Consider the following 56,234-nt stretch of genomic DNA (forward strand, 5'->3'; position numbering starts at 1 on the left):
GCCGTAAACTGACCGACGTTAGCACTAGTATCCGTCCGCGCCGTTCAGCCGCTGCAGCCGCTCGCGCATCTCCTTCTGCAAATCGTAGCCGGGCTTGCCGAACTGGATATTGCGGCGGGCGATGAACTGATCCTGATCGCGCTGCAGCTCGCGCGCCTGACGCGGATCCTGCGCCTCACGGATCGCGCGGACGGTCGATGCGTTGATCTCGCGATCGAGGTCGGCGAGGCCGGGATTGGCGCAGATCGCCTTTTCGACCGCGCGGCGCGCCTTGCGGCAATCGAAGCTCGGCTTGCCGGCGACCGCCATCATGGCGCCCATCCGTTCCAGCTCGAGCGATAGCGACTTGTAATTGACCCTGGCCGCGGCGTGATCGGGATTGAGCTTGAGCGCGGCGCCGAAATCCATGATGGCCTTGGGCCGGTCGCCTTTCCGGCGCCAGAGCTCGCCGCGTGCATTGTGCGCGTCGGCCTGCCCCGGATCGAGCCGCAGCACGGTGTCGTAATCGCCGATCGCACGAGCGGTCATCTGCTTGCGGTCGTAGGCGGCGGCACGCGCCATCAGGGCCTTGATGCGATCGGGCTTGGCCGCCTTCTCATTGTCGATGAACGCGCCGCAGACGTCGATCGTCTTGTCGTCGTCCGCTGCTGCGGCCGCGGCCACGCAGGGGCCCGGATCAACCTCGACGTCCTTGCCCGGCTCGCTGCTGGTTGCGCGCGCAACACCGGCCATGACCATGCATGACAGGGAAACACTCAGCGCCACGGCCAGATGTCCAGAGTTGCGTCGCATCACAATCGCCGACAAGGCGTCCCTCTCCTGCGCCAGAACCAACCAGACGGCTGCGCCGCGGACAGCACGCAATTTGCGGCAAAACCACACGCTGGATTATACGTCAATTGCTACGATCGGCTGCACGGGGGGCATCTTGCGGACATTCGAATGGATCATCGGCCTCCTGCTCGCCGCCGTTGCGCTGTCAGCGCTGGCCCGGCGGCTCAAGGTCCCCTACCCGACATTTCTTGCGATCGGCGGCATGCTGCTGGCCCTGCTGCCGTCGGGCCCGTCCTGGACCCTGGAACCGAAGCTCGCGCTGGCGCTGTTTGTTGCGCCGGTCCTGCTCGACGCCGCCTTCGACACCTCGCTGCGCGATCTCCGCAACAACTGGCTGCCGGTTTCGACGCTCGTGCTGGTCGCGGTCGGCGTCACGACGGTGGCCGTCGCCGTCGTCGCGCGCTGGCTGCGCCCGGACATGCCTTGGGCCGTTGCAGTCGCGCTCGGCGCCATCGTGGCCCCGCCCGATGCCGCGGCAGCGACCGCGATCTTGCGCCAGGTCAGCCTGCCCTATCGAATCCAGAAGATCCTCGAGGGCGAAAGCCTGCTCAACGATGCCAGCGCGCTCCTGATCTATCGTGTCGCCGTCGGCCTGATCGCCGCCGAGCACATGAAGGTGCGCGAGTTTGTGCCCGCCATCACCTTCGCACTGCTCGGAAGCCTCGCCGCCGGCTTTCTGTTCGCGCAGGTCTGGATGACGATGACGCGCCGCATCACCGAGGCGCCGAGCGCAATCATCACGCAGTTCGCCGGCACCTTCATGGTATGGATCGTGGCCGAGCATATCGGGCTGTCCGGCATCCTCACCATCATCGCCTATGCGATCACCATTGCCCGCACCGCACCGACCCGCACGTCGGCGCGGCTGCGCGTGTCATCCTATGCGGTGTGGGAAACCGTCATCTTCGTCCTCAACGTGCTGGCGTTCATGCTGATCGGCATGCAGTTGCGCCCGATCTGGTCGGGGCTCGACGCCGACGTGCGGTACAAATACGGCAGCTTTGCCCTGGCAATCCTCGCCGTCGTGATCCTCGCCCGCATCGCCTGGGTGATACCGTATGGCGCATTCCTGCGGGCCTTGAAGGCGCGCGGCGTGCTTCCGCCACACGTGGTGGCGGCCGTACCGTCATTGCGACGCGGCATTGTCGAGTCCTGGTGCGGAATGCGCGGCATCGTGACGCTGGCGGCCGCCTTTGCGCTGCCCGAGTACTTTCCGTATCGCGATCTGATCCTGCTGACGGCGTTTGCCGTTGTGCTCGGTTCGCTGGTGATCCAGGGCCTGACGCTGCGGCCGCTGATCCTGGCGCTGAAATTCGATGACGACGACCCGGTTGCGCGCGAGGCCGCCCATGCCCGCAGCGTCTCCTTTCGCGCCGCGCTCGACGAAATCGAATCGGACCCGTCCGAGGAAGCCGAAATTCTCCGGCTCGAATACCGCGCTGTGCTGCTGCGCGCCGAGACCGACCCCGAGGGCGGCCTGGCCTCGCGCGAGCTCCCGGCCGATCCGCTGCGGCGGCGTGCCGTCGCCGCGGCCCGCCGGGCGTTGATCAGCCTGCGCCACGCCGAGCAGATCGGCGACGACGCCTTCCATCTGGTGGAGGAAGAGCTCGATCGCGCCGAGCTCAGCGTGGAAGCGTGACGGGCGCGTCGCGTTCAGGCCCCTGACTTGGAGGTGATGCCGCCGTCGACCACGAGCTCGATGCCGGTGACATATTTCGATTCGTCCGACGCCAGGAACAGCGCCGCATTGGCAACGTCCCAGGCGTCGCCCATGTGCCCCATCGGCACCTGCGCGTCGCGGGCGCGCCACATAGCTTCCACATCGCCCTTGGCGTAGCTCTGCGCCAGCCCCGCCGAATGCGCGACCATCGGCGTCTTCATCAGTCCGGGCAGGATCGCGTTGACGCGGACATGCTTGGAGGCGAACTCGACCGCGGTCGAGCGCGTCATCTGGTTCATCGCGGCCTTGCTCGCATTGTAGCTGACATAGGAAATGCCGACATGGCGGATCGAGGCGATCGAGGAGATATTGATGATCGAGCCGCCGCCCTGCTTGATCATCACGGGAATGACGTGCTTCATCGCCAGATAGGCGCTCTTGAGATTGACCGCGAAGACGCGATCCCATTCGGCTTCGCCCACCTCGACCACGCTGCCGACCTCGGCGATGCCGACATTGTTGTCGAGCACGTCGATGCGGCCGTAGTTCTTCAGGCAGGCTGCGACCATCGCCTCGACCTCGCTGGCGCGCGACACGTCGGCGGTGAATGCAGTCGCCTTGCCGCCCTCGCCGGTGATGATCCCGGCGGTCTCTTCCGCGGCCGCGCCGTTGCGATCGACGCAAAACACGCTGGCGCCCTCGCGCGCGAAGGTGACGGCGGTCGCCTTGCCGTTGCCCCAGCCGGGCCCGATCGAGCCCGCACCGACCACCATCGCAACCTTGCCCTTGAGCCGATCCATCAATTGTTCTCCCCTGTTGTTCTTGTAGCCCGGATGAAGCGCAGCGCAATCCGGGGCCGGTGTTCCCGGATTTCGCTTCGCTACATCCGGGCTACGGATTCGGACACACACTCATCGTGGTGACATTAGCACCGATCGGATGCCCGAAAATCTCCGATAGCGTCTGGCAGCTTCCTTCATGACACAGATGCCATTCGCCGGCGGCGCCGGAATTGCCGAGCACGACCTGCGGCCTTGGCACGGGCGCCGGCGCCCACTGGAACCAGCCGTCGATAAGGCGCGCCTCCGGCGGCGGCTCCATGCCGGCGCCGAATCCCTTGATGCGGGCCTGGACAAGCTCAAGGCCGGCGTCCGTGACGCGCCAGTCTTCCTGCCAGGCCGTCTTCTCGATCGAATGCGTCCAGGCGAGCGTGAAGGCTGCGACCGACAGCGCCTTCACGACACCTGCCGAGGCGAGGCAGAGGCTCAAGCCGCCGCCACCGCGTTGCGCGACCGCTGCCGCCACTGCCACAGCACGAGCGCGGCAGCGAGCGTGAAGCCCGCGGTGTCCGAGAACGGGAAGTCGCCGAGCAGGCAGAGCGCGCCGGCCAAGGCCACGGCCAGTTCGATCAGGGTCAGCCGCGTGAACAGGAAGCCGATCGCGACCACGCCGAACAGGGCGATCGCGACCAGCGCCTTCAAGGTCGCGAGGGCCACTGCGCCGTAGAAGCCGAGCTGCGCGACCATCGGATCGTTGGTCTGCAGCATCAGCGCCGGCGAATAGACGAAGATGAAGGGAATGACGTAGCCGGCAAGCGCGATCCGCATTGCCTCCCAGCCGATCTTGTCGGGATTCTCCTTGGCGATCGGCGCCGCCGCAAGGGCCGCGAGCGCCACCGGCGGCGAGAGGTCGGCCATGATGCCGTAGTAGAACGCGAACATGTGGCTTGCGATCAGCGGCACGCCGAGTTTCGCCAGCGCGGGCGCCGCGAGCGCCGCGGTGATGATGTAGGTCGGGATGGTCGGGATGCCGGTGCCGAGCAGGATCGACAGCAGCATGGTCATGATCAGCGCCAGGAACAGGCTCTTGGCGCCGAGGCCGATGATCCAGCTGCCGAAGATGGTGCCGACGCCGGTCTGCGTCATCATGCCGATGATGGTCCCGACAATGGCGCAGGCCATGCCCACGGTGAGCGCCGACTTGGCGCTGTCGGCGAGCGAGTCGCGGCATGCGGCGAGCGTGGCGCGGCCGCCGCGGGTGATCGCGGCAATGGCGATCAGGCCGGTGACGATGCAGGCGACCGGAACGATCTCGAGCCCGTTGCGCGAGACCGCCGCGACCACCAGTGCCAGCCCGATCCAGAAGATGTAGCGCAGGACGGTATTGGACAAACCGAGGGTGATGCTGGCGCCCAGGATCAACGCGACCGTCAGCGCAAGCCCCATGCTGCCGGCATAGAGCGGCGTGAAGCCCTCGAACAGCATGTAGACAAGCGCCGCGAGCGGCAGCACCAGGTACCAGCGCGCCACCAGCGCCTTCCAGGCGCTCGGGATCTCCGAACGCTTCATGCCGACCAGGCCGTGCTTGCCGGCCTCGAGATGCACCATCCAGAACGCGGAGGCGAAGTAGAGGACCGCCGGGATCACCGCGGCCTTGACGATCTCCGAATAGGGAACGCCGAGCGTCTCCGCCATGATGAAGGCGACCGCACCCATCACCGGCGGCATGATCTGTCCGCCCATCGAGGCGGTGGCCTCGACGCCGGCCGCGAAGGCGCGGCGATAGCCGAACTTGATCATCAGCGGGATCGTGAACTGGCCGACGGTCACGACGTTGGCGACGCCCGACCCCGAGATCGTGCCCATCATGCCGGAGGCGAACACCGCGACCTTGGCGGGTCCGCCGCGGGTCCGGCCGAACAGGCCCAGCGAGACGTCGGTGAAGAGCTGGATCATGCCGGCGCGCTCGAGGAACGAGCCGAACAGGATGAAGAGGAAGATGTACGTCGCCGAAACGTAGATCGGAACGCCGTAGAAGCCTTCGGTGCCGAAGGAGAGATGTGTGACGATCTGGTCGAAATCGTAGCCGCGATGATTCAACGGCGACGGCAGATACTGCCCGAAAAACCAGTAGAGCAGACAGGCGCCGCACATCAGCGGCAGCGCCGCCCCCATCAGCCGGCGCGTGCCTTCGAAGATCAGCACCGCAAGCAGCGTGCCCACCGCAAGGTCAGTGGTGGTGGGATCGCCGTCGCGGGCGATCAGGTCGGCGTAGAAGATCCACTGGTAGAGTCCGCAGAGGAAGCCGGCGCCGCCGATGATCCAGCTCAGCGCGCGGCCGAAATCGGTCTTCGCCGTGAAATTACCGATCAGGCCGAAGGTCAACAGGATCAGGAAGCCGACATGGACGCCGCGCACCACCTGGCTCGGCAGGTAGTTGAAGGCCGCGACGTAGAGCTGAAACACCGCAAACGCGAGCGCGATGGCGTAGGCCAAGTAACCCCAGCCGCCCGATCCGAACCCCTCCGGAAACCCGTGCTCGAAATTGTCGAATTCAACCTTGACGGGCTGTTGAGCGCCCTCGGCCTGCTGTTGCATGAATTAGTCCCCCGCCGTCCCCGCGACGCTGACTGCACCTGTCTGGCGCCTGGGCCGCGTCCGCCGTACGTCATGCGCAGGCTCGACCCGCGCATCCATCGAAAAATCAACGTCTTTAGAAAGATCGATGGCCGGGTCAAGCCCGGCCATGACACCTGAACCGACGCCGTCTCTTACTTGATCAGGCCCTTTTCCTTGTAATAGCGGATCGCACCGGGGTGCAACGGCACCGGGCTGCCGCTCGCAGCCGTCTCGAGCTTGATCTCCTTGCCCGCGGCATGAGCATTGGCGAGCTCCGGCAGCGATTCATAGACCAGCTTGGTCATCTGATAGGCGAGATCGTCTGATACGGCGCTAGAGGTGACCAGATAGTTCACCACCGCCGCGGTCGGCACATCCTTGTCCTGGCCGGTATAGGTGTTGGCCGGTATGATCACCGAGACGAAGGGCGGACCGATCTTGTCGACGGTCTCCTTCGGCACCGCCACCACGGTAATATTGGTCGAGGTCGAGAGGTCCTTCAGCGAGGCGACGCCGAGACCGGCGGATTGCAGCGTCGCGTTGAGCTGACGGTTCTTCATCAGGTCGACGGATTCCGCGAACGGCAGATACTCGACCTTGCCGAGATCCTTGTAGCTCATGCCGGCGGCCGCAAGGATCGCGCGGGAATTGAGCTCGGTTCCGGACTTCGGCGCGCCCACCGACAGGCTCCTGCCCTTGAGATCGGCCAGCGTCTTGATGCCGCTTTCGGCGGTCGCGACGATCTGGATGTAGTTCGGGTAGATCGCGCCGATCGTGCGCAGCTTGTCGAGCTTGGTCTTGAAGCCGGCTTCCGCATCGCCTTCCCAGGCTGCCTTCAGCGAATCACCGAGCGTGAACGCGATCTCGCCGCGGCCTTGCTGCAGCAGCACCAGGTTCTCCACCGACGCCTTGGTGGCCTGCACCTGGGTCTTCACGTTGGGGATCTTGTCGCCGTAGATCTTACCGATCGCGACGCCGAGCGGATAATAAACGCCGGAGGTCCCACCCGTCAGCACGTTAATGAACTGCTCGGCCCGTGCGACAGGCGCCGACAAAACGCTGGCTACCACGATCGCAGCAGCCACCAACTTCGAATTCATGAGTATTATTCTCCCCTTGAGCCGGCCGGAAATTGGCCGGACACCCCCGCCGGGTCAACCCATCCAAACGACGCATGCATTGTCGCAGCCGCATCGCGCCGCAATCGCGACCGGATGCGGGAACCCGGCGCGAAAAGGTTGAGGCACGGGCCCGACCCGCGAGGTATTACTTGCAGCCGTCCGAAACGCCCGTCGCGCGAGCGCTCGATGCGCTGAACGTCTTCCCTGCCGATGTGCGCGACGGGCTCGGCCCCCTATCTGACGATCGACCTGCTGACCGAGCGGAAGAGCGCAACGCACGGCTCGGTCACATGGACGCCTATAGGCCGACGCGCTCCACTCTCTTGAAAGATCACGATGCGATGCGCGCGGTGTAAGCACGCGATTGATTCGCGTCTGATTCGCGTCACGCCACGCAACTTGATGTTCAACAATGGCGCAGATTCACGCCGACGCGAGCGCATCAACACAGAGATTAACACCGTCCCTTGATGAAACACGGCGACGTCGAATCCGGCGACGATCGTGAAGCCGTCAAATCGCGCTCATGAACGCCAGATGACGCATTTATTGCAGGCCGAGGTGCGACGTCATGTGCCATTTCCCTCGCAATTTAATTCGAATTCGCGGCCTTAAGGTTAGCGAAGCAATGCATGTATGATCCCGAAATTTCCATGATTGCCCGTGCCGCTCCGATGTACGACTCGCTCGGGGCTACTCCGAATAGGGCGGGCATGAATCACATCAGTCATATCGGATACGCACGAGCCGGCTGGTTCGGGCACCGCAAGCTGACACCGCGCGCATGCATCGCGGACAGCAAAAAACACCTGCGGACCTTCCTTGCGGAGGCACTTGAGGACCTCGGCTTCATCACCAGCGAATGCGGTCAGGCCGACGAACTTGACGCCGTATTGGACGCTGAACAACCCGATCTGCTCGTGCTCGGCGTGTACGTGGACGGGATCGAAGTCAGTAAAATTCTCGAGACTTTGGTGAGAAAGGAGTACGGCGGCAAGGTGCTCGTCATCGGCCGGCCGGACTCGATCATCGTCAAGGCGGTCAGACAGATAGGCGACGAATACAGTATCGCGATGCTACCGGCATTGCCGACACCTTTCAGCGCCGCAACGCTTCGTCACACCCTTGCGTCACTGATTCCGGCCGAACCTGCGCCAAGCCCGGCAGTCGACGTCCCCGAAGCCTTGAAGGCCGGGTGGCTCGAGCTCTGGTACCAGCAAAAGATCCATCTCCGGACGTTGGCTCCAAGCGGAGCCGAGGCGCTGATCCGGATGCGCCATCCCGCCTGGGGCATCGTTCCGCCTGCGTATTTCATTCCCGACGAGGGCGATCCGCACTTCCAGGCCCTGTCCGAATTCGTCATCGAGCGGGCGATCGAGGACTGGCGATATCTGATCGAGCAGAAGGGGCCGGTTGATCTCTCGATCAACCTGCCGATCTCCTTCCTTGCCAACGCCGATGCAGTGCGCGAGCTCTGTCGCCGGATGCCGGATCACCCGGCGTTCGCAGGCCTCCTGATCGAGATCGACAGCGCAGAGCTCATCGACAATCTGGACCTTGCGATCGATGTCGCCAGGCGCGTCCGCCTGCACAACATTGCGATCTCGATCGACAATGTCGGCGCCAATTGGCCATCTCTGCTAGGGCTCGAGACCTTTCCCTTTGTCGAACTGAAGGTCGACCATCAATTCGTCACCGGCTGCGCGGATCAGCGTCTGAAGCAGACGGTGTGCCGCCGGATCGTCGAGCTGGCCCACGACAAAGGCGCGCGCGTCGTTGCGCAAGGGGTCGAGACACGCGCGGATTTCCTTGCCGCGCACGACCTGGATTTCGATCTGGTCCAGGGGTACCTGTTCGGCAAGCCGATGGGCCTCAGGAAGTTTGCGAGATCACGCCTGCAGCTTCCGGCCGAAAAGGACGTCGCGTCCTGACGCAGGACCGCGTCAGGTCCGGGCGCTGCGATCAATTCCACGCAGCGCCTCGCCGCGGGCGATCAACCGCTTGGCGTTCGAATAGGTCGGGACTTCAAGCAACGTTCGGCAGCAACGCCGTGGAGAGCCCTCGGCGAGGCCATAGTCCCGCTCGAGGCGCGTGACCGCCTCGTCGAGCCGGACGACATGGTGCGGCTCGGCGACCTTGGGCAGCGCGACGATGTCCGGACGCCCGCGCATGATGGCGGCAAGGTCATCCATGCCATCCTGCTCAAGCGGATTGACGCGGACCGCGACGACCGCGCCCTCTTCCCGCCAGGCTGCATAGAGATCGGCGGCCAGCGTCCGCGCCTTCGGGCGCAGCGGCGGCGGGGTAAAGTCTTCCAGCTCGTGGATCAGAACGTCGGCGCCACTTGCGGCCGCGCGTTGCAGCACGTCCTCGTTTGCGCCTTCGAGAAACAGCCAGGAGCGACAGAGCGCGGCCGGGCGCGGCTTGCGCATCACATCGCCCACGCCGTCGTCACTGGAACGTCATATCGAGGCACTTCGAGATGTCGGAGCCGAGCCCCGACGAGATGGTGATGCAGCCGCGGATCTTCTGGCTGTTGTTATCGCTCGCCCAGATCGCATAGCCGCCGGGGCCGAAGAACGAGTTGGTGTTCGGCGGCTCGGTCTCGGTGGCGTCGAACGAATAGTTGCCGTCGGTGTCGAAGATGCGCGGCTTCTTGGTGCAGCCGCCGTCGGCCTGAACGTTGATGACCTCTTTGTTGTCACGCGTCAGCGCCAGGGATACCTGGCAGCGGAAGTATTCCGAGGTCTTGGTGTTGAACAGATAGGCGTACGACCTGCAGGTCGCAGTGTTGAGCTTGCCGGCCGAGAGGCCGCGGCTGCAGGCGATCCGCTGGTTATTGGAGAGCTTGAATTCGTCCGCCTGCGCGACCGAAGCCAGCATTATCAACGACAGAGCGACACCGAAACCGATCTTCACGACGTGGTGCATACGAATCATCCCAAGGTGTGTTCTGGCAATGAACTGGTTGTAGACGGAAACGCGAAGATAGTCGCGAGGCGGAAAATCACAAAGCCGCTGACATGCGCGAGTGGCCGCGCCCATTGTCGTATTGACGGCTCAGCGACGTTCGTGATTTGTTCAAGATGCTGATACGACGCCATTTTTCGGCCGGAGGTGGATCATGACGCATTTTTCAACCAGGACCTTTTTCGCGACAGCAGCCCTTACCGCACTGACAACATCCGCCTTCGCCCAATCGGCGACGCCGTGGGAGCTGAAGACCGACATGGGCTATGCCTATGGCAAGGACGGCAAGACCTGGTCGTACAAGATGGGCACCAACAATGCCGGCACGCTGTTGAAGGGAGCCAAGAAGGTGCCGAAGGGCACATTGTTCTTTATCGGCCAGAACGGCCAGCTCTACATGCGCTCCGGCCCCTATCTCGAGAGCGACGGCAAGTTCATGTTCGGATCCGAGTAGGACTCCAAACTCGCATCCATCCACCGTAGCGGCGGGTGACGATCAGAACGCAGCAGCCAGCTCCTTCGCACCGGGCTTGTTGCAGTTGTAATCCATTCGCTCGTTGGTCACCGCGAGCAGCTTCGCCACCGTGTTGTGGCGGATCGCAACGGGATTGCGCTCGTAACCCGAACGCTGGAAGAAGTTCGCGGTCGGCACCCGCTCGCGCATCGCCTGCGGCATGGTCACCATGTCGAGCCCGGTGCCGTCGCCGGTCAGATTCATCATCTCGAGTTCGGCAGCAGTGAGCGGCCGGTTGTAGCCCTTGCCGCGCGCGAAGATCACCGAGGTCAGCAGCTTGTGGGTTTGCAGCATCGGGCCGACGTCGATGTCGAGCACCATGGCGTGCACCGCCCAGCCCTGCGGGGTGTCGGCGAGCCGCTGATGCGCCGACCAGTCGTCCGGCACCGTGCGCGTGAACGCGACCATCTTCTTCAGCACCGCGAGCTTGTGGTCCATCGCCTTGCGCGCCGGCCCTTGCAGGGCCGCAGCCCGTTCGGCCAGCGCCTTGATGAAGAGGTGGCCCTGCTCGGCGAACAGCTCGACGCTGTTGGTGGTGAGCAGCTGATTGTAGCCGACCGCGGTGGAAATGGCGCGCCTGCCGCCATGCTCGATGCCCGACTGTACGTCGTAATTGCCGGTGCCGCCGGTCTCGAAAGAGTAGACCCGCACCGCCTGTTCCGGCGTAAGGCCCGCGGCCCGCGCATATCGGGCATAGGCACGCTTGAACTCCATCTCGGAGGCGGGACGCTGCGGTGTGAACTGGAATTGCTCGGCGGCCGCCCGCACGAAATCCGCGACCAGTGGGATCGGTTTGCGCGGCGGCCGCGGCCGCTCCTCTTCCTCCTCCGGCGCCGGATTCACCGGCCGCTTCGGTCCCTGATAGACCGGCGGCTGCTCCAGCACGTAGTCGTCGAGCGTGATCTGCACGCGGTCGCGGCGCTTGGCGTTGCGGGTGCGTCGCTTGTCGGCGATCGCGTTCCAGTAGGCGTCGGCCTCCTGCTCGAAGGCGGCGCGCGCCTCCAGATATTCCTTCAGCTTGCGGCGATATTCGGCGATCGCAAAGGGGGATACCGCCTGCGCCATCGCGTTCGCGGTGGCCGGCGGCAAAACGTGGGCCTCACTCGCCAACACGGACGGCGCGCCTGCAGTCAGCGCGAGTGCGACAAGGCCAAGGCACGGGCGAATCAATTGCGGGCGCATGGTCCTCTTGTAGCAAGCGCGGGCGCGAAGTCAGCCCGGAATTCCGCGGGGCCGCGCGCGCCGCGATGCCGCGGAGTTGCGCCGCGAAAACAACATCTTTGCTGCATCAACGCGGAGGCATGTGGCTCGCCCTGCCCGAAAGATGAACAGACAGTTACGCCGGCGCAATTCGAACCCCGCTATTTCCAGGCGAACACCGGCTGCTCCAGATCGGCGACGCGGGTGTCGCGCCCGGCCAGCACTTCGCGGAACTGATAGATCAGCGCCGCCGTCGGCGCATGGATGAGCTGGCCGCCGAGGCGGAAGCGGATCACGCGCCGCACGCTCTCGGGGATCGAGACGAAGGTGAAGGCGTCAGCGGCCTCGACCGCGTCCAGCCCGATGCGATGCACCGAAGCGACCTCGTCCGGGTTCGGCGCGATCTCGCCTGTCCTGCCCGCCCAGACCACGACCGGCGTGATCAGATAGCCGGAGCGTGTCGGGTAATCGTCGAGCATCCCGAGCACGTCGTTCGCGCCAAACGAAAGTCCGAGCTCCTCGTGCAACTCGCGCAGCGCGGCCTGCGCCTGCGTCTCGCCGGCATCGCAGCGCCCGCCCGGCAACGCCCATTGCGCGCTGTGAGCGCGGAGGCTGGCGCTGCGACGGGTCAGCAGGAACGCGGTGTCATTGCCGTCATCGCCTTCGGTCAGCGCGATCGCGACCGCCGCACGCTTCAGCGTCGGTGCGGCGTCCGCCGGCGCCAGGCGTGTGAACGCGGCGCAGAGCTCTGCGATATTCCGCCGGGTGGCATCGTCAAATGTGTGGGCCATTGATCTTGACTACAACAGTCCCGCGTTTGATGAAATGACCGCTAGCACATACCCACTTGCAACCAATGGACCCCCATCACATGACGGCGAAGGCCGCGGACAAACTCAAATCCGACGGCTGGAAGATCGCCGACACCACTGGCTTCCTGCATCTGGTCGGCCCGCTGTGGCATCGGATGGACGATGACCTCCCGGAATACGCGCTGATCACCGAGGACAAGCATCACAACCGCCGCGGCCTCGTGCAGGGCGGTGTGATCATGACCTTCGCCGACCGTTGTTGCGGCATGACCGCGCGCCACGTCTCGGGCAAGCCGACGCTTGCAACGGTGCAGCTCGACACCCATTTCGTTGAAGCCGGCAAGATCGGCGAGATCCTGATCACCCGCCCGCGCGTGGTGCGCTCGACCCGCAGCTTGATCTTCATCACCACCGAGGTGACCGTCGACAAGCGCTGCATCGCGATGGCCAATGGTGTGTTCAAGATCCTGAAGAGCGAGAGTTGACCCTTGTCATTCCGGGGCGATGCGTAGCATCGAACCCGGAATCTCGAGATTCCGGGTCTGGTCCTTCGGACCATCCCGGAATGACCCCGGAGGAACGACCGATGCAATACCTCCAGCTCGGCCGCAGCGGCCTGAAGGTTTCGCCGATCTGCCTTGGCACCATGATGTTCGGCGGACCGACCGACGAGGCGACCTCGGCGCGGATCGTCGCGAAGGCGCGCGAGGCCGGCATCAACTTCATCGACAGCGCCGACGCCTATAATGGCGGCAAGTCCGAGGAGGTGGTCGGCCGCGCCATCTCCAACCATCGCTCCAACTGGATCCTCGCGACCAAGCTCGCCAATCCGATCGGCAACGATCCGAACCACGGCGGGCTGTCGCGGCGCTGGGTGCTGCAGGCGGCCGACGAAAGCCTGAGGCGGCTCGGTACCGATCACATCGACATCTACTACCTGCACAAGGAAGATCACGCGACGCCGCTCGAGGAGACGGTGCGCGCGATGGGCGACCTGATCCGCTCCGGCAAGGTGCGCTATTTCGGCGTCTCCAACTACCGCGCCTGGCGCGTTGCCGAGATCTGCAACATCTGCGACCAGCTCGGCATCGACCGCCCGATCGCGAGCCAGCCCTACTACAACGCGATGAACCGGATGCCAGAGGTCGAGCACTTTCCGGCTTGCGGTTATTACGGCCTCGGCATCGTGCCCTACAGCCCGTTGGCGCGGGGCGTCCTGACCGGCAAATACGCGCCCGACGCGGCGCCGGCCGCGGATAGCCGTGCCGGCCGCAACGACAAGCGGATGATGCAGACCGAATGGCGGCCGGAATCCCTGCAACTCGCGCAGGAGATCAAGCGCCACGCCGAGGCCCGCGGCATCACCGCCGGACAGTTCGCGGTGTCGTGGGTCCTGAATTCGTCGTTCGTCAGCTCGGTCATTGCGGGCCCGCGCACCGAGGCACAATGGGACGAGTACATCCGCGCGCTCGACTACCGCTTCACCGCGGACGACGAAGCGCTGATCGACCGCCTCGTCGTGACCGGCCATCCCTCGACGCCGGGATTCAACGATCCGGCCTATCCAATCGAAGGCCGGCGGGCGCGAACGGAGCAGCCGTGACCGTATCACGGCGTGGCCATTCGTCTCGGCTGCGCCGAAGCGACGCTTCGTAGCTTCCGAATTGCGCGAAGGCCGAGTCGGCTGCAGCATCCGCGCACGACAATGCCGATGCTGGTGCGCCGATGACCGCATCCAATGTGCTGGACTGGGTCGTGGCTCTGCTGGTTTGCTGGGCAAGCCTGACCGCGATCGTCCAACCTCCGCGCGAGAGCACGCGATGCGATGCGCCGTATGCGACGGGCAGGGCGCTGCCAATCCCGCTGTCACCTCCGATGCAGGCGGAGGTCGGCGAGATGATCCGGGACATGATGCTGCACGATTGAGCTGGATGGACAAAACCCGAAAGACCTTCGTCAAATACAGCCCGTGAAATGATTGAGGGCGGCGCCGAAGCGCCGCCCTCACCTGTTGCTGTCACTTGCCGGCCGCTTACTTGTGGCCCGCGAGATCGAAGCGATCGGCGTTCATCACCTTGGTCCACGCCGCGACGAAGTCCTTGACGAACTTCTCCTTGGCGTCGGCGGAGCCGTAGACCTCGGCGAACGCACGCAGCTGCGAGTGCGAGCCGAAGATCAGGTCGACGCGGGTGCCGGTCCACTTCACCGCATTGGTCTTGTGGTCACGGCCCTCGTAGACGCCCTCGCCGGCGTCACTCCACTTCGTCCCCATGTCGAGCAGGTTGAGGAAGAAGTCATTGGTCAGCGTGCCCGGCTTGCCGGTGAAGACGCCGTGCTTGGATTTCTTGGCGTTGGCACCGAGCACGCGCAAGCCGCCGACGAGAACCGTCAGCTCCGGTCCGGTCAGCCTCAGGAGCTGTGCGCGGTCCACCAGCGCCTCTTCAGGCGTCATGAACTGCGGCTTGCCGCCGACATAGTTGCGGAAGCCATCAGCCCGCGGCTCGAGCGGCGCGAACGACGGAGCATCGGTCTGCTCCTGCGACGAGTCGGTGCGGCCGGGCGTGAAGGGAACCTTCACGTCGGTGCCGCCATCCTTCGCCGCCTTCTCGACGGCAGCAACGCCGCCGAGCACGATGAGGTCGGCAAGCGAGACCTTCTTGCCGCCCTTCTGGGCTGCGTTGAACTCGCTCTGGATGGCTTCGAGCTTGCCCAGCACGGTCTTGAGCTGCGCCGGCTCGTTGACGTCCCAGTCCTTCTGCGGGGCGAGACGGATGCGTGCGCCGTTGGCACCGCCGCGCTTGTCGGAGCCGCGGAAGGTCGACGCCGACGCCCAGGCCGTCGACACCAGCTCGGACACTGACAGGCCCGAGGCGATGATCTTCGCCTTGAGCGCTTCGATGTCCTTGTCGTCGACCACGGGATGGTCGAGCGCCGGGACCGGATCCTGCCAGATCAGCGTCTCCTTCGGCACCAGCGGGCCGAGGTAACGCGCGAGCGGGCCCATGTCGCGGTGCGTGAGCTTGAACCAGGCGCGGGCAAAGGCGTCCGCGAACTGGTCCGGATGCTCGTAGAACCGGCGCGAGATCTTCTCATAGGCCGGATCGAAGCGGAGCGACAGGTCGGTGGTCAGCATGGTCGGCTTGCGCTTCTTCGACGGGTCGAACGGATCGGGAATGATCGCGTCCGCGCCCTTCGCCACCCATTGCTGTGCACCCGCCGGGCTCTTCGTCAGCTCCCATTCATACTTGAACAGGTTCTCGAAGAAATAGTTGCTCCACTTGGTCGGGGACTGCGACCACACGACTTCCGGACCACCGGTGATCGCGTCAGCGCCGACGCCGGTGCCGAATTTGCTCTTCCAGCCCAGGCCCTGGTCTTCGAGCGCCGCGCCTTCCGGCTCCGGCCCGATCAGCGACGGATCGCCCGCGCCGTGGGTCTTGCCGAAGGTGTGGCCGCCGGCGATCAGCGCGACGGTCTCCTCGTCGTTCATCGCCATGCGGAAGAACGTCTCGCGGATGTCCTTCGCCGCAGCGATCGGGTCCGGATTGCCGTTCGGGCCTTCCGGGTTGACATAGATCAGGCCCATCTGCACGGCGCCGAGCGGTTCGGAGAGCTGACGCTCGCCGCTGTAGCGCTCGTCGCCGAGCCAGGTGCCTTCCGGACCCCAGTACAGCTCTTCCGGCTCCCAGACGTCGGCGCGACCACCGGCAAAACCGAAGGTCTTGAAGCCCATCGACTCCAGCGCGACATTGCCTGCCAGGATCATCAGGTCGGCCCAGGAGATCTTGCGGCCGTATTTCTGCTTGATCGGCCACAGCAGCCGGCGCGCCTTGTCGAGGTTGGCGTTGTCAGGCCAGCTGTTCAGCGGGGCGAAGCGCTGCTGGCCGGCACCGGCGCCGCCGCGGCCGTCGGTGATGCGGTAGGTGCCCGCGCTGTGCCAGGCCATGCGGATCATCAGGCCGCCGTAATGGCCGTAGTCGGCGGGCCACCACTCCTGCGACTCCGTCATCAGGGCATGCAGGTCCTTGATGACCGCGTTGAGGTCGAGAGTCTTGAACTCCTTCGCGTAGTCGAACTCCTTGCCCATCGGATCGGACAGGTTCGAGTTGTGATGCAGGACCTGGACGTCGAGCGTGTTGGGCCACCAGTCACGATTCGTGTGTCCACGGGTGCCCGTAAATGGGCATTTGCCCGCGCCTTCGTCGGTTTTTGCGTCCATGTTTCTTCTCCGAGGTGATGGATTCTTGGAATGTGCTGGAGCTCTTCCAAAAAAGAGTCTACGCGCCCGATTCCATCAGGTGAAATTGACTTTAATGATCGCACCGATAAGATAATCTGATGATAAATGTCACACTCCGGCAACTCAGGTATTTCGATGCGCTGGCCCGCCATGGCCATTTCGGGCGCGCCGCTGACGCCTGCGCGGTCTCGCAGCCCGCACTGTCGATGCAGATCCGAGAGATGGAACAGGCGCTCGGCGGCGTGCTGCTCGAGCGCGGTGCGCGGCAGGTGACGCTGACGAAATTCGGCGAGGAACTCCTGCATCGCGTCCGCGACATCCTGCGCTCGGTCGACGAGCTCGGCGACTTCGCGCGCGCCTCGCGCGACCGGCTCGCCGGCCGCCTGCGCGTCGGCATGATCCCGACGATCGCCCCGTATTTGCTGCCCAAGGTGATCGAGAACCTCGCGCGGCTGCATCCCGAGCTCGACATCCATGTCCGCGAGACGCTGACGCCGAAACTGATCAAGGAGGTGTCCGAGGGCCGCCTCGATACGGCGATCGTGGCGTTGCCGGTCTCGGAACCGTCGCTGACCGAGGTCGCGCTGTTCTCGGAAAATTTCCTGCTGGTGCGGCCGGGCGCGGATGCCGGAACGCCGGTGCCGAGCAGCGAACGTCTGCGCGAAATGCGGCTCTTGCTGCTCGAGGAAGGACACTGCTTCCGCGACCAGGCGCTGTCGTTCTGCAACATGCAATCCTCGCCACCGCGCGAGGTGCTGGATGCGAGCTCGCTGTCGACGCTGGTCCAGATGGTCGGCGCCGGCATCGGGGTCACCCTGATTCCGGAAATGGCCGTGGCGGTGGAAACGCGCTCGGCGCCGGTCGTGGTCTCGCGCTTCAGGAATCCGCAGCCCTCGCGCACCATCGGCATGGTCTGGCGCAAGACCAGCCCGCTCGCCGGACAGCTCCAGCAGATCGCCGAAGTGGTCTCGCTCGCCGCCGACGCACTGCACGCGCCGAAGGAAGATGGTCGCGCGAAGGAGGCGACGAAGCGCGCGACGCGGCGAAAGTAGAGTGTTGCGCACTGCTCTCTCCGTCGTCGTCCTGGCGAAAGCCAGGACCCAAACAACATTAGTTGTGCAAGCGATCGTGGCCAAAACCTCGCGCAACGGCTGGCATTCGGGGTAATGGGTCCTGACTTTCGCCAGAACGTCGCTGGGGATAATTCTCGCTCAATGTCTCGCGCCGTCATTGTGAGGAGCGACAGCGACGACTTGTCCGCCGAGGCCTCGGCGAAGGCGGAAGCAATCCATCTCTCCGCCGTCATACCCCGCGCATGCGGGGTATCCAGTACGCTGCGGCCTCTCGGGTCAATCACTGCTGCCTCTGGAATACTGGATCGCCCGCTTTCGCGGGCGATGACAGTCGTGGAGATATGGCTTTGCGTTCTCGCGGCGCGTTGCGTCCGAGCTTTGCACTTCGTTTCGCCCTTCTTGAAGCAGAGGGCGCAGGGAAAGCCGGGTGCCGATCGCACCCATGGGTCCCGAGCAAATGGAAAGCTCGGGAGGTAGGACCACAGGTGAAACCGGAGCAATCCCGGCTTTCCCTGCGCGATGGGTTACGGCTTATACGTGCTCTCCCCGGCGAGACTGGGCTTTGTTGTCACCGTCTTTGCAAAAGCGCTTCGCGCTTTGCAAGGAGACACCTGCCACTAGGGCGTCAGGCCTGCACGACTTCACCGTCCGCCTCATGCGCACTCGTCAGTTGCGCAATCGGCGTCCACCGCATCTCGACCCAACACTCGTGACGATCGCGAAGCGCCCCTCAAGCGGGTGAGACGGGCTATTCATACACTGAGTTGCACTTCTTGAAAACAGAAATATTTTTGATGCGAGGTCTTGTGCCGTCGAGACTGGGCAAGAATGGCAACTAAGGGGCTGGGGCGGCTCGGAAAGCACTGACGACGAGCGACAGCGAGATTTTGGCGCGGAAGGGCCGCAAAGCAAGCCGAATGGCGCGCAGAGTGGCCGCAAGGAGGTTTGCGCCGGCAATGCGCGTCTTTTCTGCAAGGTACGCGACGAAGCGGTCGAAGCCGAGAATGCTGAGCACGCGGGTGAAGTTGTAGCAAAGCGCCATCAGGCTCCATTCGCCGCGGACCTTGTCGAAGCCGCGCACGAGAAAGTGCTGATAGCCGGCGCGGCATTTGAGTGTTCCGAAAGGGTGCTCGACGATGGCGGAACGGCGGCGCATCAATGTGGCAGCCTCGGCGCTTTGCATCCTCATGCGGTGACGTTCGAGAACGTCCTCGTGTTCCCAGCGCGCGATGCTCCGGTAAGGCGCCTTCGGGGCAAGACACCGCGCGCTCAGGGGACATGCTGCGCAGGCCGCCTTGCGCGCCAGGTAGCGGATCTCGATGCGGCCGCTCGTGTTCGTCCAGCGCCCTTCCGTCGGGCGCAGCAGCTCGCCGGCCGGGCAACGGTAGGCATCGGCGTTCGCATCGTAACTGAAGTCCTTGCGGCTGAGGCGGCCTTCCTTGAGCTTGCCATTGCCCTCGTGCAGCGGCACATAGGCAACAATGCCGTCATCCTCGCAGGCCTTCAGGTCCTCGCTGGTGGAATAGCCGGCATCGGCCGCCACCTGCAGAGTCTCGACGTCGAGGGCCTCTTTTGCCGCCTTTGCCATCTCATGAAGATGGCCCGCGTCGTTGCGGTTGACGACCTCGCTGGCAACGATGAGCGTGTGCTTGTCGTCAACGACGCTCTGCACGTTGTAACCCGCAATGGTCTGGTCGCCCTTGCTCAGAAGCCTTGCGTCGGGATCGGTCTTCGAGAGTTGCCCCTTGTCGCTTGTCTCCAGGTTCTTGAGGTCGGCTTGCGCGCGCTCGCGCCGGGCCATCAGCTCCTTCACCTTCTCGCCGACATCGCCGCTGCCCTTGCTGCCATCTCCCGGACCGGCACATCGCTTGGCTTCCTCGGCATCGTTGGCTTCAAGGGCCTTGCCATAAGCCTCGATCTCCTTGTCCAACGCGGCGATCTGTTTGGCCAGCTTCCCTTGCGTGAAGATGCTGCCCTTGCTGGCGTTACCATGGAATAGCGCCCCGTCGATCGCAACGAAGGTCCCACCGATCAGGCCGAGGTCGCGCAGGAGCAGCACGAAACTGCGGTTCGCGGCCTTGAGCGCCGCCCAGTTCTCCTTGCGGAAGTTGGCGATCGTCCGATAGCCCGGCTTCATGTTCTTCAACAGCCAGATCAGCTCCAGATTGCGGCAGGCCTCCCGCTCCAACCGCCGCGACGACCTGATCTGGTTGATGTAGCCGTAAAGGTAGAGCTTCAGCAGATCGGCCGGATCGTAGGGCGGCTGCCCCACTTCGTCCGCGGCACGATCCGCATGGCGGAAGCCGAGCTTTGAAAGGTCGAGCGCGCCAACGAAACTGTCGATCGCCCGCACCGGATTCTGCTGTCCGACATAGTCCTCAATCCGGGGAGGAAGAAGACTGGGTTGCTCCCGGCTGTCGCCGGCCTTGAACGTCCGATTCGCCATGCGCCGAATCGTACATCAACTCCAAAAAATGCCGAGTTCTTGCCCAGCCTCGTCGGGCAAATCAGTGGCATGGGCCCCCGCTCTGCGGGACAAGCAATCGAGACACGCGCAGACTGCAGCAGATTGAAAGCCTGCGATCGCTGCAACGCTTGCTTTGACTTTTGTTGCGAGGGGCAGGACCTACGTTTCTCGCAACCAGACTTCACCGACCGAATGGTCGGAGCGCTTGCGCAGCACAACGTCGGCCCGCGTCCGCGTGGGTTGAATGTTCTCGCGGAGATTGGCGCGATGATGCTCGCGCCACAACCTGTCCGCAACCTCGCGCGCGTCATTGGGTGGGAGGTCCCTGTAGTGATGGAAATATGAAGCGGGGTCGCGGAAAGCCGTTCGCTGGAGCCGGAGAAAGCGCTCGATATACCAGGATTGGATGTCAGCCTCATCGGCGTCGAGATAGATCGAAAAGTCGAAGAAATCCGAGACCACCACCGGCGCCGTACCGCGCGCCTGCAGGACATTGAGGCCTTCGAAAACCAGGATGTCCGGTTGCCGGACGACTTGACGTTCCGAAGGCGCGATATCGCCCATCAAATGCGAGTACACGGGCAGCTCGAGGTCGCGTTCGGCCGCCTTTATAGCCGAGAGAAATCGTAACATGCGCGGAAGATCGTAGCTCTCGGGAAAGCCCTTGCGTCGCATCAGCCCACGCTCCACCAGAACGCTGTTGGCATGCAGGAAACCGTCGGTCGTCACCAGTTCGACTCGCGGATGATCCACCCAGCGCGCCAGAAGCGCGCAAAGCACGCGGGCAAGGGTGCTCTTGCCGACCGCAACACTCCCTGCCAACGCGATAATGTAGGGCGAACCGCGCCCCGGCCGACCGAGAAATTCCGCCTTGACGCGCGTGAGGTTGCGCGCCGCCAGGAAATGAAGGTTCAACAGGCGGGTTAGCGGCAAATAGACGTCGGCGACCTCGGCAGACGTGATGGGCTCATTCAGGCCGCGAAGCGCCGAGAGATCGGCGTCCGAGAGAGTGAGCGACGTGTTGGAGCGCAATGCCGCCCATTCGCTTCGGCCGAAGGTCGTATATGCGGACAGCTCGTCGGAGTGGGTCATTCTCGCCTGTTCACGGTGGGCCAGACACATCCCATCAATTTTGCCGAGGCAAATCCAGACACTTTAATGCGCCTTGAGGTGAGCGCGCGAGCAGGTCGGCGGTCTCGCGGGCTTGGTGCGCCTTCATCGTACAGGTGCCGAGGTTCCCATCCCCAGGTTCCCGGGAGCTTCGCGACCTTTTCCTGCCAACCGATCGGTAGCCGGCTTCCGTTCCGGTGGATCACCGCGAGATCCGCTGCGCCTTGGTCCGTGAGCGGACTAAGCCGCGATCATCAGCGCAAACAGGATCACAAAGAGCATCCCCGTCATTACGACCGCGGCAACGGTCCCGGCCGAGATCTTGGCGTTATAGGCGCGTCCTCTCCCGCGCGTTACCACAAGCCCCGTTGCGACGGATAGAAGCCCTGTTGCGACGGATAGCCCTGCTGCGACGGATAGCCCTGCTGCGGATAATAGTACTGGCCGCCGCGCCGGCGCGTGTAGACAGGTTGAGGGGGAGCCGAATTGCCTTGGAAGAAATTGCCGAAGAAGCCGCCGCCATCGTCGTTGCTCCAGCCGTCGCCGGCGACCTCGACATCATCGGTTCGAGGCGTAGGCTTGCGCGTGATGAAGCCGCCTTGCGGCTGGTTGCTCAGCACCGCGACGAACTCGGTGCGATAGTTGGTCTCGCTGCTCAGCGGCTCGTCCGAGATGATGATCGAGGATTTCGGCACGGCGGTCGGCGCGATGCGATCCAGCACGTCCTGCGGAATGGTGACGCGGTCGAGCGCGTCCTTGGCGTTGTCGCCATCGTCGATCGTGACCTCGGTCCAGCGCAGGCCCGCGCCGTTGCGCGCCACCGCGGTGAACACATGGGTGCCGATCGGCCGGTCGGGATCACGGATGGTGACCGGAACCTCGATGCTTGAGTCGAACACCTCGCCGCCGTCCGGCCACGGCTTGTGGGTGTTGCGCCGCACGTAAAGCTTCTGCGTCGCGCGGCTGATATAGACCGAGACCGGCTCGAGCGCGAGCTTTGCCTCTGTCGACGCCTTCGCGGTCTCGGCCTTCTTGGTCTCGGCCGCCTTGGCGGCGTCCTTGGCGGCCGCGGCGGCGTCGAGCTTCGGCTTCGCATCGGCCTTGGCGGCATCGAACTGCGTGCCTGCGTCCGCAGCCCTGGCGGCGGCCTTCTGCCTGGCGTCCTCGGCGCGTGCCTTGGCCTGGTCGGTCTTGGCCGCGGCGAGCACCTTGTCGGCGTAGGCGAGCTCGGCGTCGGCGCGGGTCTTGAGCTTTTCCAGCTTGCGCAGGGCCGCCGGCGTGTATTGTGCGGCGTCCTTCGCGGCGGCCGCGGCGGCTTTCTTCGCCTCGTCGGCCACCTTGGCGGCCTCCGCGGCCACGCGGGCCAGCGCTTCGGCGTGCGCCGGTGCGGCGGCGATCGCTTGCGGGTTCGGCACGAACAGCGCCGGGTGGGAGAACTCGACCGGAGCCGCGTCGTTCGGCGCGATGATCACCCGCATCCCGATCCAGGTCTTGTCGAACAGATTCTCCGCGAAGTCGTACGGCATCCGCACGCAGCCGTGCGAGGCGGCATAGCCGGGCAGTGGCCCGCCGTGCAGCGCGATGCCGTTCCAGGTGATGCGCTGCATGTTCGGCATCCAGGCATCGTCATAAAGCGTCGAGTGGTGGTCCTTATCCTTTTCGAGGACGGCAAAGACGCCGGCCGGCGTCTCGCGTCCCTTGATGCCGCTCGACACCGGCGCGCGCAGGATCCAGCCGTCGGCGTCGTAGAACGTGACCTTCTGGGTCTTGATCGAGACGATTGCCATGATCGGCTCGCCGGCCTGGCGCGGCGCCACCGCCTCGACGGTGGGCGCCGAACGCGCCTGCCGCGCCGCGGCCGCGGAGGTCAACGCCATCAGTGCGGCGAGCGCCGCCAGCGTCACGATGGCGGGAACTCCCCGACGCCGCCTTGCCACGGTGGATCGCGCCGTCGTCAATCGAGCAACCATGCCCCGCCCCGGTTGAAATGCCTGTCCGCCTTGCATCAATCAAATGTCAGGTCTCAAGTTCCTGACCAGCTTGACGGCTGCCACCGCTCACGACGCTGCCGATCCGTTCCCGGCAACGATCGGCACGATTCGACAACGAATCTCTCATATACGACGGCCTGCGCAGGAGGAAGGTGGCCCGCGGCCCATGGCCGCGGCAATTTTGGTGTTTCGCCGACGTGCAAGTTTCAAACACACAAGTTTCACATGGCCCGACTTCTGACCTTGCCCGATGGAAGCACGCGAACTGGCCCATCTCATGATGCGTTGGCCGCCTGTCGCCCGGCCGATAGCCGATACCTCCATGAGGCTGCTCGCCCGCACGGCCCAATTGCTGCCCGAATCCCGCCCTGTTCCGGGCAGTTCCAACGAGATTCGTATTGAACGCTTGGGCTTAGGCAAATTTTAAATCGGTGGGCGTAGGTTACCCTCCGCGAGTTCAGTGGTTGAGAGTTTGTGAGTACGCCATGACAGAACCCCACCGCCCGAGGGTGAAATACGTCATCGGGCCTGACGGCAGCCCGTTAACGATTGCGGACCTGCCGGCCCCCGGAACCAAGCGGTGGGTGATCCGCCGCAAGGCCGAAGTCGTCGCTGCGGTCCGCGGCGGCCTGCTCTCCCTCGAGGAAGCCTGCAGCCGCTACACGCTGACCGTCGATGAATTCCTTTCCTGGCAGTTCTCGATCGACCAGCATGGTCTGGCCGGGCTGCGCACCACCCGGATCCAGCAATATCGGCAGTAATTCCGCCAATTCCCGCGGCATTTGACGAAAACCGGCTTCGCTCCGCGAAGCCGGTTTTTTTCATGTCCGCGTTTTCGGCGCGGTTCTTAATCTTCGTTAACCAGATGGAAACCATACCCTAGGCAATAATTGCCCAGTCGGACCCCGTTGGGGCCGAATCCCTGGGGGCCGTTGGTGCAAAGTCTGGTTGCTTTCCTGAGAGGTCTGGGTGCGGCCCGCCTCGCGGCAATGGTGGCGGTCACCGCCGCCCTGATCGGTTTCTTCGCCTTCGTCATCGTCCGCGTCACCACGCCGCAGATGACCACCCTGTTCACCGACCTGTCGACCGAGGATTCCTCCGCCATCATCAAGGAGCTGGAGCGGCAGGCCGTCCCGTATGAGCTGCGCAATGACGGCGCCGTCATCATGGTGCCGAAGGACAAGGTGACGCGGCTCAGGATGAAGCTCGCCGAGGGCGGCATGCCCAAGGGCGGCGGCGTCGGCTACGAGATCTTCGACAAGTCGGACGCGCTCGGCACCACGAGCTTCGTCCAGAACATCAACCATTTGCGTGCGCTGGAAGGCGAGCTCGCCCGCACCATCCGCGCCATCGATCGCGTGCAGGCCGCGCGCGTCCACCTTGTGCTGCCGGAACGGCCGCTGTTCTCGCGCGAGACGCCGGAGCCGTCCGCCTCGATCGTGCTCAGGGTGCGCGGCGCGCTGGAGCCGCAGCAGATCCGCGCCATCCGCCATCTGGTCGCCTCCGCCGTCAACGGGCTGAAGCCGCAGCGCGTCTCGATCGTCGACGAGGCCGGCCAGTTGCTGGCCGACGGCGCCGCCACCGATGCCGACGCGTCGATCGGCGACGAGCGCCGCACCGCCTTCGAGAAGCGGATGCGCAAACAGGTCGAGGATATCGTTTCTTCGGTGGTCGGCGCCGGCCGCGCCCGCGTCCAGCTCTCCGCCGACTTCGACTACAACAAGATCACCGAAACCTCCGACAAGTTCGATCCCGAAGGTCGCGTGCTCCGCTCCAGCCAGACCCGCGAGGAGTCGAGCCTCACCGCCGACAATTCCGGTCAGGTCACGGTCAACAACGAGCTGCCGGGCAACCAGAACCAGGACAACGCCGCCCGCGCCCGCGACCAGAGCAAGAAGAGCGAAGAGACCAACAACTACGAGATCTCCCGCACCACCAAGACCGAGGTCACCGAGGCCGGCCGCGTCAACCGGATCTCGGTCGCCGTGCTGGTCGACGGCAGCTATTCCAAGAACGAAAAAGGCGAGCTGGTCTACCAGAACCGCTCCAAGGAGGAGCTCGACCGCATCGCCGCCCTGGTTCGTTCCGCGATCGGCTTCGACCAGAAGCGCGGCGACCAGGTCGAGGTGGTCAATCTCCGCTTCGCCGAGCCGCCAATGGCGACCCCGCTGCCCGAGCCGACCGGCCTGCTCGGCATGCTGCAGTTCACCAAGGATGACGTGATGTACGTCATCGAGCTCGGTGTGATGATGATGCTCGGCCTGGTCGTGCTGTTCATGGTGGTCCGCCCGCTGGTCAAGCGCATCGTTGCGACCGACGTCGTTCCGGCGCTGGCCGGCGCGGGTATCGCCCCCACCCTCGCCGACGCCAGCGCACATGCCGGCGAAGGCGCCGCAGCGACCGGCCAGGCCCTGATCCCGAGCGGCGCCGCGGCGCAATTGATCGACGTCGCCCAGATCCAGGGCCAGGTCCATGCCCAGGCCGTGCATCGGGTCGGCGAACTGGCCGAGCGCAATCCGAACGAGACCGTCTCCATCGTCCGTCAATGGCTGAGCGAACCCGCCGAGAGCTGACATGGCCGCCGTACCGCAGACCACAAACGCCAACGACATCACCAGCGTCCTGACGACGCTGGCGAGCCGGCAGAACGGTCGGCCGAGGAGCAAACCGCTGTCCGGCCCCAAGCGCGCGGCGATCCTGATGCTTGCGCTCGGCGAGCAGTATGGCGGCAAGATCTGGTCGATGCTCGACGACGACGAGGTGCGGCAGCTGTCGGTCCACATGTCGACGCTCGGCACCGTCGAGGCCGACGTGGTCGAGGACCTGATGCTCGAATTCGTCTCGCGGATGTCGGCGTCCGGCGCGCTGATGGGCAATTTCGACGCCACCGAGCGCCTGCTGCAGCAGTACCTGCCGGCCGAACGCGTCTCCGGCATCATGGACGAGATCCGTGGGCCTGCCGGCCGCAACATGTGGGAGAAGCTCTCCAACGTGCAGGAAGAGGTGCTGGCCAACTACCTCAAGAACGAATACCCGCAGACCATCGCCGTGGTGCTGTCGAAGCTCAAGCCGGAGCACGCCGCCCGCGTGCTCGCGATCCTGCCCGAGGACATCGCGCTCGATGTCGTCAACCGCATGCTGCGGATGGAGGCGGTGCAGAAGGAAGTCATCGAACGGGTCGAGCAGACGCTGCGCACCGAGTTCATGTCCAACCTGTCGCAGACCCGCCGCCGCGACGCGCATGAGGTGATGGCCGAAATCTTCAACAATTTCGATCGCCAGACCGAGACCCGCTTCATCACCTCGCTGGAAGAGGAAAACCGCGAATCCGCCGAGCGCATCAAGGCGCTGATGTTCACCTTCGACGATTTGATCAAGCTCGACGCCGCTTCGGCGCAGACGCTGATGCGCAACATCGACAAGGACAAGCTGGGCGTCGCGCTGAAGAGCGCCAACGAGGAGGTGCGCAGCTTCTTCCTCGGCAACATGTCGTCCCGCGCCGGCAAGATGCTGATGGACGACATGGCCGCGATGGGCCCGGTGCGGCTGCGCGACGTCGACGAGGCGCAGGCGCTGCTCGTCAACCTCGCCAAGGACCTCGCCGCCAGGGGCGAGATCACGCTGACCAAGAACCGCGCCGACGACGAGCTGGTGTACTGATGGCCGCGCCCGCAAAGTTCATGTTCGACACCGACTTCTCGGCGCCCGACCGCGCGCGCGAGCGCGCCGCCACCCCGGCCGAGGTCGCCCAGAAGGTCGCCGATGCGGAGGCCAGGGCCTATCGCGCCGGATACGAGGCCGCGCAGCGCGAAGCCAAGGTCGAGAGCGACCGCCGTTCCGCGCAGGCGCTGGAGGAGATCGGCGTCGCCATCAAGGGAATTGCGGCGCGCTTCGCCGGCATCGAGACGCGGATGGAGACGGAGGCCGTCGACGTCGCGGTCGCGGTCGCCCGCAAGCTCTGCTCCGAACTGATCGCGCGCGAGCCGCTCGGCGAGATCACCGCGCTGGTCAGCGACTGCTTCTCGCATTTGGTGTCGACGCCGCATCTCGTGGTCCGCATCAACGACGCGCGCTACGAGAGCGCGCACGAGAGCATCGAGCGGATGGCCGCGCATAGCGGCTTCGAGGGCCGGCTGGTGATCCTGGCCGAACCGACGATTGCGACCGGCGACTGCCGGATCGAATGGGCCGACGGCGGCGTGGTGCTTGAGCGCGCGGCGATCGAAGCGAAGATCAACGAACTTGTCGGGCGCTATCTGGCGTCCCGCGGTCAGGCCGGCTGACGGCGATGAGGGCAGAACCATGAGCGACACCGACGCACAAGTCCCGCTTCCCGACCTCAATTCGTCCGAGGCGCCGAGGATCGACGACATCGGCTACAACGAGGACGAACATGCCTCGCGCATCGCCGCCGATCTCGAGGCGGTGTTCGACGTGCCGGTGCAGGTCTCGGCGGTGCTCGGCCGCTCCAAGATGGAGGTCGGCGACCTGCTCAAGCTCGGACCGGGGACGGTGCTCGAGCTCGACCGCCGCGTCGGCGAGGCGATCGACATCTACGTCAACAACCGCCTGGTGGCGCGCGGCGAAGTGGTGCTGGTGGAAGACAAGCTCGGCGTGACCATGACGGAAATCATCAAGGCGGAACGCTCCTAACACCCTAACGATACCGCGCGGGACGCGCGCGACCAGACCAACAGGAGACTATCATGCGGCTTCTCATCGTTGGCACCCTGAAGGGCCAGCTCACGACCGCCACCAAGATCGCGATGGAGAAGGGCGCAACCGTGACCCACGCCGAGACGGCCGAACAGGCGATGAGCGTGGTGCGCGGCGGCAAGGGCGCCGACCTGCTGCTGGTCGATGTCGGCCTCGACATCCGCGACCTCGTGATCCGGCTGGAGGCCGAGCACATCCACGTGCCGATCGTCGCCTGCGGCATCACCAACGATGCCCGCGCCGCGGTCGCCGCGATCCACGCCGGCGCCAAGGAATACATCCCGCTGCCGCCCGACCCCGAACTGATCGCGGCGGTGCTCGCCGCCGTCGCCAATGACGCGCGCGACCTGGTCTGGCGCGACGAGGCGATGGGCAAGGTGATCAAGCTCGCGCAGCAGATCGCCGGTTCGGATGCGTCCGTGATGATCACCGGCGAGTCCGGCACCGGCAAGGAAGTGCTGGCGCGCTATGTCCACTCCCGCTCGGCCCGCGCCAAGCGGCCGTTCATCTCGATCAACTGCGCGGCGATCCCCGAGCACCTGCTGGAATCCGAACTGTTCGGTCATGAAAAGGGCGCCTTCACCGGCGCGATCGCTCGCCGCATCGGCAAGTTCGAGGAAGCGACCGGCGGCACCCTGCTGCTCGACGAAATCTCCGAGATGGACGTGCGGCTGCAGTCCAAGCTGCTGCGCGCGATCCAGGAGCGCGTGATCGACCGCGTCGGCGGCACCAGGCCGGTCCCGGTCGATATCCGCATTATCGCGACCTCGAACCGCAATCTCACTGAGGCGGTGCGCGAAGGCACCTTCCGCGAGGACCTGCTGTTCCGCCTCAATGTCGTCAATCTGAAGATCCCGCCGCTGCGCGACCGCCCGGCCGATATCCTCGAGCTGGCGCAGCACTTCGCCAAGAAATACGCCGAGGCCAACGGCGTGCCGGTCCGCCCGATCACGGCGGAAGCCCGCCGCGTCCTCACCGCGAACCGCTGGCAGGGCAACGTCCGCGAGCTCGAGAACACCATCCATCGCTCGGTGCTGATGGCGCAGGGCGACGAGATCGGGCCCGAGGCGATCCTCACCCCCGACGGCGACCGCCTCGACCTCGCCAAGACCGCACCCGCGGTGGCGCACGCCACACGTGCCGCCGAGCAGGTCACCCGGGCGTTTGTCGGCCGCACCGTCGCCGATGTCGAACGCGATTTGATCCTGGAGACGCTGAAGCACTGCCTCGGCAACCGCACCCATGCCGCCAACATCCTCGGCATCTCGATCCGCACGCTGCGCAACAAGCTGAACGAATATGCCGACGGCGGCATTCCGATCACGCCGGCGGGCAATGGCGCACCGGACTATCAGCGGCTGGCGGCGGCGGGTTGAGGAACTCAAACGGCGAGGCAGTCCGCGCGGCTGCCTCGACTCACGAATAGCTCGGCGCGTCGGGCTTGCGGAAAATGTGGATCGGATCGCCGGGCGTGAAGTTGCGGCCGGTGAACGCCACATAGGCATACAGCGCGAGATAGGCCACGGCGACCGCGCCGACGAGATAGAACAGCCAGATTCCCACGCGCTTCATCGAACCGTCACGTCCTTAATAATTTCCCGGCTTTTAATCTGCCGCCCGGCAAAGCGCCACGGGCAACATGCCGCGCCCGGTCACCGCTCGTCTGCGCCTGTCCGCGCCGTGACAGCGCAGCCGCGGCCGCGGAGCCCGGCGACATCTCGAGAAACTCACGACGCTTCATTGCAACGAATTCTCATGACGATCGCACGCGTCGTGCCGCACGATCATGCGATGTCAGGTCGCTGCACAGGAATCGATCAGCCCGCGGCAGCGGCTTTCTGCCCGACATTGACCGCGAGCTTACCATAGCGGTCCTTGAATGCTTCGGTGTCGATCTCCTCGAGCTGGATCGCGCCGCTGAGCACGCCCTTCTTCCAGGCGTCGTGCTCGGGATCGTGCTGGAATTCCGGCATCACTTCCTTGGCGAACAGTTCGAGCGATTCGCAGATGTGCTCATGCGTGTTCTTGCCGGCCTGGTTGAGCAGGATCACCTGATCGATATGCGACGAGCGGAAGCGCCGCAGCTTCTTTCGCAACGTCTCCGGCGAGCCGATCAGGCCGCCGCGCAGCGCGGCCTCCTGCGCTTCCGGATTCTCGCGCTTCCACTTGTTGTACTCGTCCCACATGTTGACGGTGCCGGGTGCCGGCCGCTGGCGGTTCTGCGACTGCCCGTAATAGCGCAGCGCGAACTGGAAGAAGGTGGCGCCGTCGGCGCGCCTGCGGGCTTCCTCATCGGTTTCCGCGCACATGAAGAACGAGACCAGCGCCATGTTCGGATTGATCTCGTAGTCGGCGAGCTTCTTCAGCCGCTTGGTGATCGCGTTGTAATAGGCGTGCACCCAGGCATGCGCCGCTTCCGCGCTGACGAACTGGAAGCCGAGTGCGCCAAAGCCGTTCTCCCCGGCGCGTTCGATCGTCGGCAATTGCGAGCAGGCCATCCAGAGCGGCGGGTGCGGCTTCTGCACCGGCTTCGGCACGACGTTGCGCAAGGGCATGTCGAAATACTTGCCGTGATGCTCGGTGCCGATCTTGGTGAACATCGGAAAGATTGCCTGCACCGCTTCCTCGAACACCTCGCGCTTGGTCTCCATGTCGCGGCCGAACGGCGTCAGCTCGGTGATCGATGCGCTCTCGCCCATGCCGAACTCGCAGCGGCCGTTGCTCAAGAGATCGAGCACCGCGACCCGCTCGGCGACGCGCGCGGGATGATTGGTGGTGAGCTGGAAGATGCCGTGGCCGAGCCGGATGTTCTTGGTGCGCTGGCTGGCGGCGGCGAGGAAGGATTCGGGCGCCGGCGAGTGGGAATATTCCTCCAGGAAGTGATGCTCCACGACCCAGGCGTAATCGTAGCCGAGCCGGTCGGCCGTCTCCATTTGCGTCAGCGCGTTCTGGTAAAGCCTGAACTCGTCGCCGTCGTTCCAGGGGCGCGGTAGTTGCAGCTCGTAAAAGATGCCGAATTTCATGGCGTCACTCCCAAGGTCGCGTCCTCGACCACTTATTGTGGTCCCGACCGCTTGTTGTTTTGGGTTAGTCTAGTGTCGGCTCGGGTCAAGTCTAGCCTCGGGCGCGAAACTCCAATTCCGCGCAGCGGAAGCTGACTTGATCGGCACGCATGAATGTTTAGCTTGTGTTCGCTTGAGTCGCGGCGCTATCGGTCGCGCGCTCATTGCTTCCGAAAGCCCATGACCACCTTTACGCCGCATCAGGACACCGCGCTGAAAGCCGTTGCCGACTGGCTGAAAGCCAAGCCCGGCCAGGGCGGCACGCCGCCGGTGTTTCGGCTGTTCGGCTATGCCGGAACCGGCAAGACCACGCTCGCCCGCCACATCGCCGAAGGCGTCGACGGCGAGGTGAAGTTCGCCGCCTTCACCGGCAAGGCGGCGCTGGTGATGCGCAACAAGGGCTGCGATAACGCCTCGACGATCCATTCGCTGATCTATCGCGCCCGCGAATCCGGCGTCGAACAGCCGAGCTTCGAATTGTGGGACGACGCGCCGGCCTCGAAGGCCAAGCTGATCGTGATCGACGAGTGCTCGATGGTCGATGCCGAACTCGGCCGCGATTTGATGTCGTTCGACTGCCCGCTGCTGGTGCTCGGCGATCCCGCGCAATTGCCGCCGATCCAGGGCGGCGGCTTCTTCACCGACGCCGAGCCCGACGCGATGCTGACCGAGGTGCACCGGCAGGCGCAGGACGATCCGATCGTGCGGATGTCGATGGACATCCGCGAGGGCCGCGAGCTCGAGATCGGCCGTCACGGCGAGAGCGAGGTGGTCTCGCGCAAGGAGCTCGATCCGGACCGCGTGATGAGCGCCGATCAGGTGCTGGTCGGCCGCAACAACACCCGCCGCGCCTACAACATGCGGGTGCGGCAGCGGCAGAACATCGAGGATCCGCTGCCCGTCGCCGGCGACAAGCTGGTCTGCCTGCGCAACAACCGCAAGAAGGGCCTGTTCAACGGCGGGCTGTGGCGGGTCAAGGCGCGCGCGCAGTCGAAATCGAAGATCATCACCATGCGCGTCACGCCGGATGAGGATTTCGGCTACAAGGTCACCAAGGTCTCGGTGCGCGGCGAATGTTTCGACGGCGGCGTCGAGGGCGTGCCGTGGGAGCAGCGCAAGCCGTATGATGAGTTCGACTACGGCTACGTGCTGACAGTGCACAAGTCGCAGGGCTCGCAATGGGACGACGTCGTACTGTTCGACGAGAGCTTTGCGTTCCAGGACAGCCGCGCGCGCTGGCTCTACACCGGCATCACCCGCGCCGCGAAGCGGCTGAGCGTGGTGGTCTGACATATCCAAGTATTCGGACCTCATCCTGCCGCGCGACATGACCGGGCGGCTGCTCCCTTAAGGCACTGCACCGACGCGGTTTTATTCACGAAACTGTGTGGCATCAGCCGTAACAAGCCGCCCGCTTGGCCGTATCTTGAGGGGTCGGAGCAAGCCAGGCCGATTGCACACGCCGGCCCTCGCTCTAAACTGGTCCCGAACCGCGATCCCACGAGGAACTCATGTCCCGTCGCACCCTCAGCCGCCTCTCGCTGTGCGCCGCCACGATCGGCGCGCTGGCCGTCGCCGCCTTTGCCGTCGCGCCGTCGCGCGCCGCCGAGGACGCCGTGATCATTCCGCCGCCTGCGACAGATGCGCAGGAGAGCGGCATCAAGACCGCGGTGCTCGCAGGCGGCTGCTTCTGGGGTGTGCAGGGCGTGTTCCAGCACACCGCCGGCGTCGTCAGCGCGGTGTCCGGCTATTCCGGCGGCAACAAGGCGACCGCGGACTACTCCATGGTCTCGACCGGCACCACCGGTCACGCGGAGTCGGTCGAGATCAAGTACAACCCGCAGAAGATCTCCTACGGCAAGATCCTGCAGATCTTCTTCTCCGTCGTGCACGATCCGACCCAGCTGAACCGCCAGGGTCCCGACACCGGCACGCAGTATCGTTCCGCGATCTTCACCACCAGCGACGAGCAGAAGAAGGTGGCGGACGCCTATATCGCCCAGCTCAATGCGGCCAAGGTCTATCCGAAGCCGATCGTGACCAAGGTCGGCGCGCTGCAGGCGTTCTATCCGGCGGAAGGCTACCACCAGGACTATCTGACGCTGCACCCGAACCAACCCTATATTGCTTATAACGACATCCCGAAGGTCGAGAACCTGAAGAAGATCTTCGCCGAGAACTACATCGAGAAGCCGACGCTGGTGAACGGCAGCAAGGTCACCAATTGAGCATCTCGCGAAGGAGGTTGAATGTCCGACACCAAGACTGACGGCAAGGTTCACAAGAGCGAGGCCGAGTGGCGCAAGGAGCTGACGCCGATGCAGTACGCTGTGCTGCGCGAGAAGGCGACCGAGCGTCCGTTCTCCGGCGAATACGAGCATGACCCCCGCAAGGGCACTTATGTCTGCGCCGGCTGCGGCCAGGTGCTGTTCGAGTCCGACCAGAAGTTCGACTCCGGCTGCGGCTGGCCGAGCTTCTCCAAGCCCGCGGTCGAGAGCCACATCGACGAGGAGCAGGACTACAGCCACGGCATGATCCGCACCGAGGTGCTGTGCTCGAAATGCGACGGCCATCTCGGCCACGTCTTCAACGACGGTCCCGGGCCGACAGGCCTGCGCTACTGCATCAACTCGGCGGCGTTGAAGCTGAACGAGAAGACATAACGAGCGCAGTTCGTCATGCGCGGGCTCGACCCGCGCATCCGTGTTTTGCACCCCCGCGCGACCAGGACCCGGTCGTGCGGGGTTTTGCTTTGGCCTCCAGCGATCCGCCCCGCGCGCGCCCAACAATATCCGTGCGATCGGCAGCAGGCCTGAGGACACGCAAGCCGGAATGTGCTTTGCTCCGAATTCGCGGGGCCGTCGGCGTCTCGCCGTGCGGCTGCCGCTTGTTCTGAGGAGGGCGCCATGTCGCTCGGACTGATCCTCATCATCCTTCTGCTGATTGTCCTGCTCGGCGGCTATAGCGGCCGGATCGGCGGCTACGGCTACGGCCTCGGCCACTCCGGAATGGGCCTTTTCGGGGTAATTTTGGTGGTGGTCCTGGTCCTGGCCTGGCTCGGCAAGGTATGATTGAATTAACCTATTGAAATAAAAGGACTTATCCAGCCGGTTCCCTCGCCATGCGCGGATTCATGATGTGCGTTGTCGGCGCGGTTCTTGGGGTCGCATTTCTGTCAAAGAAGCCTATATTAGTGGTCGAAATGACATGTACGGTGCGCCGCCCGTCGCAGCCCGCCGTCCCCAAAAATCCCTTCGCCGCGCTAGCGCCAAAAAGACAAGAGGTCGTCGACCATGCGTCCCATGCGTCCGTTCAACTTTAATACGTCCGCCGAACTGTTCCCTGCCGCGATCCGCAAGAAGAAACGGGCCGGCTTCGCCTATCGCCGTTTCGGCACTGCCGCCGAAGCCGTGCGCTTTGCGATGGAAGAACTGCCCGCGGATTCGCTGAACGGCGCCTATCTGCAGGTCGAGGAAGCCCGCTTCGACCAGAACGGCATCCGCTCGCTCTATGAGAGCGAGGCGTTCCCGCTGCCGCGCCGCCCGCGTCCCGCCGCGAGCCAGGCCGACGCCGACGCCGCGTAACTGTTTCTGCCTCTCTTCCAACGAAAAGCCCTCGGACCTTTCCGGGGGCTTTTGTTTTGAGGTGTTACAGCCGCGGCTGCTTGTCGAGCCAGCGGCGCAACAGCCGCACATTGCGGATGTTGGCACGGAACATGACGTCGAACGCATCGCCGGCGACCGGCACCATGCCGACCACGCCGTCGACCGCGACATTGGCAAGCATTCGCGCGGTAATGTGCCAGGGCGCACCAAGCAGGCGCGCCTCGCGCACCAGCCACAGCGAGATCGCGGTCGTGATGATGTCGCCGATCACGGGGACCAGACCGATGATCCCGTCGATGCCGTAACGGATATTGGTGCCGGGCAGGATGAAGGCGATGTCGAGCAGCTTTGCGATCATCTCCAGCCGCGCCAGCCGCTGCTCGCGCGTCAGTTCGCCGAACGGATTGGCACTGGAGGTGCGGAAATCGAACTGGAAGCGCTCGAACTGCTGAAACGGCGCGGCGTCGGGGATCTCGCGGCCATCCTGGTCGATGACCTTGCCGCGCGCCTGCGCTCCGCCGAAGGGCGGCCGCGATCGCGCGCGATTGGGCGTGAAGATGTCGTCCTCGGGCATGGTCATCACATGGTAACGCAATTGCACGATGCAAGTTGCGGCACATTACCACTGTGTCATCTCTGGCTGTCTCCGTCGTTCCGGCAACGGCCGGCCCCATAGTCCGCAGCTTGTGCTGTGAACGGGATCGTGGCCCCGGCGTCGCGCAACAACGCGCATTCGGGGTAATGGGTCCTGGCCTTCGCCAGGACGACGTGGGGTTGGTTCTCGATTCACCTGTCAAACAGCAGCTGTCATCACCCGCGCATGCGGGTGAACCAGTATTCCAGAGACGTCGGGGCTTGAGCCGAGAGGCCGCGGCGTGCTGCATGCCCCGCCTGCGCGGGGCATGACAACGGAGAGGATGTGCGTTCGCGTTCTCGCGACGGGAATCGTCCGAGTTTTGCCTCTCGTTTCGCCCTCTCTTGATCAGAGGGCGCAGGGAGAGCCGGGTGCCGATCGCACCCATGGGTCCCGTGCAAATGGAAAGCACGGGGGGTAGGACCACAGGTGAGACCGAACAACACTCCGGCTTTCCCTGCGCGATGGTTTACGGCTTATACGTGCTCTCCCCGGCGAGACTGGGCTTTGTTGTCACCGTCATCAGCGAGAGCTCTTGCCTCTTGCTGATGAGACACCTGCCGCTAGGGCGTCAAGCCTGCACGACTTCACCGTCCGCCTTGCATATGCTCGTCAGTCACACGTTCGGCGTCCACCGCATCCCAACCCAACACTCGTGACGATCGCGAAGCGCCCCTCAAGCGGGTGAGACGGGCCATTCATACACTGAGTTGCTTTTCTGGAAAACAGAAATATTTTTGCTGCGAGGGCTTGCCACGTCGAGGCTGGGCAAGAACTCGGCATTTTTTGGAGTTGATGTACGATTCGGCGCATGGCGAATCGGACGTTCAAGGCCGGCGACAGCCGGGAGCAACCCAGTCTTCTTCCTCCCCGGATTGAGGACTATGTCGGACAGCAGAATCCGGTGCGGGCGATCGACAGTTTCGTTGGCGCGCTCGACCTTTCAAAGCTCGGCTTCCGCCATGCGGATCGTGCCGCGGACGAAGTGGGGCAGCCGCCCTACGATCCGGCCGATCTGCTGAAGCTCTACCTTTACGGCTACATCAACCAGATCAGGTCGTCGCGGCGGTTGGAGCGGGAGGCCTGCCGCAATCTGGAGCTGATCTGGCTGTTGAAGAACATGAAGCCGGGCTATCGGACGATCGCCAACTTCCGCAAGGAGAACTGGGCGGCGCTCAAGGCCGCGAACCGCAGTTTCGTGCTGCTCCTGCGCGACCTCGGCCTGATCGGTGGGACCTTCGTTGCGATCGACGGGGCGCTATTCCATGGTAACGCCAGCAAGGGCAGCATCTTCACGCAAGGGAAGCTGGCCAAACAGATCGCCGCGTTGGACAAGGAGATCGAGGCTTATGGCAAGGCCCTTGAAGCCAACGATGCCGAGGAAGCCAAGCGATGTGCCGGTCCGGGAGATGGCAGCAAGGGCAGCGGCGATGTCGGCGAGAAGGTGAAGGAGCTGATGGCCCGGCGCGAGCGCGCGCAAGCCGACCTCAAGAACCTGGAGACAAGCGACAAGGGGCAACTCTCGAAGACCGATCCCGACGCAAGGCTTCTGAGCAAGGGCGACCAGACCATTGCGGGTTACAACGTGCAGAGCGTCGTTGACGACAAGCACACGCTCATCGTTGCCAGCGAGGTCGTCAACCGCAACGACGCGGGCCATCTTCATGAGATGGCAAAGGCGGCAAAAGAGGCCCTCGACGTCGAGACTCTGCAGGTGGCGGCCGATGCCGGCTATTCCACCAGCGAGGACCTGAAGGCCTGCGAGGATGACGGCATTGTTGCCTATGTGCCGCTGCACGAGGGCAATGGCAAGCTCAAGGAAGGCCGCCTCAGCCGCAAGGACTTCAGTTACGATGCGAACGCCGATGCCTACCGTTGCCCGGCCGGCGAGCTGCTGCGCCCGACGGAAGGGCGCTGGACGAACACGAGCGGCCGCATCGAGATCCGCTACCTGGCGCGCAAGGCGGCCTGCGCAGCATGTCCCCTGAGCGCGCGGTGTCTTGCCCCGAAGGCGCCTTACCGGAGCATCGCGCGCTGGGAACACGAGGACGTTCTCGAACGTCACCGCATGAGGATGCAAAGCGCCGAGGCTGCCACATTGATGCGCCGCCGTTCCGCCATCGTCGAGCACCCTTTCGGAACACTCAAATGCCGCGCCGGCTATCAGCACTTTCTCGTGCGCGGCTTCGACAAGGTCCGCGGCGAATGGAGCCTGATGGCGCTTTGCTACAACTTCACCCGCGTGCTCAGCATTCTCGGCTTCGACCGCTTCGTCGCGTACCTTGCAGAAAAGACGCGCATTGCCGGCGCAAACCTCCTTGCGGCCACTCTGCGCGCCATTCGGCTTGCTTTGCGGCCCTTCCGCGCCAAAATCTCGCTGTCGCTCGTCGTCAGTGCTTTCCGAGCCGCCCCAGCCCCTTAGTTGCCATTCTTGCCCAGTCTCGTCGGGCAACTCAGTGATTGGCACGTGAGGAAGGCACCGGCGGAAGGCTTCCCCCTTGCGGGAGAGGGTCAGGGAGAGGGGTGCCACACGACGCGCCCTCTCCACATCTGCCACAGCGACGAGCGAACGCAATTTTGCGACAAGGTTGCCCGCATCTATCAGCTCAGCCCGCGGCTCACCCCTCCCCCGCAAGGGAGGAGGGAGCCTGAGCAGCGTGCTCACCTCACTCTCATTTCAACGGCGATCCGTAGCGTCCAGCGCAGAATCCATTTCATCCATCAGACCTGCGGCCCGATGGATTCTCCTATGCGCAATTGCGCATCATTGCTCGCGCCCTGGCAGCGCGCCTCGACATGACGGAGAGAGTGAGGATTACACGTCGGACAACGTCATTGCGCCGACGCCGCCGGCTGTCGGTGCTCCTCGGCATATTTGTGCGCCACCCAGGACGAGATCACGCCCGGCACGAAGCCGACGAGCCCGTAAAGGATGAACTGCGCGAGGCCACTGTCCGGCCCGTGCGAGGCATACGTCAGCGCCGCCGCAATGAACGCGATCGCGCCGACAATCAGCATCCGCGCCACAGCCGAGATTGATCGGATATGCATCAGAATGTCGTCGATTGCGCCAAACATCAACGCCGGCACGATGCCGAAGAGGTAGTTGTATTGCAGCGACTTCGCGAACACGGCGAACAGCTTCGCAACCTCGCCGCCATGCGTCTCGGTCCAGTAGCCCGACTGGTAGGTGGTCGCGAGCAGCAGCAGGAAGCCGCCGACGAACGGTCCGATGGCTGCGAAGATCAGATAGCGTTTCATGGCGCGCCCTTGCCCGACATGACGCGAGTGTAGCTCAGTCCGGTGCCGGTTCTAGGAGAAATCCGCAAGCCGCCGCTCATGTTCCGCGTGACGCCCACCTCAAGCGGGGCATCCAGTCCGGCGCGACGAATCGATGAACGCCTCGGTCAGACCGGATCGCTCGGCCGAGGCCGGGTGATGACAGGTGAGCGAGCTCAGGCGGAGTGCCTACTCCCCCCACGCCGCGAAGGCTTCGTTGAAGGCGCGCTCGCCCGGGGCGCCCTTCTCGATCGCGATGATGGCGCGGCGCTGGTTGGTGTAGACCAAGGGCACGTCGAACCACGAGCGCTCCTTCAGGAGCTGCAGGTTGCGCGAGCGGTCGGCGTCGACATTGGAGAGGCCGACCAGGAAGAAGCCGTCGGTGACCTTGACCGCGAGCCCGGCGAGCGGCGTGCCGCGTGCCTGCTCGTTGGACTTCATCAGGATGCCCGGCACGTTGCCGACGCCGCCATTGGCGAAGTCCGGCGGCAGCACAAAAGTCAATTCCGCGGTGTGGCTCGCCGGCAGCGAGGTGTCGGTGTTGCGGCGGAACGACATCGTCATCTTGAACTTGCGATCGGGGATGTCGATGTCGGCGCGCACGGCGATGTCCGGCGGCTGGTTGCCGGACGCCTTGACCTGTTCGGTGCGCCACACCACCGAGCCGACATATTGCTTGCCCTTGGGATCGGACGGATCCTCGTCATAGAGCACCACGCGCTGCGCCACCGGAGCGATCGGCTCGCCCGAGGCCGACGGTTGGCCGACGCGGTCGGCGATCTTCGGCTTCACCGCCGGTGCGGAGGCATCCTTCGGCGCCTCGACGGAAGGCGACGATTTGAACAGGCTGCTGACATAAGTGTAGGCCGGCTTGCCCCACAGCAGCCCGGCGCCGGCCAGAATCAGCAGGATGCCGATGACGATCGCGCTCTTGAACGGGAACATCGAGCCGATACGGATCCGCTTCTTCGGCTCGCGATCGGCGTTGCCGATCCGCGTCCGCTGCGGCGGCGGCGCGTAACGCTCGGCCTCCTCGACCGCCTCGTCATAGGGGAGCTCTGCATCCGGATCGGCCCCGCGGTTCTCCATGTTCGGCTCGAGCCGGTCGAATTCCGGCGAGGGCGACGGCACGTTGGCGTAGGTTTTGCGCGCGTTGCGGCTGGCCTGCGCCGCGGCGCGGCCGAGATCGTCGGCATCGGCCGTGATGTCGCGGAAGCCGCGCACACCCGGTGCGGCGGGCGGCGCCGGCGGCGGCGCGCCCTCGGCGGCACGGCGCGGCGGCACGCCCGGCCGCTCGCGGGTCGGCGGCAGCTGTGCGTCGGCTGGCGGCGGCGCCGGCGGAGTTTGCGGTCGCGGCGGGGCGGCCGGCGGCGCATCGGCACGCGGGTTGCGCGGCGGGCGCGGATCCGGCGGCGGTGGATTCGACAGGCGCGGCCGGGTGGGCGGCGCACCGGCGGCGGAATTGGCCTCCGGCGGGCGGGCATTGGCGCGGCGGAAGGCGTCGCCGCGTCCCCCGCCCGGGCGGGAGGCCTCGCGGGCGCGCTGGGCAGCTTCGGACTCGACCTTGCGGACGGCTTCTTCCAGCGACAGGCGCTCGCGGGTGATCTCGGATTCGGAGAGCGGCGGCTGCACGCTGCGGAGCTGCAGGATCAGCGCCGCCCGCGCCCTCTCATAGAGCGCACGGCGGCTTTCGCCGGGGGCGTTGGGGTCCAGTCCGGCGATGGCACGGGCGATCAGCGGGTAGTAGTCAGCCATTTCCACACAATTGGTGGGACATAGGTAATATCCCGTTAAGCCTCGAACGGATTCTGTACCAGAATAGTATCCTCACGCTCCGGGCTGGTGGACAACAGGGCGATCGGACACCCCACCAGTTCCTCGACCCGGCGGACATACTTGATGGCCTGGGCCGGCAGGTCCGCCCAGGACCGGGCATTGGCGGTCGGCTGCTTCCAGCCTTCGATGGTCTCGTAGATCGGCTCGACCCGGGCCTGCGCGCCCTCGCCGGCCGGCAGGTGGTCGACCTCCTTGCCGTCCAGCATGTAGCCGATGCAAACCTTGATGGTGTCGAACCCGTCGAGGATATCGAGCTTGGTCAGCGCCAACCCCGCGATGCCGCAGGTCCGGACGGTCTGCCGCACCAGCATGGCGTCGAACCAGCCGACCCGCCGCTTGCGCCCGGTGTTGACGCCGAACTCCCTGCCGCGGCGGCCGATCTCCTCGCCGATCTCGTCCTTCAGCTCGGTCGGGAACGGGCCTTGGCCAACGCGGGTAGTGTAGGCCTTGCAGATGCCCAGCACATAGCCGACGGAGCCGGGCCCGAGGCCGGTGCCGGTCGCGGCCTGCGCCGCCACCGTGTTCGACGAGGTCACATAGGGATAGGTGCCGTGGTCGACGTCGAGCAGCGCGCCCTGCGCGCCCTCGAACAGGATGCGCTTGCCCTCGCGGCGCTTGAGGTCGAGCAGCCGCCACACCGTCTCGGCGTAGGGCAGCAGCTTCGGCGCCATCGCCGACAGCTCGGCCAGGATGGTCTTGCCGTCGATCTCCTCCAGATTGAGGCCGCGGCGCAGCGCGTTGTGATGCGCCAGCAGGCGCTCGATCTTGTGCGGCAGGGTATCGAGGTCGGCGAGGTCCATCAGGCGGATGGCGCGGCGGCCGACCTTGTCCTCATAGGCCGGGCCGATGCCGCGCCGGGTGGTGCCGATCGAGGTGATGGCGTTGCTCGATTCGCGCAGCGCGTCGAGCTCGCGATGCAGCGGCAGGATCAGGGTGACGTTCTCGGCGATGCGCAGGTTGTCCGGGCCGACCGCGACGCCCTGCCCCTTCAGCTTGCTGACCTCGTCGAGGAAGGCCTGCGGATCGAACACCACGCCGTTGCCGATCACGGCGAGCTTGTTAGGGCGCAGCACGCCGGAGGGCAAGAGCGCCAGCTTGTAGGTCTCGCCATTGATCACGAGCGTATGGCCGGCATTGTGGCCGCCCTGGAAGCGCACGACGATGTCGGCCTGCTCCGACAACCAGTCGACGATCTTGCCCTTCCCCTCGTCGCCCCACTGGGCGCCGACGACGACAACATTGGCCATTTCGAAGATGTTCCCTTCAGGTGTTCCTCAGACCACGATCGCGGCGAAAACGCGTCCGCCCACAGCAATCATGCGTTCATGTGCCCAGCCTAAATCACGGCCTTAGCCGCGCGCACGCAAGGCGCCTAACCGGATAAAGGAAGCGGCCCGGCCGCGCAAGCAAGAAGGGGCCGTTTTAAGCCTTTTGGATAGGGTCCAACCCCTTGATATCCCCGAAATATTCCGGAACGCACAAGCCGGCGCGAGGCTGTCGCGAATTTAATGTTGGCGCTGGCCGGCGGCGAATCCTGCCGTTGGTTGAGCGTGGCTTGCCTTGCGGCAATCATCGACTTCCATTAACCGGCTCGATCCATGCCCAATTCGACACCAGCGACAATGGCCCTGAGGAAGCTTGGCATCGCCTTCAAGCTCCACAGCTATGTCTACGATTCCAATGCCGAGAGCATCGGCTTGCAGGCCGCGGAGGCGCTCGGCGTCGAACCGAACCGGATGCTGAAGACGCTGATGGCGGAGGTGGACGGCAAGCCGGTCTGCGCCGTGGTGCCGTCCGACTGCGAGGTCAGCATGAAGAAGCTCGCCGCCGCGATGGAGGGCAAGTCCGCGAAGATGATGCGCCCGGCCGACGCCGAGCGCCTGACCGGCTACCATGTCGGCGGCATCAGCCCGTTCGGGCAAAAGAAGCGCGTTCCGACCGCGATCGACGAATCAGCGCTCACCCATGTCACCGTATTCGTCAACGGCGGCCAGCGCGGCCTGCAGATCGAGATTGACCCCAACGACGCCGCGCTCGCCGCCGGCGCGAAAATGAAGGCGCTGGTGGCGACGCGGGGGTGAGGCGGGACCGCGGATCTTCAGGTCAGGGCTGCGTTCGCGCCCACAGCATTGCCTCGACGATCGCTTGCGACTGGACGAAGCGATCTCGACCATCGAGACATCGGAGACGATGGACGAACTTTGCCTGTCGCTGCACCGTGCGATCCAGGAGTACGGCTTCTCCGGCTTCGGATTCGTCGACGCGGGCCGGCCGGAACTCGACCGGCCTTATTGCACCGGCACGTTTCCACCGGCGTGGGAACGCACCTACGTCCAGAACGAGTTCGTCCGTTGCGATCCGGCCCTGGCGCGGGCGCGGCGCACCAACACGCCCTTCACCTGGAGCAGCCTGAAGCTACCGGAACGCAACGGGCGCAAGCGGCCGCCCGAGGTCAGAACGATGGATGCAGCGCATGAATTCGGTTTCACCGACGGCTTCGTCGTGCCGCTGCATTATCGCGACCGGCTCGGCGCGATTCACTCCAGCTCGACCGTGTTCTTCTGGGAAGACGAATCCCGGGCCTTCGACACGCTGCTGAGTAGCCATCGGCACGAACTGCATCTCTTGATGATCTACTGGGTGCAGCGGGCGATGGACATCGTCAACCGCGACCAGCGCCACGCGCCGACCATCCTCAAGCCTGCCGACGCCGCTGAAGCGATCAAGCTTACGGCACGCGAGCGGGAGGTGATGGCCCGGGCCGCGCGCGGCAAGACCGTGGCCGACACCGCGGAGATCCTCCGCATTTCACCGCAAACGGTGGAAGGCTTCATCAAGCAGGCCCTGCGCAAGCTCAACGCGTCCAACAAGACCCACGGGGTGGAAGAGCATTGCGCTGGGGGTCATCGACCTCTAGGCGCGGCGCCGCAGCCGGTCCTGTTTCGGAAATGCGCCACCGCGTCTCAAGGTGGCTTCGCGCATGGTCGCGATGCATCCGACGCCGTTGCTGGATCGGAAAAATCCGTGTCTGTGGCATGAGCCCAATCCGGCCCGGCGGTTGCGCGCCGGGCGTGCCGCGGCGTCATGAATCCGGTCCTTTGAATGCCTGCTTCCGAATCCGCCACAACGCCTGCGTCCGGCTCCTGGATCGCCAACCAGCCGTACCTGCTGCTCTGCATCACCGCGATGTGCTGGGCCGGCAACGCGATCGTCGGCCGGCTCGCGGCCGGACACATTCCGCCGGTGACGCTCTCCTTCCTGCGCTGGACCGCGGCGTTCCTGATCATCCTGCCGTTTGCCTGGAAGCACATGGTGCGCGACTGGGCGTCGATCCGCAGCAAGCTCGGCATCATGATCCTGCTGTCGATCACCGGCATCAGCGCCTTCAACACCCTGCAATACTGGGCGCTCGAGCACACCCAGGCGCTGAACACGCTATTGCTGCAATCCGCGGCGCCGCTGGTGGTCGCGGTGTGGTCGCTGATCCTGCTCGGCGCGCGGCTTGCGGTGGCGCAGGCGCTCGGCGTGCTGTTGTCGCTCTGCGGCGTGCTGGTGATCCTGCTACATGGCGATCTCACCACGCTGTCGAAGATCGAGTTCAACAAAGGCGACGTGATCTTCATCGTCGCGCTGATCATCTTCGCGCTCTACTCGGTGCTGACGCTGAAGCGGCCCAACATCCACGGCCTGTCGGTCGCCGGCTTCACCTTCGGCTGCGGCGCGCTGGTCCTGGTCCCGTTCTTCATCTGGGAACTCAATGCGCGCCCGGTGATGCAGCTCACATCAGGCAATTTGCTGTCGCTGTTCTATGTCGCGGTGTTCCCCTCGACGCTGGCCTATATCTGCTTCAACCGCGGCGTGCGGCTGATCGGCGCCAACCGCGCCGCGCCGTTCTTCCACATGGTTCCGGTGTTCGGCACGGTGATGTCGATCGTGTTCCTCGGGGAGCATCCGCAGGCCTTCCATTTCATCGGCTTCGCCCTGGTGCTGGCCGGCGTCTTCGCAGCGTCCCGGAAACAATCTGCCTGATTCTTTTCCCTCCCCCGTTCTTACGGGGAGAGGGTCAGGGTGAGGGGCTCGTGCCGCGACGATGGTGAATGACGGATTCGCGGAGGCTCCCCCTCACCCGGAGCGCATTCCGCGACGCTGCATGCGCTCGGGCCTCTCCCCGCAAGCGGGGCGAGGCAAGAGGGAGGTTGCGGTGACGAACCGCGGCAAATCCGCTATCCTGACGACCTGTTTCGCGAACGAATCCAGGACAGCATGGCGCGCGCCAGCAATGTGATGATCGGCACCCTGACGCTCGCTTTGATCGCCGGCTCGCTGGTCGGCTGGCTCGGCTATCAGCGCTATGCCGGCATCAAGCGGCAGGTGCCGTTCCGCGTGATCTTCGAAGGTTCGGCGTCAGGCCTGCGCCGCGGCGGCAGCGTGAACTTCGCCGGCGTGCGGATCGGCGAGGTGGTCTCGATCAGGCTCGACCACCACCGCGTGGTCGCGATGACGCGGATCGAGAACGACGCGCCGATCAAGAAGGACACCGAGGTCGGCCTCGAATTCCAGGGCCTGACCGGAATTGCCGCGATCTCCTTCACCGGCGGCACCAACGCCGCGCCCCCGCCGGACCGCGGCCCCGACGGCATTCCGGAGCTGACCGCCGATCCCGAGGGCACGATGGGTGTGCCGGAAAAGCTGCGCCGCGCGCTTGGTAACGTCGACCGCGCCATCATCGAGAACGAGGCCGCGGTCAAGGACACCCTGCAAGGCTTCGAGAACTTCACCAGCTCGCTGTCCGGCAATGGCGAGCTGGTCACGAGCTTCGTCGATGCCGCGGAGGCCGGCGTCAACGCGGTCGACGACAAGATGACCGCAACCGACAAGTTCATCAAAAGCCTCGGCAGCGAGAAATATGGCGGCGAGCTGCTGCCGACCGTGATCTCGCTGCGCGAGCTGATCCAGAGCTTCGACAAGAAGTCCGGCGTCTTCATGGCCGACACCCGCAAGACGCTCGGCGACGTCAGCCAGTCCGTCAACAAGTTCAACGAGAGATTTGTCGGGCGCGGCAGCAGGCGCTAGGCTAAGCCGTCAACAACCAAGAACAACGGAAACGCTCAACGTGCACGACCGGACCACCGCGCCCTCCCCGCCTCCCGTCACCGTGACCCGCGCCACGAGCGCCGTGCCAAGGCGTCTGCGGCGCTATCTCACGCTCGACGATTTCGAGCCCCAGGCGCGCCGCCTGTTGCCGAAATTCCTCTACGGCTACATCTCCGGCGGCGCCGAGACCGACGCGGCACGCACCGACAATCGCAAGGCATTCGACGAATACGGCTTCGTGCCGCGGGTGCTGAAGGACGTCTCCGGCCGCGACCAGACCACGACGCTGTTCGGCAAGACCTACGCCTCGCCGTTCGGCATTCCGCCGATGGGCTCGTCGGCGCTGTGTGCCTATCGCGGCGACATCGTGCTGACGCGCGCGGCCGCCGCGGCCAATGTGCCGATGATCCTTTCCGCCTCCTCGCTGATCACGCTCGAGGATGTCCGCGCCGCTAATCCGCAGGCCTGGTACCAGGCCTATCTCGCCGGCGTCGACGCGCGCATCGAGCCGCTGGTCGACCGCGTCGCGGCCGCGGGCTACGACACCTTCGTCGTCACCGCCGACGTGCCGGTGCCGCCGAACCGCGAGAACAACATCCGCAACGGCTTCCAGGTGCCGCTCGCGATCACGCCGCGGGTTTTCTGGGACACCATCACGCATCCGGACTGGCTGCTGAATACGTGGGCGCGCTCGGTGTTCAACCACGGCATGCCGCATTTCGAGAACATGGACGCCAAGCAGGGCCCGCCGGTGCTGTCCAAGAACCTGATGCGCAACATCGGTAACCGCGACCAGCTCGCCTGGAAGCATGTCGAGCTGATCCGCAAGCGCTGGCGCGGCAAGCTCGTGGTCAAGGGGCTGATCTCGCCGGAGGACGCGCGGCTGGCGCGCGAGCACGGCTGCGACGGCGTGATCGTCTCCAACCATGGCGGCCGCCAGCTCGACTACACGATCTCCGCATTGCGCACGCTGCCCGAGATCGCGGCGCAGAAGGGCAACATGACCGTGATGATGGACGGCGGCATCCGCCGCGGCACCGACGTGATCAAGGCGCTGGCGCTCGGCGCCGACTTCGTGTGGGTCGGCCGTCCCTTCCTCTATGCCGCCGTGGTCGCGGGCGAAGCCGGCGTGGCGCGCGCGATCTCGCTGCTGAACGCCGAGATCGACCGCGACCTGGCGCTGCTCGGCATCCGCAGCCTGAAGGAGATCACGCCCGACCTGGTACGGAAGTTCTAGGGCGCGAAGACCTCACGCATAGCGCGCTGCGCCCATGCAGAGCGCGGTGATCGCGAGCAATCCGGCCGCGATGCGCTGTGCGACCGCGAGCCGCGAGCGCGCGCCGGCTGCGTCGCCCGCGCTGCTGCGGAGCTGCCTGACGGCGCCACCGCCGACAATGGCCTGCACCGCGACCGCAGCCAGCGCCGCGATCGCGCCCACCGCCAGGATCTGCTCGGTCAGTGTGAACGATCCCTCGTGAACCAGATGCCACAGTGTGGCGCCGGTCACGATCGCCACCGTCGCGGCGCCGATCTGCGGGACCAATAGCCTCTCGGCCCCCAACCCGCCGGTGCGCGCCAGGGTGAAGCTCGAGCCGGCCCAAAACACCGATGACAGGATGTGAAGGGACAGCGCTATGATCAGGACGGTCTGCATGATGTCGCTCCAACAATTAAGGCTCTGGAAATTAGATATACATTATGTATAGTCAATTCGACAAAAGCAAGGCAAGCGGATGCCGCCGCGCAGCTATGTGAGTTCGGTGCGCAACGCCGCCGCCGCCGAGACGCGCGACCGCGTGATCGAGGCGGCGGCGCGGACGCTGCGCGAGGAGAGCATCGCCCGGTTCTCGCTGGACACGGTGGCAAAGGTGGCCGGCGTGACGCGGCTGACCGTCTACAACCAGTTCGGCTCGCGGCGCGGGCTGTTGGAAGCCGTATTCGACGAGATTGCGCGGGCCGGCGGACTGCATCAGCTCGCCGACGCCATGGCGATGGCCGACCCGCGCGCTGCGCTCGACCGCCTGGTTGAGATCTTCTGCGCGTTCTGGAGCCGGGATTCGGCGGTCGGCCGGCTGCACGACGCGATGGTGACCGATCCCGAATTCGCCGAGGCCGTGCGCGACCGCAACGAGCGCCGCCGCAAGATCTTCACGACATTGATCGACCGCATCGCCGAGACGGGCACGTCACCGCAGGCCCGCAAGGATGCGGTCGACCTGATCTTTGCGCTGACGAGCTATCCGACCTTCGCCTCGCTCAGCGCGGGCCGCTCGAGGGGTGACGCCTGCCGGCTGGTGCAGGCGGCTTGCCACGCAGCGGTCGCGCCGCTGATCGATCCGCTGGCCTAAGCGTCCATATGCCTGCCCTCATGGTGAGGAGCGCGGCACGCGCGTCTCGAACCATGCAGGCCCCGCTGTGGCCTCATCCTTCGAGACGCGGCTGGCGCCGCTCCTCAGGATGAGGGAGACGAACGTCTCACCCGACCTTGAACTTGCTGTACGCCTCGCGCGTCGCGATGATCACGTGCTCTTCGCAGCCATTGCGGCGATGCGGGTCGCACTGCGTCTCGTAGTCGGCCGAGGTCATCATGTCGATGAAGGCCGCAGCGCTCGGATAATAGACCAGCGCGAGGTAATCCCATTGCTGGCCGACCGGCTCGCCCAGCGCCACCGTCTTGGCGTTGCCGGTCCACAAGAGCGTGCCGCCGCGCGCCTTGATCATGGGAACGGTGAGCGCGCTGTAGCGCAAATAGGCGTCCCACCCCGACCCGTCGCCGTCCAGCGAACGCTCGCGAAACCGCATCAGATTGACCATCACGACCGGCGCCTGGTCATCCAGCTCTCGCAGGCCCTTTACGTTCAAGAGATCGACACCCATCATCAGCTCCCGGCTAGAGCGTTTTCGAGCGAAGTGGACACCGGTTCGCGTGAAGAAAACGCGTCAAGGCAAAAATTTAGAGCTTCGGTTCTGAGCCCATCAGAACCGAACTGCTCTAAGGCCGGACCGGGCCGCGATCCAGCCGCAAAGATTATGTCACATGGCGGCGCTACGCTAAAATGAGGTTGCGGGCCCTTTGCTTGCAGGCGGTGCGAACGCGAGGTCAAGTCGATGATGACCCTTCCCGAACTTGCGGCCGACGCCCTCGGCAAGTTCCTCGGCGAGTACATGCAGCGCCGGTTCGGCACTTCGCAAACTCAGCTGGTCGAGATGGTGCCCTCGATCGCGCGGATCGCGATCGAATGCATCGGCAACAGCGACGCGCTCTATCACAATGTCGAGCACACCATGCTGGTGACGCTGGCCGGCCACGACATCCTGCGCGGGCGCGCGCTGCATTCGCACATGACCGCCGAAGACTATGCCCATGTCGTCATCGCCTGCCTCACGCATGACATCGGCTATGTGCGCGGGCTGTTCGAGGCCGACGACGCGGATGGCTATCTCGTCGCTGCCGATGGACGCAAGGTCACGCTGCCACGCGGCTCGTCCGACGCCGCCCTGATGCCCTATCACGTCGACCGCTCCAAGATGTTCGTGACGGAGCGGATCAAGGGCATCGCCCAGCTCGACAGGGGCCGGATCGCGCATGCCATCGAGGGCACGCGCTTTCCGTTGAGCGCCCCGGACGAGGCATTCGACGAGGAGGCCGCATTGCTGCGCGCCGCCGACCTGATCGGGCAGCTCGGCGATCCCAATTACATCCGCAAGGCCAACGCGCTGTACCTGGAGTTCGAGGAGGCCGGGCTGAACCGAGAGCTCGGCTACGATTCGCCGGCCGACCTTGTCAATCTCTATCCCCAGTTCTACTGGGATAGCGTCGCGCCGCATATCCAGAAGGCGATCCGCTACCTCAACATCACCTCCGCCGGGCGGCAATGGATTGCCAATCTCTACGGCAACGTCTTCCGCGCCGAGCGCGATATCTCGCTGTCGGGGCCTCAGAAATAGGCGGGGCGTTCTAGATTACGCGCAAGAACTATCTCCGTCACTCTGAGGAGCGCGGAACGCGCGTCTCGAAGGGTCGACGGCCACCGGCCGGGCCGTGCATCCTTCGAGGCTCGCCCAGCGGCGCAACTGCGCCGCAAGGCTCGCACCTCAGGACGACGGAGTTCAGTTCTGTTACTCGGCGTTGTGCCCTGCCGGTTGACGACATCTCGGGCGGTGTGGCTGCCGCAACAGATTGAGGCGATGCACGCATGGCACCAATCCGCTCTTTCGTCTTGCCGCAGCGGTAGATTCGGGCACAACATCAACGAATAATGGCCGACCTCCGCGCTTTGCCCGCCGCTCCCCCCATTCGCCGCTCGCCGCTGCGCTGGCTCAACGACCAGCCCTATCTGCTGCTCAGCCTGACGTCGCTGTTCTGGGCCGCCAACATCGTGCTGGCGCGCCATGTCGGCAGCCATGTGCCGCCGATCACGTTGACCACGATCCGCTGGACCGGCGTCTTCCTGATCCTGCTGCCGTTCGCCTGGCCGCATCTCAAGCAGGACTGGCCGAAGCTGCGCGGCGCGCTGCCGCTGATGCTGCTGTTGTCGGCAACCGGCTTCGCGTTCAACAACGCGATCTCCTACTGGGCCATGCAGTATACCGAGGCGCTCAATGCGCTCCTGATCCAGTCGGCCGGGCCGCTATTCGTGGCGCTGTGGTCGCTGATCCTGTTCGGCATCCGGCTGACGCCCGCGCAACTCGCCGGCATCGCGATCTCGCTGGCCGGCGTGCTCACCATCATCCTGCGCGGCGATTTCTCCGCGCTCACCGGCATCAGCTTTAACAGGGGCGACATCATGTTCGGCTCCTCGCTGGTGTCCTTCGGGCTCTATTCGGCGCTGATCCCGCGGCGGCCGAAGATTCATCAGCTCTCGCTGATCTCGTTCACCACCTGCTGCGGCGCGCTGCTGCTGCTGCCGTTCGCCACCTGGGAGTTCGCGAGCGGCGCGCGGCTGCAGTTCGACCTTCTGACCATGGCGACGCTGGGCTTCGTGCTGATCTTCCCGTCCACCCTCGCCTATCTGTTCTTCAACCGCGGCATCGCGCTGATCGGCCCGAACCGCGCCGCGCCGTTCTTCCATCTGGTGCCGGTGTTCGGCTCGGCGATGGCGATCCTGCTGCTCGGCGAGACGCTCGCGCTGTTTCACCTGATCGGCTACGCGCTGGTGCTCGCCGGCGTCGTGATCGCCTCGCGGCAGGGATCGGCGAAGCGCTAGCGGCGCATGGCCGTTGCCGCTGTGCTGGCCGCGACCGTCACATGCCCCCTCGGCCGTTTGCCGGAGATGGCGCGGGCCGACGCTGCGGCCGACCTTGCGCCGAGGCTATCCGTGATGAAATCGATGAACGTCCGCACCTTCGCCGGCACGTGGCTTCGCGACGGATAATACCAATCCTCAAATTGATCGACCGATGTAGGCCCAATCGCGGAGCGCGATTGACATGATCTTCCACGGCTGATCGATGAGAGTGTTCCAGGCGTAACAGCAGTGATCGACGATGTTGTCATAGGATTTGAAGACGCGGTTTGACAGCCAATTTTGGCGCATGAACTGCCAGATATTCTCCTGGCTGTTCAGCTCGGGCGAACGCGGCGGCAACGGCATCAGCGAGATGTTGTGCGGGATCTTCAGCTCCTTCGCTCCGTGCCACCCGGCCTGATCGAGGATGACGATGGCGTGGGCGCCAGGGCTGACCTTGCTTGCGATTTCGTTGAGATGAAGCTGCATGGCCTCGCTGTTGCAGAAGGGCAGAACCAGTGCCGCGCCGGTTCCGAGCTCCGGGCACACGGCACCGAACAGGTAGGTCGATTGCGTGCGCTGGTCGTGTGCGGCCCGCGGCCGCGATCCCTTTCTAGCCCAGCGATAGGTGAGCTTGTTCTTCTGCCCCACCCGCATCTCATCCTGAAACCACACCTCTACCGGCGTGTCCGGCGCAAGGCTGCGGCGGATTTCCTCCACGCGAGCGTGGAATTTTTTTTAAATGCCTCGATCGCCTCGGGATCCTGCCTGTACGCTCTCGGCCGCGCGCTGACGTGTGAGAAACCGAGGTCCTTGAGGGCTCGATAGACCGTATCGTCTGACACCGAGATGCCGAACTCCTCATGCAGCCGCATGATCAGGTCACAGGCCCGCCAGCGCACCACGCCATGGATGGGCGAGGTCGGCCCTTCGTCCACGATCCGCGCCAGAAACGCCCGGTGCTCCGTGTTGAGCTTCGCCGGCGCACCTGGCGCGGGAACATTGATCAGACCATCAGGCCCTTGCTCGTTGAATCTGATCACCCAGTCGCGAAGCGTCTGCCGGTCCATCCCGCCGACCTTGGCGGCCTCCGCCCGCGATGCGCCATCGAGCACCGCAGCGATCGCCAGAAGGCGCCGGACCTGATCGCTGTCCTTCGCCCGCCGCGCCAGCCGGCGCAGCTCAACCGCTGCAAAATCCGTTCGAACCGCAATCGGCTGGCCCATGGCAACTCCCTCCAGTTGCCATGTTGAATCATCGATCCTCTGATTTGGGAATGCCCGCCGTGAGTCAGCACCTCAGCGGATTGGTATAATAGACATAGAGCGGGAAGCGCTCGTCGGGCCAATCCGGAAACAGGTCGACCAGCGCTCCACTCTTCACATGATCGTAGAGGCCGAGATCGATGACCTGCGCGATGCCGAAACCGGCCAGGCACGCGCCGAGCTTGGTGCCAGAATCGGTCACGGTGAGCCGTCCGTTGACAGCGACCGGCAACACCTCGCTGCCGCGCCAGAACTCCCAGTCGAACGGACGCCCGGTCGCCGGGTCGATCGCCAGGATGCATTGGTGTGCATCGCTCGCCAGATCGCGCGGGTGATGCGGCCGTCCATGACGTTCGATGTAGGCCGGCGAGGCAACGGTGAGGATGCGGGCATCGAGCAGCCGGCGAGCAATCAGCGCCGAGGGCGCCGGCTCGCCGAAGCGCACCGCCAGATCGAAACCGTCGCTCACCAGGTCCGCGATCCGGTCGCGGGTCTCGATCCGCAGCTCCAGCTCCGGATTCTGCAGCAGGAATTCGCTCAGCTTCGGCGACAGGACCATGCGGGAGAATAGCGCATCGACGTTGACGCGCAGCCTGCCGCGGACCGCGTCCCGCGATTTCGAGGTTTCGGCAGCGGCTTCGCCGATCGCGGCCAGGTGTCGGACCACCCGCTCGTGCAGCGCGCGTCCCTCCTCGGTCAGCTCGACGGCGCGGCTCGTTCGATGAACCAGCCTGGTGTCGAGGCGGGCCTCGAGCTTTGCGATCGCCTTGCTGACGCCGGACTGCGTCATACCCAGCCGTTCGGCGGCCCTGCCGAAGCTGCGCGCATCCGCGACCGCCGCAAGAACCACCAGGCCACCAACCAGCCGACTATCAACCTCGTCCATGTCGATGCCTTTCGGTCATCCAAGAGATGACAGCCCAGTCGTAGCATCCTGCTGCCATATCGGCCACTGTTACCGGGGATCACCGGTTCGATCCCTTCAGCATCATCCGCAATGGAGACTTTGCATGAGTGATCTGCAGGCCATCACGACCGCGATCGATGGATATTTCGATCTCATGTATGACGCCAACGACGATCAGTTCCCCAATGTCTTCTCCGATGCCTGCCTCGTGCACGGCATGCGGGACGGCAAGCTCGCCGCATGGTCGGCCGCCGAATTCCGCGACATCATGCGCAACCGGCCGTCGCCGGCAACCATGAAGTCCCCGCGCGATCAGGCGATCCTGGGTATCGAGCAAGCCGTCCCTGATCAGGCCATCGCCAGGGTACGGGTTAGGATCGGCCAGACCGAATTCATCGACCATCTCGTCTTCCACCGGCTCGACGGCAAATGGCTGGTCACGACCAAGGCATTTCACATTGCGCAGGTCTTCCCGGCGGGATCGTAGAGGCGCCGCCTGCGATAAGCTGCCGCCGGCTCGTGCCGTGGGAGAAGCTGATCGCCGACGCCCGGAGCGAGGAGCAGTAGGGGACGCATCGATCTCGCCTTCTCCGTCATTGCGAGGAGCTCGCGACAAAATTGCAAAGTAATTTTGCGCTCAAGCGACGAAGCAATCCATATCTCAGTGTGTGCGGAAGTATGGATTGCTTCGCTCCGCTCGCGATGACGGGGAGAAAGCGCGCCACATGCGCGGAAGCGTAGGGTGGGTTAGCCGAAGGCGTAACCCGCCACTCAACCGTGAAAAATGGTGGGTTGCGGTTCGCTAACCGACGCTACGCATGTCGGCCTTAAGCCGCGCGCACCTTCTGCAGGAATTCGTCGACCGCATCCCGCAGCATGCCGGACTGGGTGTCGAGCTCGCGGGCGTTCGACAGCACGTCGCCCGCCGCGGTGCCGGTCGCCGACGCCGCGGTGGTAACGCCGCCGATATGCGCCGAGATCTCGCTCGAGCCGGCCGCGACCTGCTGGATGTTGCGCGCGATCTCGCGGGTCGCGTCGCCCTGCTGGTCGATCGCAGTCGAGATCGAGGCGGTGATCTCGCTCATCTGTGCGATGGTTGTGGTGATGCCGCCGATCGAGGTCACCGCCTCGCCGGTGGAGGCCTGCATCGCCGCGACCTGAGCCGAGATTTCCTCGGTGGCCTTCGCGGTCTGGTTGGCGAGCGCCTTCACCTCGGAGGCGACCACCGCAAAACCACGACCGGATTCGCCGGCGCGCGCCGCCTCGATGGTGGCGTTGAGCGCGAGCAGATTGGTCTGGGCCGCGATCGAGTGAATCAGCTTGACTACCTCGCCGATCTTCTCGGCGCCGGTGGACAGCGCCTGCACGGTCGCGTTGGTGCGTTCGGCATCGGCCACCGCCCGGCTGGCGACCTCGCTGGAGCGCGCCACCTGGCGGGCGATCTCGGCAACCGAGCTGGAGAGCTCTTCGGCCGCGGCGGCAACGGTGCCGACATTGTTGGAGGCGCTCTCGGACGCCGCACCGACGGTCGCTGCGCGCGCACTGGCGTCGCTCGCGGTCGCGGTCATCGACTGCGCGGTGGTCTGCATGCCGGCGGCGGCTGTTGCCACCGAGCGGACGATGCCGTTCACGCTGCGCTCGAAGTCGTTGGCGATGTTTTCCATGGCGGAGCGGCGATCGGCGGCGGCGCGGGCCTGGCTCGCGGCCTCGGCCTGTTCGAGATCGCGGATCTTGACCGCATTGTCCTTGAAGATCTGGACGGTCGCCGCCATCGCGCCGACCTCGTCGCCGCGGCCGACACCGGGGATGTCGCCGTCGAGCTTGCCGTCGGCGATGTCGCGCATGCGGGCGCCGAGCTGGTCGAGCGGCCGGGAGATGCTGCGGCCGATCAGCCAGGCGATCGAGCCCGAGAGAACACCGATACCGAGGATCGCAAGGCCGAGCAGCCACGCGATCGGCTTCATCTTCGCGTCGAGATCGTCGAGATAGACGCCGGTGCCGACGAACATGTTCCAGCCGGGAATGGCGACCGCGTAGGACAGCTTGCGGATCGGCTGCTCCTGGCCCGGCTTCCTAAATTCATAGCGCAAGGTGACATCGCCCTCGGCGGCCACGCCGTCACGCAACTCACGCGCCAGCTTGCGGCCATTGGTTTCGACGTCGAGGCGGTTCTGGCCGATCTGCTTCGAATCCGGGGCAAGAATCGTGACGCCATCCATCGTATAGGCGAACACATAACCGGAGCCATTATCATAGTTGAGCGTGTTGCCGCGACGGCCGAACTCGGCAATCGCCGCATCCTTGGTCATCTGGCCCGCATCCACCTGCTTCTGCAGCCCGATCGCCATGTTGCGCGCCATTTCGGCGATCGCCTTGCTCTGCTCGAAACGTGCGCTCACCATCTCACGCTGCATGAGGTAGCCGGCGAGGATGCCGGCCGCGCACAGGCCAAGGAGCGTCACCCCCACCAGAATGCCGAGCTTGGGGGTGATCTTCAGATTTGACAGCTTCAAAGGGGGCTCCGGGAGGTGGGAACGCGGCGCGATTGGCGGATTGATTCCGCGCACCGTAATGTGAGAGCCTTTACTGTTGGTTACGGTGGTTCCCCGTAGTAGCCGGGAGAATCGGACCGCGGACCAACCGGCAATTGTGGAGGAAGCCACTCAAGTCGCGTAGAAGTAGATAGGCGGCGGTGCAAGGCCGTGGCCCAAGCAAAAGCCAAGCAAGAATCAACGAGCAACAAGCAAGAACAGAAGACTCACATCGGGAGCACGCAATGTCGAAATTCAGAGTGGTCACGCCGAAGGGCGCGAGCTTCACGGTTGCCGGCGGCGGCTACGACTATGAAAGGGAGGCGCTCGACTCGATCGGCGCCGAGATCATCGAGGCTCCGGCCAACGAGGCCGAGTTCATCGCCGCGGCAAAGACCGCCGACGCGATCTACGCCAAGGGCATGCCGATCACCAAGACGATCATCGACGCGCTTGAGAACTGCAAGGTGATCACGCTCGGCAGCGTCGGCGTCGACTCCGTCGACGTGAAGGCGGCGACCGCCCGCGGCATTCCCGTCACCAACATCCCCGACACCTTCATCGAGGAGGTGGCCGACCACGCCATGATGCTGCTGCTCGCCGGATTCCGCCGCCTGATCGAGCAGGACAAGATGGTGCGCACCGGCCGCTGGGCCGAGGGCCGCCCGGCGCTGCTGAAGATTCCTC

55 protein-coding genes (1 of these 55 cut by a window edge) are annotated in these 56,234 nt (G+C 64.8%); 31 read left to right on the forward strand and 24 right to left on the reverse strand.

The annotated features are described in order from the left end of the window. Positions 1 to 24 precede the first annotated feature (24 nt). On the reverse strand, positions 25 to 792 hold the full coding sequence (locus MTX19_RS35620) for a hypothetical protein (RefSeq protein WP_280981376.1): 768 nt from the start codon (positions 790 to 792) through the stop codon (positions 25 to 27). A gap of 136 nt (positions 793 to 928) precedes the next feature. Here MTX19_RS35620 and MTX19_RS35625 point away from each other — a divergent pair, with 136 nt between their 5' ends. Then, positions 929 to 2,473: a sodium:proton antiporter gene (locus MTX19_RS35625; RefSeq protein WP_280981377.1), complete on the forward strand. Its 1,545-nt coding sequence runs from the start codon at positions 929 to 931 to the stop codon at positions 2,471 to 2,473. A gap of 14 nt (positions 2,474 to 2,487) precedes the next feature. Here MTX19_RS35625 and MTX19_RS35630 read toward each other — a convergent pair whose 3' ends face one another. From MTX19_RS35630 to MTX19_RS35645, 4 genes are all read right to left on the reverse strand, one after another. After that, on the reverse strand, positions 2,488 to 3,294 hold the full coding sequence (locus tag MTX19_RS35630; protein WP_280981378.1) for a glucose 1-dehydrogenase: 807 nt from the start codon (positions 3,292 to 3,294) through the stop codon (positions 2,488 to 2,490). A gap of 91 nt (positions 3,295 to 3,385) precedes the next feature. Then, positions 3,386 to 3,763 (reverse strand): DUF1850 domain-containing protein, encoded by a 378-nt coding sequence (locus tag MTX19_RS35635; RefSeq protein WP_280981379.1) that lies wholly within the window; start codon positions 3,761 to 3,763, stop codon positions 3,386 to 3,388. Then, on the reverse strand, positions 3,760 to 5,871 hold the full coding sequence (locus MTX19_RS35640; RefSeq protein ID WP_280981380.1) for a TRAP transporter permease: 2,112 nt from the start codon (positions 5,869 to 5,871) through the stop codon (positions 3,760 to 3,762). The genes MTX19_RS35635 and MTX19_RS35640 overlap by 4 nt, the downstream gene beginning before the upstream one ends. Positions 5,872 to 6,044: 173 nt before the next feature. Continuing rightward, positions 6,045 to 6,992, reverse strand: coding sequence for a TAXI family TRAP transporter solute-binding subunit (locus tag MTX19_RS35645; RefSeq protein WP_280985714.1), 948 nt, complete (start codon positions 6,990 to 6,992; stop codon positions 6,045 to 6,047). 170 nt (positions 6,993 to 7,162) lie between these two features. Here MTX19_RS35645 and MTX19_RS35650 point away from each other — a divergent pair, with 170 nt between their 5' ends. Beyond that, complete coding sequence (locus tag MTX19_RS35650; protein WP_280985715.1) at positions 7,163 to 7,369, forward strand: hypothetical protein; 207 nt, start codon at positions 7,163 to 7,165, stop codon at positions 7,367 to 7,369. Positions 7,370 to 7,726: 357 nt separating this feature from the next. Then, entirely contained in the window at positions 7,727 to 8,944 is a 1,218-nt protein-coding gene (locus tag MTX19_RS35655; protein WP_280981381.1) for an EAL domain-containing response regulator, read from the forward strand. Positions 8,945 to 8,956: 12 nt separating this feature from the next. Here MTX19_RS35655 and MTX19_RS35660 read toward each other — a convergent pair whose 3' ends face one another. Beyond that, a complete protein-coding gene (locus MTX19_RS35660; RefSeq protein ID WP_280981382.1) occupies positions 8,957 to 9,445 on the reverse strand; it encodes an aldolase/citrate lyase family protein in 489 nt (162 codons plus the stop codon). 19 nt (positions 9,446 to 9,464) lie between these two features. Next, positions 9,465 to 9,944, reverse strand: coding sequence for a hypothetical protein (locus tag MTX19_RS35665; protein WP_280981383.1), 480 nt, complete (start codon positions 9,942 to 9,944; stop codon positions 9,465 to 9,467). A gap of 193 nt (positions 9,945 to 10,137) precedes the next feature. Between MTX19_RS35665 and MTX19_RS35670 the strand changes: the two genes are divergently transcribed. Next, positions 10,138 to 10,437 carry a hypothetical protein gene (locus tag MTX19_RS35670; protein WP_280981384.1) on the forward strand — a complete coding sequence of 100 codons (300 nt, stop codon included), beginning with the start codon at positions 10,138 to 10,140 and terminating at the stop codon, positions 10,435 to 10,437. Positions 10,438 to 10,479: 42 nt separating this feature from the next. On the opposite strand, the gene MTX19_RS35675 is transcribed toward MTX19_RS35670, so the two are convergent. Together MTX19_RS35675 and MTX19_RS35680 are read right to left on the reverse strand one after the other, a co-directional pair. Beyond that, entirely contained in the window at positions 10,480 to 11,679 is a 1,200-nt protein-coding gene (locus MTX19_RS35675; protein WP_280985716.1) for a hypothetical protein, read from the reverse strand. A 179-nt stretch (positions 11,680 to 11,858) separates the two neighbouring features. Continuing rightward, complete coding sequence (locus tag MTX19_RS35680; protein ID WP_280981385.1) at positions 11,859 to 12,488, reverse strand: CoA pyrophosphatase; 630 nt, start codon at positions 12,486 to 12,488, stop codon at positions 11,859 to 11,861. A gap of 80 nt (positions 12,489 to 12,568) precedes the next feature. Between MTX19_RS35680 and MTX19_RS35685 the strand changes: the two genes are divergently transcribed. The 3 genes from MTX19_RS35685 (at position 12,569) to MTX19_RS35695 (ending at position 14,435) form a co-directional block, all read left to right on the forward strand. Beyond that, a complete protein-coding gene (locus MTX19_RS35685) occupies positions 12,569 to 12,994 on the forward strand; it encodes a PaaI family thioesterase (RefSeq protein ID WP_280981386.1) in 426 nt (141 codons plus the stop codon). A gap of 101 nt (positions 12,995 to 13,095) precedes the next feature. Further along, positions 13,096 to 14,112 carry an aldo/keto reductase gene (locus MTX19_RS35690; RefSeq protein WP_280981387.1) on the forward strand — a complete coding sequence of 339 codons (1,017 nt, stop codon included), beginning with the start codon at positions 13,096 to 13,098 and terminating at the stop codon, positions 14,110 to 14,112. Between the two features lie 122 nt (positions 14,113 to 14,234). Beyond that, positions 14,235 to 14,435, forward strand: a complete 201-nt coding sequence (locus tag MTX19_RS35695) for a hypothetical protein (protein WP_280981388.1) — start codon at positions 14,235 to 14,237, stop codon at positions 14,433 to 14,435. Positions 14,436 to 14,541: 106 nt separating this feature from the next. Here MTX19_RS35695 and katG read toward each other — a convergent pair whose 3' ends face one another. Beyond that, the gene (gene katG / locus MTX19_RS35700; RefSeq protein WP_280981389.1) at positions 14,542 to 16,728 is read right to left on the reverse strand and encodes a catalase/peroxidase HPI; all 2,187 of its coding nucleotides are present in this window, start codon (positions 16,726 to 16,728) and stop codon (positions 14,542 to 14,544) included. A gap of 119 nt (positions 16,729 to 16,847) precedes the next feature. On the opposite strand from katG, the gene MTX19_RS35705 reads away from it, so the two are divergent. After that, entirely contained in the window at positions 16,848 to 17,801 is a 954-nt protein-coding gene (locus MTX19_RS35705; protein WP_280981390.1) for a LysR substrate-binding domain-containing protein, read from the forward strand. Positions 17,802 to 18,657: 856 nt separating this feature from the next. Here MTX19_RS35705 and MTX19_RS35710 read toward each other — a convergent pair. From MTX19_RS35710 to MTX19_RS35720, 3 genes are all read right to left on the reverse strand, one after another. Beyond that, positions 18,658 to 20,268, reverse strand: coding sequence for an IS1182 family transposase (locus MTX19_RS35710; protein WP_280978673.1), 1,611 nt, complete (start codon positions 20,266 to 20,268; stop codon positions 18,658 to 18,660). A 180-nt stretch (positions 20,269 to 20,448) separates the two neighbouring features. Continuing rightward, positions 20,449 to 21,381, reverse strand: a complete 933-nt coding sequence (gene coaA / locus MTX19_RS35715) for a type I pantothenate kinase (protein ID WP_280981391.1) — start codon at positions 21,379 to 21,381, stop codon at positions 20,449 to 20,451. Positions 21,382 to 21,752: 371 nt separating this feature from the next. Then, on the reverse strand, positions 21,753 to 23,369 hold the full coding sequence (locus MTX19_RS35720) for a L,D-transpeptidase (protein ID WP_280981392.1): 1,617 nt from the start codon (positions 23,367 to 23,369) through the stop codon (positions 21,753 to 21,755). 506 nt (positions 23,370 to 23,875) lie between these two features. Between MTX19_RS35720 and MTX19_RS35725 the strand changes: the two genes are divergently transcribed. The 6 genes from MTX19_RS35725 (at position 23,876) to MTX19_RS35750 (ending at position 29,482) form a co-directional block, all read left to right on the forward strand. Beyond that, entirely contained in the window at positions 23,876 to 24,151 is a 276-nt protein-coding gene (locus MTX19_RS35725) for a DUF1153 domain-containing protein (protein ID WP_002714638.1), read from the forward strand. A gap of 174 nt (positions 24,152 to 24,325) precedes the next feature. Further along, the gene (gene fliF / locus MTX19_RS35730; RefSeq protein ID WP_280985717.1) at positions 24,326 to 25,963 is read left to right on the forward strand and encodes a flagellar basal-body MS-ring/collar protein FliF; all 1,638 of its coding nucleotides are present in this window, start codon (positions 24,326 to 24,328) and stop codon (positions 25,961 to 25,963) included. A gap of 1 nt (position 25,964) precedes the next feature. Continuing rightward, the gene (gene fliG, locus MTX19_RS35735; RefSeq protein ID WP_280981393.1) at positions 25,965 to 27,050 is read left to right on the forward strand and encodes a flagellar motor switch protein FliG; all 1,086 of its coding nucleotides are present in this window, start codon (positions 25,965 to 25,967) and stop codon (positions 27,048 to 27,050) included. Further along, a complete protein-coding gene (locus tag MTX19_RS35740) occupies positions 27,050 to 27,673 on the forward strand; it encodes a FliH/SctL family protein (RefSeq protein ID WP_280981394.1) in 624 nt (207 codons plus the stop codon). Before fliG ends, MTX19_RS35740 begins: the two co-directional genes overlap by 1 nt. Before the next feature lie 19 nt (positions 27,674 to 27,692). After that, entirely contained in the window at positions 27,693 to 28,043 is a 351-nt protein-coding gene (gene fliN / locus MTX19_RS35745; RefSeq protein ID WP_280981395.1) for a flagellar motor switch protein FliN, read from the forward strand. 53 nt (positions 28,044 to 28,096) lie between these two features. Then, on the forward strand, positions 28,097 to 29,482 hold the full coding sequence (locus tag MTX19_RS35750; protein WP_280981396.1) for a sigma-54 dependent transcriptional regulator: 1,386 nt from the start codon (positions 28,097 to 28,099) through the stop codon (positions 29,480 to 29,482). Between the two features lie 40 nt (positions 29,483 to 29,522). Here the strand turns inward: MTX19_RS35750 and MTX19_RS35755 are convergent, their stop codons facing one another. Beyond that, entirely contained in the window at positions 29,523 to 29,678 is a 156-nt protein-coding gene (locus MTX19_RS35755; protein WP_280981397.1) for a hypothetical protein, read from the reverse strand. 245 nt (positions 29,679 to 29,923) lie between these two features. Further along, complete coding sequence (locus tag MTX19_RS35760) at positions 29,924 to 31,129, reverse strand: LLM class flavin-dependent oxidoreductase (protein ID WP_280985718.1); 1,206 nt, start codon at positions 31,127 to 31,129, stop codon at positions 29,924 to 29,926. Between the two features lie 219 nt (positions 31,130 to 31,348). Here MTX19_RS35760 and MTX19_RS35765 point away from each other — a divergent pair, with 219 nt between their 5' ends. The 5 genes from MTX19_RS35765 to MTX19_RS35785 all read left to right on the forward strand — a co-directional run bounded on the left by MTX19_RS35765 (position 31,349) and on the right by MTX19_RS35785 (position 34,752). After that, a complete protein-coding gene (locus MTX19_RS35765) occupies positions 31,349 to 32,458 on the forward strand; it encodes an ATP-dependent RecD-like DNA helicase (RefSeq protein ID WP_280975576.1) in 1,110 nt (369 codons plus the stop codon). A gap of 221 nt (positions 32,459 to 32,679) precedes the next feature. After that, positions 32,680 to 33,396 (forward strand): peptide-methionine (S)-S-oxide reductase MsrA, encoded by a 717-nt coding sequence (gene msrA / locus MTX19_RS35770; RefSeq protein ID WP_280981399.1) that lies wholly within the window; start codon positions 32,680 to 32,682, stop codon positions 33,394 to 33,396. 21 nt (positions 33,397 to 33,417) lie between these two features. Next, entirely contained in the window at positions 33,418 to 33,831 is a 414-nt protein-coding gene (msrB, locus tag MTX19_RS35775) for a peptide-methionine (R)-S-oxide reductase MsrB (RefSeq protein WP_280975574.1), read from the forward strand. A gap of 243 nt (positions 33,832 to 34,074) precedes the next feature. Further along, on the forward strand, positions 34,075 to 34,239 hold the full coding sequence (locus tag MTX19_RS35780; protein WP_280981400.1) for a DUF3309 family protein: 165 nt from the start codon (positions 34,075 to 34,077) through the stop codon (positions 34,237 to 34,239). A 222-nt stretch (positions 34,240 to 34,461) separates the two neighbouring features. Further along, positions 34,462 to 34,752, forward strand: coding sequence for a hypothetical protein (locus tag MTX19_RS35785; RefSeq protein WP_280981401.1), 291 nt, complete (start codon positions 34,462 to 34,464; stop codon positions 34,750 to 34,752). 64 nt (positions 34,753 to 34,816) lie between these two features. On the opposite strand, the gene MTX19_RS35790 is transcribed toward MTX19_RS35785, so the two are convergent. Beyond that, positions 34,817 to 35,353 (reverse strand): DUF4112 domain-containing protein, encoded by a 537-nt coding sequence (locus MTX19_RS35790; protein ID WP_280981402.1) that lies wholly within the window; start codon positions 35,351 to 35,353, stop codon positions 34,817 to 34,819. Between the two features lie 865 nt (positions 35,354 to 36,218). Here MTX19_RS35790 and MTX19_RS35795 point away from each other — a divergent pair. Continuing rightward, positions 36,219 to 37,829, forward strand: coding sequence for an IS1182 family transposase (locus MTX19_RS35795; protein ID WP_280978673.1), 1,611 nt, complete (start codon positions 36,219 to 36,221; stop codon positions 37,827 to 37,829). A gap of 410 nt (positions 37,830 to 38,239) precedes the next feature. Here MTX19_RS35795 and MTX19_RS35800 read toward each other — a convergent pair whose 3' ends face one another. The 3 genes from MTX19_RS35800 to MTX19_RS35810 form a co-directional block, all read right to left on the reverse strand. Further along, positions 38,240 to 38,668: a DUF5413 family protein gene (locus MTX19_RS35800; RefSeq protein ID WP_280981403.1), complete on the reverse strand. Its 429-nt coding sequence runs from the start codon at positions 38,666 to 38,668 to the stop codon at positions 38,240 to 38,242. A gap of 207 nt (positions 38,669 to 38,875) precedes the next feature. Beyond that, positions 38,876 to 40,441: a hypothetical protein gene (locus MTX19_RS35805; RefSeq protein WP_280981404.1), complete on the reverse strand. Its 1,566-nt coding sequence runs from the start codon at positions 40,439 to 40,441 to the stop codon at positions 38,876 to 38,878. Between the two features lie 35 nt (positions 40,442 to 40,476). Then, on the reverse strand, positions 40,477 to 41,769 hold the full coding sequence (locus MTX19_RS35810; RefSeq protein WP_280981405.1) for an adenylosuccinate synthase: 1,293 nt from the start codon (positions 41,767 to 41,769) through the stop codon (positions 40,477 to 40,479). A gap of 351 nt (positions 41,770 to 42,120) precedes the next feature. On the opposite strand from MTX19_RS35810, the gene ybaK reads away from it, so the two are divergent. From ybaK to MTX19_RS35835, 5 genes are all read left to right on the forward strand, one after another. After that, a complete protein-coding gene (gene ybaK, locus MTX19_RS35815; protein ID WP_280981406.1) occupies positions 42,121 to 42,603 on the forward strand; it encodes a Cys-tRNA(Pro) deacylase in 483 nt (160 codons plus the stop codon). A gap of 109 nt (positions 42,604 to 42,712) precedes the next feature. Then, positions 42,713 to 43,561, forward strand: coding sequence for a LuxR family transcriptional regulator (locus tag MTX19_RS35820; protein WP_280981407.1), 849 nt, complete (start codon positions 42,713 to 42,715; stop codon positions 43,559 to 43,561). Positions 43,562 to 43,624: 63 nt separating this feature from the next. Next, complete coding sequence (locus tag MTX19_RS35825; protein ID WP_280981408.1) at positions 43,625 to 44,551, forward strand: DMT family transporter; 927 nt, start codon at positions 43,625 to 43,627, stop codon at positions 44,549 to 44,551. A gap of 234 nt (positions 44,552 to 44,785) precedes the next feature. Then, positions 44,786 to 45,595 carry an MlaD family protein gene (locus tag MTX19_RS35830; RefSeq protein WP_280981409.1) on the forward strand — a complete coding sequence of 270 codons (810 nt, stop codon included), beginning with the start codon at positions 44,786 to 44,788 and terminating at the stop codon, positions 45,593 to 45,595. 40 nt (positions 45,596 to 45,635) lie between these two features. Then, positions 45,636 to 46,853, forward strand: a complete 1,218-nt coding sequence (locus tag MTX19_RS35835; RefSeq protein WP_280981410.1) for an alpha-hydroxy acid oxidase — start codon at positions 45,636 to 45,638, stop codon at positions 46,851 to 46,853. Between the two features lie 12 nt (positions 46,854 to 46,865). Here MTX19_RS35835 and MTX19_RS35840 read toward each other — a convergent pair whose 3' ends face one another. Next, complete coding sequence (locus MTX19_RS35840) at positions 46,866 to 47,270, reverse strand: hypothetical protein (protein ID WP_280975561.1); 405 nt, start codon at positions 47,268 to 47,270, stop codon at positions 46,866 to 46,868. A gap of 79 nt (positions 47,271 to 47,349) precedes the next feature. Between MTX19_RS35840 and MTX19_RS35845 the strand changes: the two genes are divergently transcribed. Beyond that, positions 47,350 to 47,964, forward strand: a complete 615-nt coding sequence (locus tag MTX19_RS35845; RefSeq protein ID WP_280981412.1) for a TetR/AcrR family transcriptional regulator — start codon at positions 47,350 to 47,352, stop codon at positions 47,962 to 47,964. Positions 47,965 to 48,091: 127 nt separating this feature from the next. On the opposite strand, the gene MTX19_RS35850 is transcribed toward MTX19_RS35845, so the two are convergent. Further along, on the reverse strand, positions 48,092 to 48,493 hold the full coding sequence (locus MTX19_RS35850; protein WP_280981413.1) for a DUF1330 domain-containing protein: 402 nt from the start codon (positions 48,491 to 48,493) through the stop codon (positions 48,092 to 48,094). Between the two features lie 231 nt (positions 48,494 to 48,724). Between MTX19_RS35850 and MTX19_RS35855 the strand changes: the two genes are divergently transcribed. From MTX19_RS35855 to MTX19_RS35865, 3 genes are all read left to right on the forward strand, one after another. After that, entirely contained in the window at positions 48,725 to 49,564 is an 840-nt protein-coding gene (locus MTX19_RS35855) for a metal-dependent phosphohydrolase (RefSeq protein ID WP_280981414.1), read from the forward strand. A gap of 311 nt (positions 49,565 to 49,875) precedes the next feature. Continuing rightward, the gene (locus MTX19_RS35860) at positions 49,876 to 50,823 is read left to right on the forward strand and encodes a DMT family transporter (RefSeq protein ID WP_280981415.1); all 948 of its coding nucleotides are present in this window, start codon (positions 49,876 to 49,878) and stop codon (positions 50,821 to 50,823) included. A gap of 6 nt (positions 50,824 to 50,829) precedes the next feature. Then, the gene (locus MTX19_RS35865) at positions 50,830 to 50,991 is read left to right on the forward strand and encodes a hypothetical protein (protein WP_280981416.1); all 162 of its coding nucleotides are present in this window, start codon (positions 50,830 to 50,832) and stop codon (positions 50,989 to 50,991) included. Positions 50,992 to 51,000: 9 nt separating this feature from the next. Here MTX19_RS35865 and MTX19_RS35870 read toward each other — a convergent pair. Beyond that, positions 51,001 to 52,070, reverse strand: a protein-coding gene (locus MTX19_RS35870; protein ID WP_280985719.1) for an IS630 family transposase whose coding sequence is annotated in 2 segments (ribosomal slippage) — positions 51,001 to 51,533 and positions 51,533 to 52,070 — 1,071 coding nt in all. Because the reading frame shifts where the segments join, the coding sequence is not laid out codon by codon here. A 64-nt stretch (positions 52,071 to 52,134) separates the two neighbouring features. Continuing rightward, positions 52,135 to 52,995, reverse strand: a complete 861-nt coding sequence (locus MTX19_RS35875) for a LysR family transcriptional regulator (protein ID WP_280981418.1) — start codon at positions 52,993 to 52,995, stop codon at positions 52,135 to 52,137. A 124-nt stretch (positions 52,996 to 53,119) separates the two neighbouring features. On the opposite strand from MTX19_RS35875, the gene MTX19_RS35880 reads away from it, so the two are divergent. Further along, positions 53,120 to 53,503, forward strand: coding sequence for a nuclear transport factor 2 family protein (locus tag MTX19_RS35880; RefSeq protein ID WP_280981419.1), 384 nt, complete (start codon positions 53,120 to 53,122; stop codon positions 53,501 to 53,503). 340 nt (positions 53,504 to 53,843) lie between these two features. Here the strand turns inward: MTX19_RS35880 and MTX19_RS35885 are convergent, their stop codons facing one another. Next, entirely contained in the window at positions 53,844 to 55,529 is a 1,686-nt protein-coding gene (locus tag MTX19_RS35885; protein WP_280981420.1) for a methyl-accepting chemotaxis protein, read from the reverse strand. A gap of 263 nt (positions 55,530 to 55,792) precedes the next feature. Here MTX19_RS35885 and MTX19_RS35890 point away from each other — a divergent pair, with 263 nt between their 5' ends. Further along, positions 55,793 to 56,234, forward strand: the beginning of a protein-coding gene (locus MTX19_RS35890) for a C-terminal binding protein (protein WP_280981421.1). 602 nt of this gene lie beyond the right edge of the window; 442 of the gene's 1,044 nt are visible here — the first part of the coding sequence; its start codon is at positions 55,793 to 55,795; its stop codon lies off the right edge, out of view.

It is taken from the genome of Bradyrhizobium sp. ISRA464 (genome assembly GCF_029910095.1).
Classification (GTDB): Bacteria; Pseudomonadota; Alphaproteobacteria; order Rhizobiales; family Xanthobacteraceae; genus Bradyrhizobium.

Coding starts and splice junctions, on each gene's coding strand:
- coaA (WP_280981391.1), bottom strand. CDS start 21,381: ATGACCCACTCCGACGAGCTGTCCGCATATACGACCTTCGGCCGAAGC.
- MTX19_RS35800 (WP_280981403.1), bottom strand. CDS start 38,668: ATGAAACGCTATCTGATCTTCGCAGCCATCGGACCGTTCGTCGGCGGC.
- MTX19_RS35830 (WP_280981409.1), top strand. CDS start 44,786: ATGGCGCGCGCCAGCAATGTGATGATCGGCACCCTGACGCTCGCTTTG.
- MTX19_RS35875 (WP_280981418.1), bottom strand. CDS start 52,995: ATGGACGAGGTTGATAGTCGGCTGGTTGGTGGCCTGGTGGTTCTTGCG.
- fliG (WP_280981393.1), top strand. CDS start 25,965: ATGGCCGCCGTACCGCAGACCACAAACGCCAACGACATCACCAGCGTC.
- MTX19_RS35680 (WP_280981385.1), bottom strand. CDS start 12,488: ATGGCCCACACATTTGACGATGCCACCCGGCGGAATATCGCAGAGCTC.
- MTX19_RS35670 (WP_280981384.1), top strand. CDS start 10,138: ATGACGCATTTTTCAACCAGGACCTTTTTCGCGACAGCAGCCCTTACC.
- MTX19_RS35640 (WP_280981380.1), bottom strand. CDS start 5,871: ATGCAACAGCAGGCCGAGGGCGCTCAACAGCCCGTCAAGGTTGAATTC.
- MTX19_RS35755 (WP_280981397.1), bottom strand. CDS start 29,678: ATGAAGCGCGTGGGAATCTGGCTGTTCTATCTCGTCGGCGCGGTCGCC.
- MTX19_RS35725 (WP_002714638.1), top strand. CDS start 23,876: ATGACAGAACCCCACCGCCCGAGGGTGAAATACGTCATCGGGCCTGAC.
- katG (WP_280981389.1), bottom strand. CDS start 16,728: ATGGACGCAAAAACCGACGAAGGCGCGGGCAAATGCCCATTTACGGGC.
- MTX19_RS35685 (WP_280981386.1), top strand. CDS start 12,569: ATGACGGCGAAGGCCGCGGACAAACTCAAATCCGACGGCTGGAAGATC.
- MTX19_RS35620 (WP_280981376.1), bottom strand. CDS start 792: ATGCGACGCAACTCTGGACATCTGGCCGTGGCGCTGAGTGTTTCCCTG.
- MTX19_RS35630 (WP_280981378.1), bottom strand. CDS start 3,294: ATGGATCGGCTCAAGGGCAAGGTTGCGATGGTGGTCGGTGCGGGCTCG.
- ybaK (WP_280981406.1), top strand. CDS start 42,121: ATGCCCAATTCGACACCAGCGACAATGGCCCTGAGGAAGCTTGGCATC.
- MTX19_RS35740 (WP_280981394.1), top strand. CDS start 27,050: ATGGCCGCGCCCGCAAAGTTCATGTTCGACACCGACTTCTCGGCGCCC.
- MTX19_RS35825 (WP_280981408.1), top strand. CDS start 43,625: ATGCCTGCTTCCGAATCCGCCACAACGCCTGCGTCCGGCTCCTGGATC.
- MTX19_RS35710 (WP_280978673.1), bottom strand. CDS start 20,268: ATGGCGAATCGGACGTTCAAGGCCGGCGACAGCCGGGAGCAACCCAGT.
- MTX19_RS35805 (WP_280981404.1), bottom strand. CDS start 40,441: ATGGCTGACTACTACCCGCTGATCGCCCGTGCCATCGCCGGACTGGAC.
- MTX19_RS35880 (WP_280981419.1), top strand. CDS start 53,120: ATGAGTGATCTGCAGGCCATCACGACCGCGATCGATGGATATTTCGAT.
- fliN (WP_280981395.1), top strand. CDS start 27,693: ATGAGCGACACCGACGCACAAGTCCCGCTTCCCGACCTCAATTCGTCC.
- MTX19_RS35865 (WP_280981416.1), top strand. CDS start 50,830: ATGGCCGTTGCCGCTGTGCTGGCCGCGACCGTCACATGCCCCCTCGGC.
- MTX19_RS35845 (WP_280981412.1), top strand. CDS start 47,350: ATGCCGCCGCGCAGCTATGTGAGTTCGGTGCGCAACGCCGCCGCCGCC.
- MTX19_RS35795 (WP_280978673.1), top strand. CDS start 36,219: ATGGCGAATCGGACGTTCAAGGCCGGCGACAGCCGGGAGCAACCCAGT.
- MTX19_RS35760 (WP_280985718.1), bottom strand. CDS start 31,129: ATGAAATTCGGCATCTTTTACGAGCTGCAACTACCGCGCCCCTGGAAC.
- MTX19_RS35750 (WP_280981396.1), top strand. CDS start 28,097: ATGCGGCTTCTCATCGTTGGCACCCTGAAGGGCCAGCTCACGACCGCC.
- MTX19_RS35660 (WP_280981382.1), bottom strand. CDS start 9,445: ATGCGCAAGCCGCGCCCGGCCGCGCTCTGTCGCTCCTGGCTGTTTCTC.
- MTX19_RS35720 (WP_280981392.1), bottom strand. CDS start 23,369: ATGGTTGCTCGATTGACGACGGCGCGATCCACCGTGGCAAGGCGGCGT.
- MTX19_RS35820 (WP_280981407.1), top strand. CDS start 42,713: ATGGACGAACTTTGCCTGTCGCTGCACCGTGCGATCCAGGAGTACGGC.
- MTX19_RS35765 (WP_280975576.1), top strand. CDS start 31,349: ATGACCACCTTTACGCCGCATCAGGACACCGCGCTGAAAGCCGTTGCC.
- MTX19_RS35810 (WP_280981405.1), bottom strand. CDS start 41,769: ATGGCCAATGTTGTCGTCGTCGGCGCCCAGTGGGGCGACGAGGGGAAG.
- MTX19_RS35785 (WP_280981401.1), top strand. CDS start 34,462: ATGCGTCCCATGCGTCCGTTCAACTTTAATACGTCCGCCGAACTGTTC.
- MTX19_RS35665 (WP_280981383.1), bottom strand. CDS start 9,944: ATGCACCACGTCGTGAAGATCGGTTTCGGTGTCGCTCTGTCGTTGATA.
- MTX19_RS35855 (WP_280981414.1), top strand. CDS start 48,725: ATGATGACCCTTCCCGAACTTGCGGCCGACGCCCTCGGCAAGTTCCTC.
- MTX19_RS35705 (WP_280981390.1), top strand. CDS start 16,848: ATGATAAATGTCACACTCCGGCAACTCAGGTATTTCGATGCGCTGGCC.
- MTX19_RS35655 (WP_280981381.1), top strand. CDS start 7,727: ATGAATCACATCAGTCATATCGGATACGCACGAGCCGGCTGGTTCGGG.
- MTX19_RS35645 (WP_280985714.1), bottom strand. CDS start 6,992: ATGAATTCGAAGTTGGTGGCTGCTGCGATCGTGGTAGCCAGCGTTTTG.
- MTX19_RS35790 (WP_280981402.1), bottom strand. CDS start 35,353: ATGACCATGCCCGAGGACGACATCTTCACGCCCAATCGCGCGCGATCG.
- MTX19_RS35695 (WP_280981388.1), top strand. CDS start 14,235: ATGACCGCATCCAATGTGCTGGACTGGGTCGTGGCTCTGCTGGTTTGC.
- MTX19_RS35690 (WP_280981387.1), top strand. CDS start 13,096: ATGCAATACCTCCAGCTCGGCCGCAGCGGCCTGAAGGTTTCGCCGATC.
- msrA (WP_280981399.1), top strand. CDS start 32,680: ATGTCCCGTCGCACCCTCAGCCGCCTCTCGCTGTGCGCCGCCACGATC.
- MTX19_RS35850 (WP_280981413.1), bottom strand. CDS start 48,493: ATGGGTGTCGATCTCTTGAACGTAAAGGGCCTGCGAGAGCTGGATGAC.
- MTX19_RS35780 (WP_280981400.1), top strand. CDS start 34,075: ATGTCGCTCGGACTGATCCTCATCATCCTTCTGCTGATTGTCCTGCTC.
- MTX19_RS35675 (WP_280985716.1), bottom strand. CDS start 11,679: ATGCGCCCGCAATTGATTCGCCCGTGCCTTGGCCTTGTCGCACTCGCG.
- MTX19_RS35840 (WP_280975561.1), bottom strand. CDS start 47,270: ATGCAGACCGTCCTGATCATAGCGCTGTCCCTTCACATCCTGTCATCG.
- msrB (WP_280975574.1), top strand. CDS start 33,418: ATGTCCGACACCAAGACTGACGGCAAGGTTCACAAGAGCGAGGCCGAG.
- MTX19_RS35860 (WP_280981415.1), top strand. CDS start 49,876: ATGGCCGACCTCCGCGCTTTGCCCGCCGCTCCCCCCATTCGCCGCTCG.